The sequence below is a fragment of the Nonomuraea sp. NPDC005501 genome, assembly GCF_040605905.1.
GTDB lineage: Bacteria > Actinomycetota > Actinomycetes > Streptosporangiales > Streptosporangiaceae > Nonomuraea.
The window spans coordinates 1-56,521 of sequence record NZ_JBEXDT010000031.1 but is presented as its reverse complement, the minus strand read 5'-3'; the positions used below and the strand labels follow the sequence as shown (position 1 = coordinate 56,521).

General features: G+C 72.0%; 50 protein-coding genes (1 of these 50 cut by a window edge). 20 read left to right on the top strand and 30 right to left on the bottom strand.

Going from position 1 to position 56,521, the window contains the following annotated elements:
- Positions 1-3,634: the 5' portion of a carboxyl transferase domain-containing protein gene (locus ABZS51_RS17530; RefSeq protein ID WP_355441660.1), read on the bottom strand. It extends 1,835 nt beyond the left edge of the window; only the first 3,634 of its 5,469 coding nucleotides appear in the window; the start codon lies at positions 3,632-3,634; its stop codon lies off the left edge, out of view.
- 288 nt (positions 3,635-3,922) lie between these two features.
- Here ABZS51_RS17530 and ABZS51_RS17525 point away from each other — a divergent pair, with 288 nt between their 5' ends.
- Positions 3,923-4,183 carry a hypothetical protein gene (locus ABZS51_RS17525; RefSeq protein ID WP_355441728.1) on the top strand — a complete coding sequence of 87 codons (261 nt, stop codon included), beginning with the start codon at positions 3,923-3,925 and terminating at the stop codon, positions 4,181-4,183.
- Positions 4,184-4,379: 196 nt separating this feature from the next.
- Positions 4,380-5,204 (top strand): ammonia-dependent NAD(+) synthetase, encoded by an 825-nt coding sequence (gene nadE, locus ABZS51_RS17520; protein ID WP_355441725.1) that lies wholly within the window; start codon positions 4,380-4,382, stop codon positions 5,202-5,204.
- 82 nt (positions 5,205-5,286) lie between these two features.
- On the opposite strand, the gene ABZS51_RS17515 is transcribed toward nadE, so the two are convergent.
- From ABZS51_RS17515 to ABZS51_RS17475, 9 genes are all read right to left on the bottom strand, one after another.
- Positions 5,287-6,480 (bottom strand): phosphatidylserine/phosphatidylglycerophosphate/cardiolipin synthase family protein, encoded by a 1,194-nt coding sequence (locus ABZS51_RS17515; RefSeq protein WP_355441657.1) that lies wholly within the window; start codon positions 6,478-6,480, stop codon positions 5,287-5,289.
- A gap of 11 nt (positions 6,481-6,491) precedes the next feature.
- Positions 6,492-7,517, bottom strand: coding sequence for a dipeptide ABC transporter ATP-binding protein (locus tag ABZS51_RS17510; RefSeq protein WP_355441654.1), 1,026 nt, complete (start codon positions 7,515-7,517; stop codon positions 6,492-6,494).
- Positions 7,501-8,502: an ABC transporter ATP-binding protein gene (locus tag ABZS51_RS17505; protein WP_355441650.1), complete on the bottom strand. Its 1,002-nt coding sequence runs from the start codon at positions 8,500-8,502 to the stop codon at positions 7,501-7,503. The genes ABZS51_RS17510 and ABZS51_RS17505 overlap by 17 nt, the downstream gene beginning before the upstream one ends.
- A 5-nt stretch (positions 8,503-8,507) precedes the next feature.
- Positions 8,508-9,416, bottom strand: coding sequence for an ABC transporter permease (locus ABZS51_RS17500; RefSeq protein WP_355441647.1), 909 nt, complete (start codon positions 9,414-9,416; stop codon positions 8,508-8,510).
- On the bottom strand, positions 9,416-10,342 hold the full coding sequence (locus ABZS51_RS17495; protein ID WP_355441644.1) for an ABC transporter permease: 927 nt from the start codon (positions 10,340-10,342) through the stop codon (positions 9,416-9,418). Before ABZS51_RS17495 ends, ABZS51_RS17500 begins: the two co-directional genes overlap by 1 nt.
- Positions 10,339-11,361, bottom strand: coding sequence for a LacI family DNA-binding transcriptional regulator (locus tag ABZS51_RS17490; protein ID WP_310712517.1), 1,023 nt, complete (start codon positions 11,359-11,361; stop codon positions 10,339-10,341). The genes ABZS51_RS17495 and ABZS51_RS17490 overlap by 4 nt, the downstream gene beginning before the upstream one ends.
- A gap of 66 nt (positions 11,362-11,427) precedes the next feature.
- On the bottom strand, positions 11,428-12,975 hold the full coding sequence (locus ABZS51_RS17485; protein ID WP_355441641.1) for an ABC transporter substrate-binding protein: 1,548 nt from the start codon (positions 12,973-12,975) through the stop codon (positions 11,428-11,430).
- A 13-nt stretch (positions 12,976-12,988) separates the two neighbouring features.
- A complete protein-coding gene (locus ABZS51_RS17480; RefSeq protein WP_355441638.1) occupies positions 12,989-13,321 on the bottom strand; it encodes a hypothetical protein in 333 nt (110 codons plus the stop codon).
- Between the two features lie 8 nt (positions 13,322-13,329).
- Positions 13,330-14,292 carry a DUF6772 family protein gene (locus tag ABZS51_RS17475; protein ID WP_355441635.1) on the bottom strand — a complete coding sequence of 321 codons (963 nt, stop codon included), beginning with the start codon at positions 14,290-14,292 and terminating at the stop codon, positions 13,330-13,332.
- Between the two features lie 324 nt (positions 14,293-14,616).
- Between ABZS51_RS17475 and ABZS51_RS17470 the strand changes: the two genes are divergently transcribed.
- Complete coding sequence (locus ABZS51_RS17470; RefSeq protein ID WP_355441632.1) at positions 14,617-15,162, top strand: hypothetical protein; 546 nt, start codon at positions 14,617-14,619, stop codon at positions 15,160-15,162.
- 93 nt (positions 15,163-15,255) lie between these two features.
- Here ABZS51_RS17470 and ABZS51_RS17465 read toward each other — a convergent pair whose 3' ends face one another.
- Both ABZS51_RS17465 and ABZS51_RS17460 read right to left on the bottom strand, forming a co-directional pair.
- Positions 15,256-15,945 carry an LLM class flavin-dependent oxidoreductase gene (locus tag ABZS51_RS17465; protein ID WP_355441629.1) on the bottom strand — a complete coding sequence of 230 codons (690 nt, stop codon included), beginning with the start codon at positions 15,943-15,945 and terminating at the stop codon, positions 15,256-15,258.
- A gap of 36 nt (positions 15,946-15,981) precedes the next feature.
- Positions 15,982-16,956: an NmrA/HSCARG family protein gene (locus tag ABZS51_RS17460; RefSeq protein WP_355441627.1), complete on the bottom strand. Its 975-nt coding sequence runs from the start codon at positions 16,954-16,956 to the stop codon at positions 15,982-15,984.
- A 226-nt stretch (positions 16,957-17,182) separates the two neighbouring features.
- Here ABZS51_RS17460 and ABZS51_RS17455 point away from each other — a divergent pair, with 226 nt between their 5' ends.
- On the top strand, positions 17,183-18,199 hold the full coding sequence (locus ABZS51_RS17455) for a hypothetical protein (RefSeq protein ID WP_355441624.1): 1,017 nt from the start codon (positions 17,183-17,185) through the stop codon (positions 18,197-18,199).
- A complete protein-coding gene (locus ABZS51_RS17450) occupies positions 18,200-20,155 on the top strand; it encodes a hypothetical protein (RefSeq protein WP_355441621.1) in 1,956 nt (651 codons plus the stop codon). It abuts the gene before it with no gap.
- Here the strand turns inward: ABZS51_RS17450 and ABZS51_RS17445 are convergent.
- Positions 20,067-20,747 carry a hypothetical protein gene (locus ABZS51_RS17445; RefSeq protein WP_355441617.1) on the bottom strand — a complete coding sequence of 227 codons (681 nt, stop codon included), beginning with the start codon at positions 20,745-20,747 and terminating at the stop codon, positions 20,067-20,069. The two genes, ABZS51_RS17450 and ABZS51_RS17445, sit on opposite strands and share 89 nt — an antisense overlap.
- Before the next feature lie 140 nt (positions 20,748-20,887).
- Here ABZS51_RS17445 and ABZS51_RS17440 point away from each other — a divergent pair, with 140 nt between their 5' ends.
- The 3 genes from ABZS51_RS17440 (at position 20,888) to ABZS51_RS17430 (ending at position 22,473) form a co-directional block, all read left to right on the top strand.
- Positions 20,888-21,628, top strand: a complete 741-nt coding sequence (locus ABZS51_RS17440) for a hypothetical protein (protein ID WP_355441614.1) — start codon at positions 20,888-20,890, stop codon at positions 21,626-21,628.
- Positions 21,629-21,812: 184 nt separating this feature from the next.
- Positions 21,813-22,286 carry a hypothetical protein gene (locus ABZS51_RS17435; RefSeq protein WP_355441610.1) on the top strand — a complete coding sequence of 158 codons (474 nt, stop codon included), beginning with the start codon at positions 21,813-21,815 and terminating at the stop codon, positions 22,284-22,286.
- A 43-nt stretch (positions 22,287-22,329) separates the two neighbouring features.
- Positions 22,330-22,473, top strand: coding sequence for a hypothetical protein (locus ABZS51_RS17430; RefSeq protein ID WP_355441607.1), 144 nt, complete (start codon positions 22,330-22,332; stop codon positions 22,471-22,473).
- A gap of 18 nt (positions 22,474-22,491) precedes the next feature.
- Here the strand turns inward: ABZS51_RS17430 and ABZS51_RS17425 are convergent, their stop codons facing one another.
- Positions 22,492-23,028 carry a YceI family protein gene (locus ABZS51_RS17425; protein WP_355441604.1) on the bottom strand — a complete coding sequence of 179 codons (537 nt, stop codon included), beginning with the start codon at positions 23,026-23,028 and terminating at the stop codon, positions 22,492-22,494.
- A gap of 175 nt (positions 23,029-23,203) precedes the next feature.
- Here ABZS51_RS17425 and sigJ (ABZS51_RS17420) point away from each other — a divergent pair, with 175 nt between their 5' ends.
- Entirely contained in the window at positions 23,204-24,142 is a 939-nt protein-coding gene (sigJ, locus tag ABZS51_RS17420) for an RNA polymerase sigma factor SigJ (RefSeq protein ID WP_355441600.1), read from the top strand.
- Positions 24,143-24,159: 17 nt separating this feature from the next.
- Here the strand turns inward: sigJ (ABZS51_RS17420) and ABZS51_RS17415 are convergent, their stop codons facing one another.
- Together ABZS51_RS17415 and ABZS51_RS17410 are read right to left on the bottom strand one after the other, a co-directional pair.
- Positions 24,160-25,317, bottom strand: coding sequence for a hypothetical protein (locus ABZS51_RS17415; RefSeq protein ID WP_355441596.1), 1,158 nt, complete (start codon positions 25,315-25,317; stop codon positions 24,160-24,162).
- Positions 25,318-25,426: 109 nt separating this feature from the next.
- Entirely contained in the window at positions 25,427-26,299 is an 873-nt protein-coding gene (locus tag ABZS51_RS17410) for a helix-turn-helix transcriptional regulator (protein ID WP_355441593.1), read from the bottom strand.
- A gap of 144 nt (positions 26,300-26,443) precedes the next feature.
- On the opposite strand from ABZS51_RS17410, the gene ABZS51_RS17405 reads away from it, so the two are divergent.
- Positions 26,444-27,208, top strand: a complete 765-nt coding sequence (locus ABZS51_RS17405) for an SDR family oxidoreductase (RefSeq protein WP_355441590.1) — start codon at positions 26,444-26,446, stop codon at positions 27,206-27,208.
- A gap of 19 nt (positions 27,209-27,227) precedes the next feature.
- On the opposite strand, the gene ABZS51_RS17400 is transcribed toward ABZS51_RS17405, so the two are convergent.
- From ABZS51_RS17400 to ABZS51_RS17390, 3 genes are all read right to left on the bottom strand, one after another.
- Positions 27,228-29,078 (bottom strand): serine hydrolase domain-containing protein, encoded by a 1,851-nt coding sequence (locus ABZS51_RS17400; protein WP_355441587.1) that lies wholly within the window; start codon positions 29,076-29,078, stop codon positions 27,228-27,230.
- An 89-nt stretch (positions 29,079-29,167) separates the two neighbouring features.
- Positions 29,168-29,659 (bottom strand): HupE/UreJ family protein, encoded by a 492-nt coding sequence (locus tag ABZS51_RS17395; RefSeq protein WP_355441722.1) that lies wholly within the window; start codon positions 29,657-29,659, stop codon positions 29,168-29,170.
- A 219-nt stretch (positions 29,660-29,878) separates the two neighbouring features.
- Positions 29,879-30,121 carry a hypothetical protein gene (locus ABZS51_RS17390; protein ID WP_355441584.1) on the bottom strand — a complete coding sequence of 81 codons (243 nt, stop codon included), beginning with the start codon at positions 30,119-30,121 and terminating at the stop codon, positions 29,879-29,881.
- Positions 30,122-30,438: 317 nt separating this feature from the next.
- Between ABZS51_RS17390 and ABZS51_RS17385 the strand changes: the two genes are divergently transcribed.
- Positions 30,439-31,509: a WYL domain-containing protein gene (locus ABZS51_RS17385; RefSeq protein WP_355441580.1), complete on the top strand. Its 1,071-nt coding sequence runs from the start codon at positions 30,439-30,441 to the stop codon at positions 31,507-31,509.
- A gap of 29 nt (positions 31,510-31,538) precedes the next feature.
- On the opposite strand, the gene ABZS51_RS17380 is transcribed toward ABZS51_RS17385, so the two are convergent.
- Positions 31,539-32,819 carry an MFS transporter gene (locus ABZS51_RS17380; protein WP_355441577.1) on the bottom strand — a complete coding sequence of 427 codons (1,281 nt, stop codon included), beginning with the start codon at positions 32,817-32,819 and terminating at the stop codon, positions 31,539-31,541.
- Positions 32,816-33,388, bottom strand: coding sequence for a helix-turn-helix domain-containing protein (locus ABZS51_RS17375; RefSeq protein WP_355441574.1), 573 nt, complete (start codon positions 33,386-33,388; stop codon positions 32,816-32,818). Before ABZS51_RS17375 ends, ABZS51_RS17380 begins: the two co-directional genes overlap by 4 nt.
- A gap of 180 nt (positions 33,389-33,568) precedes the next feature.
- On the opposite strand from ABZS51_RS17375, the gene sigJ (ABZS51_RS17370) reads away from it, so the two are divergent.
- The 3 genes from sigJ (ABZS51_RS17370) to ABZS51_RS17360 all read left to right on the top strand — a co-directional run bounded on the left by sigJ (ABZS51_RS17370) (position 33,569) and on the right by ABZS51_RS17360 (position 36,236).
- Positions 33,569-34,441, top strand: a complete 873-nt coding sequence (sigJ, locus tag ABZS51_RS17370) for an RNA polymerase sigma factor SigJ (RefSeq protein ID WP_355441571.1) — start codon at positions 33,569-33,571, stop codon at positions 34,439-34,441.
- A gap of 56 nt (positions 34,442-34,497) precedes the next feature.
- The gene (locus ABZS51_RS17365) at positions 34,498-35,679 is read left to right on the top strand and encodes an FAD-dependent oxidoreductase (RefSeq protein WP_355441569.1); all 1,182 of its coding nucleotides are present in this window, start codon (positions 34,498-34,500) and stop codon (positions 35,677-35,679) included.
- 116 nt (positions 35,680-35,795) lie between these two features.
- Entirely contained in the window at positions 35,796-36,236 is a 441-nt protein-coding gene (locus ABZS51_RS17360; protein WP_355441566.1) for a hypothetical protein, read from the top strand.
- 123 nt (positions 36,237-36,359) lie between these two features.
- On the opposite strand, the gene ABZS51_RS17355 is transcribed toward ABZS51_RS17360, so the two are convergent.
- Both ABZS51_RS17355 and ABZS51_RS17350 read right to left on the bottom strand, forming a co-directional pair.
- On the bottom strand, positions 36,360-37,955 hold the full coding sequence (locus ABZS51_RS17355) for a multicopper oxidase domain-containing protein (RefSeq protein ID WP_355441563.1): 1,596 nt from the start codon (positions 37,953-37,955) through the stop codon (positions 36,360-36,362).
- Positions 37,948-38,391, bottom strand: a complete 444-nt coding sequence (locus ABZS51_RS17350) for a hypothetical protein (RefSeq protein ID WP_355441560.1) — start codon at positions 38,389-38,391, stop codon at positions 37,948-37,950. Before ABZS51_RS17350 ends, ABZS51_RS17355 begins: the two co-directional genes overlap by 8 nt.
- Before the next feature lie 223 nt (positions 38,392-38,614).
- Between ABZS51_RS17350 and ABZS51_RS17345 the strand changes: the two genes are divergently transcribed.
- Entirely contained in the window at positions 38,615-39,049 is a 435-nt protein-coding gene (locus ABZS51_RS17345; protein WP_355441558.1) for an ester cyclase, read from the top strand.
- 48 nt (positions 39,050-39,097) lie between these two features.
- Here the strand turns inward: ABZS51_RS17345 and ABZS51_RS17340 are convergent, their stop codons facing one another.
- A complete protein-coding gene (locus ABZS51_RS17340; RefSeq protein ID WP_355441718.1) occupies positions 39,098-39,982 on the bottom strand; it encodes an RNA polymerase sigma-70 factor in 885 nt (294 codons plus the stop codon).
- A 254-nt stretch (positions 39,983-40,236) separates the two neighbouring features.
- On the opposite strand from ABZS51_RS17340, the gene ABZS51_RS17335 reads away from it, so the two are divergent.
- Positions 40,237-41,574 (top strand): FAD-binding oxidoreductase, encoded by a 1,338-nt coding sequence (locus ABZS51_RS17335; RefSeq protein ID WP_355441555.1) that lies wholly within the window; start codon positions 40,237-40,239, stop codon positions 41,572-41,574.
- Between the two features lie 66 nt (positions 41,575-41,640).
- On the opposite strand, the gene larC is transcribed toward ABZS51_RS17335, so the two are convergent.
- From larC to ABZS51_RS17315, 4 genes are all read right to left on the bottom strand, one after another.
- On the bottom strand, positions 41,641-42,870 hold the full coding sequence (larC, locus tag ABZS51_RS17330; RefSeq protein WP_355441552.1) for a nickel pincer cofactor biosynthesis protein LarC: 1,230 nt from the start codon (positions 42,868-42,870) through the stop codon (positions 41,641-41,643).
- On the bottom strand, positions 42,867-44,096 hold the full coding sequence (locus ABZS51_RS17325) for a lactate racemase domain-containing protein (RefSeq protein WP_355441549.1): 1,230 nt from the start codon (positions 44,094-44,096) through the stop codon (positions 42,867-42,869). Before ABZS51_RS17325 ends, larC begins: the two co-directional genes overlap by 4 nt.
- 101 nt (positions 44,097-44,197) lie before the next feature.
- Positions 44,198-47,866, bottom strand: a complete 3,669-nt coding sequence (locus ABZS51_RS17320; protein WP_355441546.1) for a LamG-like jellyroll fold domain-containing protein — start codon at positions 47,864-47,866, stop codon at positions 44,198-44,200.
- A 185-nt stretch (positions 47,867-48,051) separates the two neighbouring features.
- Positions 48,052-49,068, bottom strand: coding sequence for a LacI family DNA-binding transcriptional regulator (locus tag ABZS51_RS17315; RefSeq protein WP_355441543.1), 1,017 nt, complete (start codon positions 49,066-49,068; stop codon positions 48,052-48,054).
- A gap of 268 nt (positions 49,069-49,336) precedes the next feature.
- Between ABZS51_RS17315 and ABZS51_RS17310 the strand changes: the two genes are divergently transcribed.
- From ABZS51_RS17310 to ABZS51_RS17295, 4 genes are read left to right on the top strand one after another with little or no spacing between them, the layout of a single operon-like run.
- Entirely contained in the window at positions 49,337-50,584 is a 1,248-nt protein-coding gene (locus ABZS51_RS17310; protein ID WP_355441540.1) for an extracellular solute-binding protein, read from the top strand.
- 6 nt (positions 50,585-50,590) lie between these two features.
- Positions 50,591-51,535 (top strand): sugar ABC transporter permease, encoded by a 945-nt coding sequence (locus ABZS51_RS17305; RefSeq protein WP_355441537.1) that lies wholly within the window; start codon positions 50,591-50,593, stop codon positions 51,533-51,535.
- On the top strand, positions 51,532-52,338 hold the full coding sequence (locus ABZS51_RS17300; RefSeq protein ID WP_355441534.1) for a carbohydrate ABC transporter permease: 807 nt from the start codon (positions 51,532-51,534) through the stop codon (positions 52,336-52,338). Before ABZS51_RS17305 ends, ABZS51_RS17300 begins: the two co-directional genes overlap by 4 nt.
- 3 nt (positions 52,339-52,341) lie before the next feature.
- On the top strand, positions 52,342-54,042 hold the full coding sequence (locus tag ABZS51_RS17295) for a hypothetical protein (RefSeq protein ID WP_355441532.1): 1,701 nt from the start codon (positions 52,342-52,344) through the stop codon (positions 54,040-54,042).
- 28 nt (positions 54,043-54,070) lie between these two features.
- Here ABZS51_RS17295 and ABZS51_RS17290 read toward each other — a convergent pair whose 3' ends face one another.
- Together ABZS51_RS17290 and ABZS51_RS17285 are read right to left on the bottom strand one after the other, a co-directional pair.
- Positions 54,071-55,300, bottom strand: coding sequence for an MFS transporter (locus ABZS51_RS17290; protein ID WP_355441529.1), 1,230 nt, complete (start codon positions 55,298-55,300; stop codon positions 54,071-54,073).
- Between the two features lie 55 nt (positions 55,301-55,355).
- Complete coding sequence (locus tag ABZS51_RS17285; protein ID WP_355441527.1) at positions 55,356-56,273, bottom strand: aldo/keto reductase; 918 nt, start codon at positions 56,271-56,273, stop codon at positions 55,356-55,358.
- Positions 56,274-56,521 lie beyond the last annotated feature (248 nt).

The window sequence follows — 56,521 nt, the reverse complement described above, 5'->3', positions numbered from 1 at the left end:
CGCCCGCGGTGGTGGGGCGCACGCGTCCGGCGATCATTTCCACTTCGGCGCGGGTGATGTCGATCGGCGGCCAGACGTAGACGACGATGCGGTTGGTGTTGAAGCGTCTGGCGGACGGTCGCAGTGCCTGGGCGCGGCGGATGGAGTCGAGGCAGGAGGCGATGGTGTCCTCGGCGGTCGGCAGCGCCACCAGCCGGCCGTCGTGCTCGCGCAGCTCGGTCAGGTCGCGTACCTGGGCGAAGGCGACGAGACGGTCGTCGGAGGGGTTGTCCCGGGCCACGCACTGGAAGAGGTAGACCTCCTCGTCCGAGGACGGCAGGCGGGTGAGGTCGAACTTGCTCAGCCGCTCCAGTTGCATGCGCTGGGCGATGAACGGGTGCAGGCCGCGGATGAGCCGCTCCTCGGTCATCCCGGTGGGCGAGGGGCGGAAGGTGAAGTGGTGGTGCATCACCGCGCCACGGCTGCCCGCGACCGTGGTCGTGAGCCTGCGGACCTGGCTGGGCAGCGGGTGGGCGCTGACGACCTCGTGCAGGGCGGCCGCCATCGCGTCGGAGTCCTGCGGCTGGTTCTCCCAGGCGAGGTAGATGTCGGCGTCGATGGCGTCCTCGCCGTCGGCGAGCTCGGCCAGGCCGCGCAGGGCGTCGCCCAGCGCTTCGAAGCCGACCGCGGAGGAGACGACGCACGAGCCGGCGCGCTCGGCGACCACGAACGTGCAGCCGGCGACCTGGCTGGTGCGGACGCCGGTGAGGCCCTTGTTGCCGTAGTAGCGCCGGGTCAGCACCTCCAGCATGGTGGCGTTGTCGAGGTCGTCGCGGATGAGCCGCTGGCCGAGCAGCCGTACCAGCGGTTCGGTGCTGCGGACCATCTCGGCGACGCGCTCGGCGCGGTCGGGCGCGTCGGGGTGGGCGTCCAGGTGGCGCAGGTGCTTGCGGACCTGGGCGTAGACGCTGGCGCGGTTGCGGCGCAGCAGCGGCTGGGCGAACCAGGCGAACACCACGCCGCGGGCGAGGTCGGCGACCACGGGGAAGCGGACCTGTGTCGCGGCCACGAGCCGCTCCAGGGCGAGGCCGGCGGGCTCGCGCAGCGCCTCGTCCGGCGGCGCCTCCCGCAGCCAGGCGCGCAGCAGCGTCGCGATGACGGTGGCGTCGGCGGAGGCGCGCTGCTGGGCGAGGAAGATGCGGAACACCGCGGCTTCGAGCTCGGGGGAGGGCTCCAGGGTGGTGACGCCGTAGTGGCTGAGTGCCTTGGCGAGCTTGGCCTGGAAGGACTGCGGCAGGCCGGCCCGTTCGACGTCGAGGCTCTGGAGGTAGGTGTGGAAGTACTCGCGGGGGCTGTGCACGTGGCTGTCGCCGCCGTCGCCGCCGATGTCCTCGCCTGCCGGGCGGTTGCGGCTCAGCTCGGCGAGGTCGGCGAACACGTCGATGAGTTCGAGCTCTTCGGCGAGCGGCCGGTGGCCGTCGTCGGTGGCCGCCTTGCGGGCGGTGAGGTAGTCGTCGAGGAGCCGGCGTTCGTCGTGCGGGTCGACGTCGAAGCCGAGCAGCAGGCTGCGCAGGTCCTCCTGGCCGCGGGTGGCGCGCCGGCGCGCCGGGATCTCGCCGGGCGCGGCCGGCAGGTCGAGCTCGACGGAGTGGGTGGAGCCGGCGGCGGCCTCGGTGTCGTCGCCGAGCGGCTCAAGGCGCAGCAGCGGCGCGCCGGTCTCCACCTGGCTGCCGACGGACACGACGCATTCGGTCAGCCGCGCCTTGAACGGAGCCCGCAGCACGGTCTCCATCTTCATGCTCTCCAGCACCAGCACCGCCGCGCCGGCCTCGACCTCGGCGCCGACCTGCAGCGGGGTGGCGACGACGAGCGCGGGTGCGGGTGAGCGGACGACGCCGCCCTCGTCGCGGCTGATCCGGTGGGTCACGCCGTCCACCTCGACCAGGTGGGTGGGGCCGTGCGTGCCGGTGAGCAGGCGGTAGCGGGTGCCGTTGACGATGATCTGGCCGGTGTGCCGGTCGAAGCGGTCGAGCTCGACGTCGGCGATGCGGACGTCGTCGCCGGCTTCGACGCCGACGCGGAAGCGGTGCGCGCCGACCCGGGCGACGCGGACGCGGTAGGCGGCGCCGCGCAGCTTGAGGCCGAGCGGCCGGCCGCTCTGGTGCTGCACCTGGGGGCGTCCGCCGAACGCGGTCGACAGCAGCCGCTGCCGTTCGACGCGCTCCTCCTCCTCGTACGCCTCGATGGCGGCGGCGGCCAGCGCGACGGCGGAGTGGCGGTGGGAGACGAGCCGGCCTTCGCCGCGGACGCGGTCGATCCAGCCGGTGTCGGCGCTGGCGTCGATGACCTCGGGCTGGTCGAGCAGGTCGAGCACGAAGCTCTTGTTCGTCGCGCCGCCCTCGATGATGACCGTGGTCTGCGCCATGGCGCGGCGCAGCCTGCCGAGGGCTTCGTCGCGGTCGCGGCCGTAGGCGATGATCTTGGCGATCATGGAGTCGAAGTCGGCGGGGATGGTGTCGCCCTCGCTGACCCCGGTGTCGACGCGGATGCCGGGCCCGGCGGGCAGGTCGAGGCGGGCGATGCGGCCGGGCGAGGGCGCGAAGTCGCGGTCGGGGTCTTCGGCGTTCAGGCGGGCCTCGATGGCGTGTCCGCGCTCCAGCGGCGGCGCGCCCTGGAGCCTGCCGCCGGAGGCCACCTGCAGCTGTGCCTTGACCAGGTCGAAGCCGGTGGTGACCTCGGTGATGGGGTGCTCGACCTGCAGGCGGGTGTTGACCTCGAGGAAGGCGAACTGCTTGTCGCCGGGGTGGTAGAGGAACTCGACCGTGGCCGCGCCGCGGTAGCCGACGGCGATGGCCAGGCGTTCGGCCGCCGCCTTGAGCTCGGCCGTCTGCACGGGGCTGAGCACCGGGGACGACGACTCCTCGATGACCTTCTGGTTGCGCCGCTGGATCGAGCAGTCGCGGACGCCGAGCGCCCACGCGGTGCCCTCGCCGTCGGCGATCACCTGGACCTCGACGTGCCGGGCGCCGGTGACGAGGCGCTCCAGGAACACGACGCCGCTGCCGAACGCCCGCGCGGCCTCCTGGCTGGTGCGCTCGTAGGCGTCGGCGAGCTCGGCCTCGTCGGTGATCACGCGGATGCCGCGCCCGCCGCCGCCGGCGGTGGCCTTCAGCATCAGCGGGTAGCCGATCCCGGCCGCCGCGGCCAGGGCGGCGTCCAGGGTCTCGACCGGGCCGCGGCTCCACGGCGCGACCGGCACGCCGACCTCCTCGGCGATCAGCTTCGCGCCGATCTTGTCGCCGAGCTTGCGCATGGCCTCCGCGCTGGGCCCGACGAAGGTGACGCCGATCTTGTCGCACAGCTCGGCGAACGCCGGGTCCTCAGCGACGAAGCCCCAGCCGACCCAGGCGGCGTCGGCGCCGGTCTCCACCAGGGCGCGCTCGAGCACCTTCAGGTCGAGGTACGGCCGGGCGGAGGCGGGGCCGAGGTCGTAGGCGATGTCGGCCTCGCGCACGAACGTGGCGGTGCGGTCCACGTCGGTATGCAGGGCGACGGTCTCCATCCGTGTCCCGGTCTCCGCGGCGACGTCCCGGACGGCGTGGATGAGCCGCATGGCGGCCTCACCACGGTTGACGATGGCGACACGACTGAACACCCGACCGAGCCCTCCTGTAGACCAATGATGTGCGCGCCGCGACGCGGCGGCCCCCCCGGTAGTCTCCACCCTTCCCTCTACCGGGTGGGCACCGCCATGTCGCAGACAGCGCACGTTACGCGCCCCGAGTTGTGGGAAAACCACCAAAATCGCGCCGGCTCGCCCCCGTGATCCTGGTCAGAACGTCCTGCCGAAGGTCTGACTCGCCATCCGGAGGGAGTGGTCGACGGCGTCGAGGCCGCGCGGGAGCATGACGCGCTCGTAGGCGGCGACCGCGTCGATGAGTGACTGCTCGCCGCGGGCGGCGCGCAGCAGCTCGCCGGCAGCGTGGCCGAGCTGCGCGCGCTGCAGGAGTCGGGCCGGCTTCCGGCCGAGGTGGACCCGGCGTGCCTGCTGGTGATGCTGATGGCCGCGGCCATGGCGACCACCACGCTGCCGCAGGTCATCGAGAGCGTCTGCGACGCCGATCCCGGATCGCCCGAGTTCATCGAGCACTTCGCCGATCAGGTGGCCGCCGTCGCCCGGCACCTCGGGCTCGACACCGCCTGACGCCTCCGGCGATCCCGCACGGGCGTGGCGCGGCCCTCAGGTGCGGGGGCGCCCCGAGCACGGCCGCACGGCCGTCCTCTAGAGTGCTTTGCGTCCCACACGCGTCCGTGGCCCCCGCCACGAGCACGAGCACGAGCACGAGCACGAGCACGAGCACGAGCACGACCGAGGAGCGACCGTGACCGACCTGGCGTCCATGTCCCTGCAGCAGGGGATCGCCCGGGATCTCCAGGTGAGCGCGACCTTCGACGCAGGGCAGGAGATCGAGCGCCGGGTGGCCTTCCTCGCCGATCAGCTGACCTCCACGGGCCTGCGCTCGCTGGTGCTGGGCATCAGCGGCGGGGTGGACTCCATGACCGCGGGCCGGCTGTGCCAGCTCGCGGCCGAGCGGGTCCGTGCCGCCGGAGGTGAGGCGACGTTCTTCGCGATGCGGCTGCCGTACGGCGCCCAGGCCGACGAGAAGGACGCGCAGCTGGCGCTGGAGTTCATCCGGCCCGACCAGGTCCTGACCGTCGATGTGAAGTCCGCGGCCGACGCCGCGCTGGAGGCGCTGCTGGCCGGCGGCATGGTCTTCCGCGACGAGCACCAGCAGGACTTCGTGCACGGCAACATCAAGGCCCGGCAGCGCATGATCGCCCAGTACGCGGTGGCGGGCGCGCACGCCGGCCTGGTGGTGGGCACCGACCACGCCGCCGAGGCGGTCTCCGGCTTCTTCACCAAGTTCGGCGACGGCGCGGCCGACGTGGTCCCGCTCACCGGCCTGACCAAGCGGCGCGTACGGGCCATGTCGGAGGCCCTGGGCGCGCCGTCCGCGCTGGTCTGGAAGACCCCGACGGCGGACCTGGAGACCCTGAACCCGGGCAAGCCGGACGAGGAGACGCTCGGCGTCACCTACGACGACATCGACGACTTCCTGGAAGGCAAGCCGGTCGGCGAGGCCGCCTTCGCGGCCATCGCCGCCCGCTACCGGCTCACCGAGCACAAGCGGCAGCCGCCGATCGCCCCCGGAACGGCCCGCTGATCCGCGGGGCCGCGATCAGGGGGCGATCGGGCCGGGACACGTCCCGCCCGGGACGCCGGTGGCCGGTGACCGGTGGCAGGGGTCAGGAGGCGGTGGCGAGGGGGGCCACCGCGCGCATCCGCTCGAAGTTGTCCACGTACTGCCGGTAGACGCGCCTGTCGTTGAGCCGCAGCAGCGTCTCGTCGTTGCGGCGCAGCGACGTCTCGTTGTAGTTGTGGCTGCCCGTGAACACCCAGCGGGCGTCGCGGTCGCCGTCGAAGGAGCCCTCGACGAGGAGGTACTTGGAGTGGACGCGGCCGGGCAGCGCGCCGCCGTCGCCCAGCGTGCGCAGCTCGATCCTCGGCTCGGCCAGCAGCAGGCTCTTGACCTCCTCGTCCATGATGCCGTAGACGATCCGGACCGTGCAGCCCTGGGCGGCCAGGCTCCGGAGCTTCTCGGGGATCGCGATGCGGTAGGTGTCCCACTCCGACATGCCGACGCGGATGGTCGTGCCGCCGCGGCAGGACACCTTGCCGAGGTAGTCCACGATGGGGTCGGTGCCGGCGTCCGTGCCCGCCCGGGGGAAGAAGTGGGCCCGTACCGAACCGCCCGGCCCGCCGGTGGTGGTGACACGGTAGTAGTCGAGGTTCTTGCGCTCGGCCGCCAGGTCGGCGAAGTAGCCGCTGTAGGCCGCGAACAGCCGCTTGTTGCCGGGCAGGACGACCAGGTTGTTCCAGTACGTGGAGGAGTTGAGGTCGGTCAGGTTGGCCGAGGACTGCACCACCACGTCGGAGACGTCGCCGGTCCGCGAGAACAGGTAGAACTTGTTGTGCTGGCCCTTGTCGCCGATGCACGCGGCGGTGCCGCCGGACGGGGGGCCCGTGCACACGTGCACCCAGGAGCCGGCGGAGGTGTCGGTGCCCAGCTCGGCCGACAGCCGCCCCGCCACGCCCGCCCCGCGCGTGTCGCCGTCCAGGATCACCTGGACGTCCACGCCGCGCCGGTGGGCGCTGATCAGCTCGTCGGCGAAGCCGGTGCCGGCCGCGCCGGACATGACGAAGTGGGCGAGCTGGATGCGGGAGGCGGCGGGCGCCCGGCGGACCAGGCCGCACAGCTCGCGCACGAGGGCGGCCGGGTCCCCGCCCACCGGCTGGTTGAAGACCGCGCCGCTGGTCACCGGCGTGTCGGTGCAGGCCGAGGCGATCGCGCTCTCGGCGCTGGCCACGGGGGCGCCCGCTAACGCGGCCGTGGCCGTGACTGCTCCGGCCGCCAGCATGGACAGGACCTTGCCTGACATCGGTCGCTCCTTCATGAGGCGGTCTCGGCCGCCGTCGTGCTCGGGGTGGGGACGGCTTCGGGGAAGTGGCAGGCGACCGGATGACCCGTGTCCCGGTCGACGAGCGCCGGCTCCTCGTCCCGGCATCGATCCTGGGCACGCCAGCAGCGCGTACGGAAACGGCAGCCTGACGGGGGGTTCAACGGTGAGGGAACATCTCCGCTCAGGACGATCTCGCCGCGCTCGTCGCCCCGCCAGTCGTCCAGGCTCGGCGCCGCCGACAGCAGCGCCTGCGTGTACGGGTGCGACGGCCGTTGGTAGACGCCCTCCTTGGAGCCGGTTTCCACGATCTTGCCCAGGTACATCACCGCGACCTGGTCGCAGAGGTGGCGGACGACGCCCAGGTCGTGGGAGATGAACAGGTACGCCACGCCCAGGTCGCGTTGCAGCTCGCGCAGCAGGTTGAGGATCTGCGCCCGCACCGAGACGTCCAGGGCGGACACCGCCTCGTCGCAGACGATCAGCCGGGGCCGCACGGCCAGCGCGCGGGCGATGCTGATGCGCTGCCGCTGGCCGCCGGAGAACTGGTGGGGGTACCTGTCGGCGTGCTCGGGGCGCAGTCCGACGCGGCTCAGCAGGCCGCGCACCTCCTCGTCCCACCGCTCGCGCGGCACCAGCCCGGGGTGGATCCGCCACGCCTCCTTGATCAGCGCGGCGACGGTCATGCGGGGGTTCAGCGCGGCGTACGGGTCCTGGAAGATGAGCTGGATCTCCTGGCGGAGCCTGCGCATCTCCTTGGCGGGCAGCGCCGTCAGGTCGCGGCCCTCGAACAGCACCTTGCCGCTGGAGGGCCGTACCAGGCCGACGATGGTGCGGGCGATCGTGGACTTGCCGCAGCCGGACTCGCCGACCAGCCCGACGGTCTCGCCGGGGCGCACGGTCAGGCTCACCCCGTCCACGGCCCGCACCTGCCCGCCGGGGCGGCCGATGCCGCTGCGCACGCGGTAGCCGGTGACGAGGTCCGTCAGCTCCAGCAGGGGCTCAGCGGGTGCGGGCATGCGCGATCATCTCCTCGGCGAAGTGGCAGGCGCTGGCCCGGCGCGGGCCGAGGTCACGCGGCTGCGGGTCTTCTTCGCGGCAGACGTCCCGGGCGAACGGGCAGCGCGGGTGGAAGGCGCAGCCCGTGGGCGGCGCGGCGAGGTCGGGCGGATGGCCCTCGATCGCCTCCAGCGGGGCGTCGCCGTCCCGCACGGTGGGCACCGCCCGCATCAGCCCGATCGTGTACGGGTGCGCGGGCCGCTGGTAGACCTCGGCGACGGTGCCGGTCTCGACGATGCGGCCCGCGTACATCACCGCGACCCGGTCGGCGGCGCGGGCGACCACCCCGAGGTCGTGGCTGATGAGGATCATGCCGAGCCGGTCGGCCTGCTGGCGCCGGCGCAGCAGCCGCAGGATCTGCGCCTGCACGGTGACGTCCAGCGCGGTGGTCGGCTCGTCGGCGATGAGCAGTATCGGGTCGAGCGCCAGCGCCATCGCGATCATGACGCGCTGGCGCATGCCGCCGGAGAAGCGGTGCGGGTGGTCGTTCAGCCGCCGTTCGGCGTCCGGGATGCCGACCTGGGCCATGAGCTCGGCGGCGCGGCGGCGGGCCTCGGCCCGGCCGGTGCCCCGGTGCCTGCGGAACATCTCCGCGATCTGGTAGCCCACGGTCAGCGAGGGGTTGAGCGCGCTCAGCGGGTCCTGGAAGATCATCGCGATCCGTTCGCCGCGCAGCTTCTGCCATGCGCGGTCGGGCAGGCCGACGACGTCGCGGCCCTCGATCGCGACGCGTCCACCGGCGACCCTGGCCAGCAGGGGCGTCAGCCCCATCAGCGTGTGCGCCGTGACGCTCTTGCCGCTGCCGGACTCGCCGACGATCGCCAGCGTCTCGCACTCGCCGACCTGGAACGACACCCCGCGCACGGCCCGCAGCGGGCCTCTCGGCGTGTCGAACTCCACGGCCAGGTCCTCGACCTCCAGCAGGGGTGTCCTGGTTTCGTGCACCGTCGTCAGAGCTCCGTCATCGGGTCGGAGGCGTCGCGCAGCAGGTCACCGAGGATCCCGATGCTCACCACCACCAGCGCCAGGGCGGAGCCGGGCGCGGCGGCGATCCACCAGGCCGACGCCAGGTAGTCGCGGCCCTCGGCGATCGTCGAGCCCCACGACGCCTGGGAGGAGGGCACGCCGAGGCCGAGGAAGCTCAGTGACGCCTCGGCGACCATGGTCAGCCCGACCTGTACGGTCGCCGCCACGAGCAGGGGCGGCAGGCACGACGGCAGGATGTAGTGGAGCAGCATGCGGCCGTGGGAGGCGCCCATCACCCGGGCCGAGTCCACGAACTCCCGGTCGCGGACCGCGATCGCCGAGCCGCGCACCACCCGGGCGAAGATCACCCAGCGGGTCACCGCCAGCGCGATGATGACGTTCACCATGCTCGGGCCGAGAACGCCCGCCAGCAGGATCGCGAGCAGCAGGCTGGGGAAGGCGAGCTGGATGTCGCCGATCCGGGAGATCACCCCGTCGGCCCAGCCGCCGAAGTAGCCCGACAGCAGGCCGAGCAGCAGCCCGACCGATCCGCCGACGGCCACGGTCACCAGCGCCACGGTCAGCGACGTGCGCATCCCGGCGAGGACCTCGGCCAGAACGTCCTGGCCGACCTGGTCGGTGCCCAGCCACGCGACGGCGCCGTCGGACAGCCGGCTGCCGGGCGGCAGCAGCCGGTCGACCGGGCTGGTCAGGGCGGCGTCGTAGGGCACCAGCAGCGGCCCGAGCAGGCCGGCCACCACGAACAGCGCGACGATCCCGAGGGCCAGGTGGGCACGCGCCGGCAGCCCGGCCAGCCGCTGGGTCACGGTGAGCCGCTTGGGCATGTTCGGTGACGCCGTCGCGTCGCTCCGGTCAGGGGCTTTCACTGGCATCAGGCGTTCTCCAACTGGACCCTGGGGTCGAGGTACACGTACAGCACGTCGACCAGCAGGTTGAGCATGATGTAGCAGACCGTGATGACGGTGAGGACGGCCTGGACCACCGAGTAGTCGCGGAAGGTGATCGAGTCGACCAGCAGCGACCCGATCCCGGGCCAGGCGAAGATCACCTCGACGATGACGCCGTTGGCGATGAAGTAGCCCATGAGCAGGCCCAGCATGGTCACCACCGGCACCAGGGTGTTGCGCAGCACGTGGATGTAGAAGACCACCCGGTGGCTCAGCCCCTTGGCGTACGCCGTGCGGACGTAGTCCTGGTTGGTCTCCTCCAGGACGCCCGTGCGCACGAGCCGGCCCAGCCAGCCCACGAACGGCAGCGCCAGCGTGAGAGCGGGCAGCAGCAGAGCGGCCATCGTCCCGTCGGCCGTGCTGGGCAGGATCTGCATCCACCGCGCGAAGATCAGCGACAGCATGATGCCGATCCAGAACGGCGGCAGCGCCTGACCGACCAGCGAGGACACCGAGACCAGGTGGTCGGCCCAGGTGTTGGCGCGCCGGGCGGCGAAGGTGCCGGCGAGGAATCCCAGCACCACGGTGATCACCATCGCCCACGCCGACAGGGACAGGGTCGGGCCCAGCCGTTCCAGGCAGGCGTCGAGGGCGCTGACGCCCTGCCGCCAGGACTGGCCGAAGTCGAGCCGGACGACGTCCTGCAGGTGGTGCAGGTACTGCACGAGCAGCGGGTCGCGCAGGCCGAGCTGCGTGCGCAGCGATTCCAGCGCCTCGGGGGTGGCCTGGCTGCCGAGGATGAGCTCGGCCGGGTCGCCCGGCAGCACGCGCAGCGCGATGAACACGATCGTGATGGCGCCCCAGATCTGCAGCAGCGCCTGGGCGAGGCGGCGTGCGACGAAGGCGGTCATGTGCCGCTCCCGCCGCTCGACGCCCGCACGACCAGCCGCGGCGGGAACAGGATCTGGTCGGGCCGGCCGTCGGCGTCCGGCCGCTTGAGCCGCCGCAGCATGTGGTCCACGGCCGACACGGCGATGTCGGCCGCGGGCAGCTCCACGGTGGTGAGCGAGGGGATGACGAACGGGGCGAAGGGGTGGCCGCCGTAGCCGACGACCAGTATGTCGTCGGGGATCCTCAGCCCCGCCTCGTCCGCCACCCGGTAGACGCCGAGCGCGAAGTAGTCGTTGCCGACCACGAAGGCCATGGGCCGCTGGGCGGTCCGCACGACCTCCCTGGCCAGCCGGTACGCCTCGCTCGGGTCCCATGGCATGGCGCTCTGCTCCAGCCGCCGGGTCGGCACCTTGATCATGGTGTCCGGCTCCACGGGCAGCCCGCTGTCGGCCATGGCCCGGCGGTAGCCCTCGACGCGGTCGGCGACCGAGGACACCCCCAGGTCCTCCTCCAGGAAGTAGATCTGCCTGGCGCCCATGGCGATGGCGTGCCGGGCCGCCTCGTAGCCGCCCCGGACATGGTCGACGCCCACCAGGTCGGTGTTCAGCTCGGGCACGTCACGGTTGATCAGCACGAGCGGGACGCCGGCCGAGCGGAAGCGCCGCCAGTGGTCGGCCCCTTCCTGCACCGCCACCACCAGGACGCCGTCGACGCCGCGGCGCAGCAGCTCGTCGGCCGCGCGCCGCTCGTTGGCCACGCTCTCCTCCGTCGCCATCAGCAGCAGGGAGTAGCCGTGCCTGCGGCAGTGCTGCTCCATCCCGCTGATGAGCTGGGCGTAGAACGGGTTGGACGGGTTGGTGATCACCATGCCGAGCGTGCTCGCGGAGCCCAGGACCAGCGACCGCGCCGTCACGTTCGGCACGTAGCCGAGCCGCTCGGCCTCGGCCTTGACGCGGTTCCTGGTCTCCACTCCGACGCTGTCCTTGTCGGCCAGCGCCCGCGACACGGTGTTCACCGAGACGCCGAGGCTTTCGGCCACATCTTTCAGGGTGGTACGGCGTGCGTTACGCATGCTGCCCCCAGACTCGATCGAGTTCCGCATGGATCACCCGGCGGTCGACACCGTGCGGAACTCGGGCTGGCTGTTGGCCGCGGGGACGAATCCCGTCACGGTGGAGCGCAACCCGTACGTGCTCGACAGCGCCGCGGGGAAGACGCCGACCGCGTCACGCCAGATGATCTCGCACGCCTGGCCGTACAGCGACTTGCGCTCGTCCTGGTCGGAGGTCGAGCGGGCCTTGGCGAGGATGCCGTCGAGCTCCTTGTTCCGGTAGCCCATCCGGTTGGCCGTGCTGGTGTAGAGCCTGCCGAGGGTGTAGTCGGCGTCGCCGGTGGTCACGGTGTTGACCTGGAGCTCGATGTCCCAGTCGAGGGCCGTCAGCCGCTTGATCCAGGCGGCCTTCTCGATCTGCTGCGGCTCCACGACGACGCCGACCTTGGCCCAGGCCGAGATGATCGACTGCGCCAGCTCGGTCGCCAGCGGGCCGGTGTCCTTGAACCACATCATCGAGGTGCGGATGCCGGAGCCGTGGCCGGCCTCGGCCAGCTCGCGCTTGGCCAGGTCCGGGTCGTACGGGTACGGCTGCTGCGGCGCGTGGCCGAAGACCGCGGGCGGGATCGGGGCGTCCATGACCGTGGCGGCGTCGCCGTACAGGCTGGAGACGATGCCCTTGATGTCCAGCGCGTGGTGGAGCGCGCGGCGCACGCGCGGGTCGGAGAAGGGTTTGCGTCCGCAGTTGAACCAGGCGAGGAAGTAGTTCAGGCCCGGCTTGCTCTCGATCCGCACGCCCTTGACGCCGCCCAGCCGCTTGAGCTCGTCGGGCGGGATGATCCAGGTGACGTCCACCTCGCCGTTCTGCAGCGAGGTCATGCGCGTGGAGGCCTCCGGAATGTACGGCAGGCGCAGGCCGGACAGCTTGGCGGCGCCGCCCCAGTGCTTCGCGGCGGGCTTGAGCAGGAGCTGCGAGGACGGGGTGAACGACTCGACGGCGAACGGCCCGCTGCCGATGGGCTTGCGGGACAGGTCGGCCTTGCCGATCTGCGTGGCGGGGATGACGAAGGCGAGCGTCAGGTTCACCAGCAGGGTGCCGAGGGGCTCCTTGGTGGTGATCCTGATGGTGCGCGGGTCGGGGGCCTCGACGCTGTCGACGGCGCTCCACAGGGGCTTCTGCGGGCCGTCGGAGGCGGCCAGCCGCTCCAGCGACGCCTTGACGTCGGCCGAGGTCAGCTTGGCGCCGTCGTGGAAGACGACGTCCTCGCGCAGGGTGAACTCCCACGAGGTGTCGTCGGGCTGCCGCCAGGACGTGGCCAGGCTCGGCGCGAGCTCCTCGCCCCTCCGCGTGACGAGGGTGTCGTAGATCTGCCGGTTGGCCAGCAGCGACGCCTCGTCGACCGCGCTCGCCCCGTGCGGGTCCAGGTCGTTGATGGCCTGGTAGAACGCGGCGCTGAGCGGCCGGTTCCGTCCCGGTGCCGCCGCCGTCCCCGGGGCGCCGGGGGCGCACCCGGAGACCAGGGCGGGGAGGGAGGCGCCGGCGACCCCAGCTCCCAGGAGGGTCAGGAACCGCCGCCTGCCCACTCCCTCCGTTGCTGTCATGTCCGTTCCTCTCTCAGCTCTTGAGCGCCAGGTAGATCAGGACCTTGGCCTTGGCGCCGGACCCGGTCAGGGTGCCGCGCACGCGCAGCCAGTGGCCGAACTCCCGCACCCGCCAGGACACCAGCCCCGGCTCGGTGGTGACCTGTCCGGCGTCGTCGTCGCACCAGTGCAGGCCGTCGGGAGAGATCTGGGTGGTCAGCTCCAGAGCGGGCGCCTCGCCCTCCAGAGCCAGGGTCCGCACGAACCAGCGCGCCTCCGCCGCCCACCCGGCCTCGTACGGCTCGGTCGTGAAGTCGGCGGTGAAAGTGGTGTTGCGCTCCAGAACCGCGGTAAGAGCATGCCTCATGCCGATGTTCACCAATCCACGGAAATAAGTGCGGAATCAAGGAAGAGGAAGTTGCGTACCGGGGAATGGGTGCGCACGCTCACGTAGAAATTGAGCAGGTTCTCCAGGCCGTCGTACTTGTCGGGATACTGGGGGACCGGCACCTGGCGCATGTCCATGATCCGGTCGTTGACCTGAAGCTCGATATTCGTCCGGGTCCTGGTGTCGAACTGCCAGCGCAGGTAATGCCAATTGACCTTGGTCGGGACCTCGTTGTAGCAGAGGAACTGCGGCTCCTCCTCCAGCGCGTGCCAGTCCTCCGGGCGGGGCGCGGTGAAGTCCTCGGTGGGCGACAGGTTCTCCTGGTTGTGCAGGTTCTCCCTGGGGGTGGGCTCGGGCACCACCGGGTAGACCCAGCGCCGAGTCAGCCGGTTGTCCAGGTCGGTGTTCTGGTAGCGGGCGACGCAGTGGTAGCGGATGCCCTCGCCGTCGCACAGGTCCGTGGCCACGGTGAACGCGCCGAACTGGGCCTCCGACGGGTGCAGGTTGCCGTCCCACTCGATGTCGCCGAAGCTGTTGCCGAGCGAGGAGTCGGCGGTGGCCGCCTCGCTCTTGTAGGTGAAGTACGTCTCGAACTGCACCACCCCTCGCTGCGCCATGGTCAGGCGGCGGATGGCGACGGCGGTGTGGCCCGTCACCGGCCGGGTGGCGACCTTGAGCGCGTAGTTGCCGCTCATCGCGGCGTGGGTGCCGATGTCGAAGAAATCGCACGAGCTGAGCTGCGGCGGCCGGAAGTCGCGCATGTGGACGTCGACGGTGTCGAGATCGCCGTATCCGTCGTGATTGCCGATGAGTTCGCACCAGCCGTGTGTCCCGGTGTTGAACTCGTCGAAAGCGAGGATGCGCGGCAGGGGATTGAACTTGGACAGCTTCGGATCCGCCGCGATCAGTGCGCGCCGTAGATCATCAGCCGGAACATGGGTGGTCTCCACGCTGGAGGCGTCCTTCCCATCGATGAATTCCCTGGGTGGATTAACGTTCACGTGAACGTTAATTCCAGGTTTCGAGGACGCTAACTTGTCGCGTCCGCGCATGTCAAGGGATGTCCATGAACAGGTCACGGCCCGGATGTGCCGCACGAGCCGGTCCGGCGCGGAGCCGGCCGGCTCCCGCGTGCCTCCCCGGGCAGCCGCGCGCGGACCGCAAGGTCGTCCGCGCGCGTCGAAAAGTTCGCGCCGGACGCCCGTTTCACTGGTCCTTTTTTGTGGGCCGCTTGCGGCCCTGATAGCCGTCGGAGGTCACCTAGGATCGCCGACATGATCACGAGCTTGGCGCTGAGCGCCGCCGTTCTGCTTGCCGGATCGCCGGCTCAGGCCCCGATTCAGACGTCCGCGAAGACCGTGTCGTACCGCGGGATGACCCTCCAGGTGCCCGCCATCTGGAAGGTCAAGAAGGAGGGAACCGCGTTGCACGTCCTCACCGGCACCTGCTCCAAGGCCGCCGTCGAATGCGAGGGCTTCAGGATCGGCGGACCCAACGCGATCAAGTACGGCGACGAAGGCGGCAAGTACAGCGTGAAGCGGCCCTACCAGGTCAGCAGTGGGGTCACCGAGTGCGTGACGGACAAGAAGTACGACACGGGCACCGCGAAGAACCTGTACTCCGGGTATCGCAAGATCGGGACCAAGAAGGCCCACTACACCACCTGGGAGATCTCCTGCAACGCGAAGTCCGGCAAGCCGGCGCCGGGTCACTCCTACGACCAGGCCGTCTGGTATGTGCCCGCCTCGAAGGTGATCGTGGTGGACGAGTTCGGCACCGAAGGGCTGGAGGACATCCTCGCCAAGGCTCGCTGGAGCTAGTCTCCGGCCCCGCAGTCGGCCGGCCCCGGATGGCCGGCCACGGTAGGAGAGCCGCCCGCTCACAGCAGCCGCCCGCTCACAGCAGCCGTCCGCTCACAGCAGCCGGGCGGCGAGTTCCTCCCATTGACGCGACGGCGGCTCGTCGGGTGTGGCGGTGATCACGTGCAGGCTGACGTGATCCGCGCCGGCGTCGAGATGCTCCCCGACGCGACGGGCGACGTCGTCGGGGTCACCGGTGGCCACCAGTGCCTCGACCAGCTGGTCGTCGAGCGACTCGGCGTCGTCGAATCCCAGGTCGCGCAGCAGCGTGAGCCGGTTGGGCAGGGCGGCGGCCGCGTGGGCGCGGGCCAGCTCGGCCGCCCCCGAGCGGGACGGCTCCAGGACGACGAGCTGGGTGACGGCCGGCAGCGCCTGTGGCCCGAGCAGCTTCCGGGCCGGTCGGGTGTGCTCGACCGGCATGCCCAGCGGGTGGGCGCCCCACGAGCGTTCGCCGGCGAGCTGGATCATCTTCGGGCCCAGCGCGGCCACGACCCGCGGCGGGGCGGTGGCCGGCGGGCCGAACGGGGCGGCGTCGATCGCGTCCAGGTAGGCGCGCATGGTCGCCACCGGTGGGCCGAACCGGTGCCCGCGCACGTCGGCGACCAGAACCGGATGGCTGACACCCGGACCCAGCAGGAACCGCCCGGGGAACGCCTCCGCCAGGGTGCGCTGCGCGGCCGCGGCGCTGACCGCGTCACGCGCGTAGATGCCGGCGGTGCCGGTGGTGACGACGGTCCGCCTCACCCGCCCAGATGCCGACCCGTCCGAGGTCGAGCCTGCTCATCGGTCCTGCCGTGAGGCGTCCTGCCGCGCGATGTCCTGTCGCGCGTTGTCCTGCTGCGCGCTGTCCTGCTTCGTGGCGCCCTGCTCGGCCAGGAAGCTCTTGATCTGGGCCGCTCCGCCGCGGGCCAGCCAGGTGGGCAGGTCCATCAGGCCGGGGTGCAGGGCGCGGGTGAAGGCGACGTCGGCGCGGTAGCCGCGCTCGTTGAGCCAGATGTAGGAGTAGGCGAAGTCCTCGCCGAACTCGGCGATCGCCTCGACGGGGATCTGGACGTAGGGCAGTGACAGCCCGACGGCCTTGGAGATGGCGGCGGCGATCTGTACGGGGGTCAGTTCGTCTCCGGCCAGGTCGACGGCGCGGCCGATCCACTCCTGCGGCCGGGCGAACGCCAGCGCGGTGAACACCCCGACGTCGTCCACGGCCATGATCTGCTGGGGCACGTCCGCCGCGAAGGCGGTGGTCACGGTGCCGCCGTGCAGGTGGTAGGGGCCGGTGTAGTTCTCCATGAAGGAGACCGGGCGCAGGAAGGTCGCCGGCAGGCCCAGCCGGGTGATGTGCTGTTCGATGCGCCATTTGCTCACCACGTTCTGCGGCAGCTTCTCGGTGTCGTGACGGCCGGCGCCGGCGAGCGACGCGTAGACCAGGTGCCGCACACCGGCGGCGTGGGCCGCGTCGGCGACTTTGCGGCCCCAGCGCACCTCGTCGTCGGCGCCGAAGCCCGGCGCGGTGCCGGGGGAGCCGACGGTGGGCTGGACGCTGAAGACGCCGTGGGCGCCTTCCGCTGCGGCGACGAGCGAGGCGAGGTCGTCCATCTCGGCGCTGACGAGCTCCGCGCCCGCCTGCGCCAGCGTCCGGGCCGCGGGGGAGTTCGCGTCGCGCGTCACCGCTCGTACCCGCCGGCCCTCGGCCAGCAGCCGCGCCGTCACGGCGCGGCCCTGCAGGCCGGTCGCCCCCACCACCACGATGGTCTTCACGATGTGTCCCCACTCGGTAGGCATGCGGAGGCCACCCGTCTAAGTGGGGTGCCCCTCCGGTTCTGATCGAGTACGATATGGAGGGCCACCCCGTTTTGCAAGTTCGCCGCCTGATCAGCTCGGTGACCAGGCGCGTCGTACCGTCATCGCACGGGGCGGAAAGCCTGTGTTTACCGCTGGTCGACGTCGTGTCATCATGCGCTCACCGTCTGCCGATGGGAGCGCAGTGATTCGCGACTTACTGACCGTTCTGCGGTGCGCCCGGCCGGCGATCGCCCTTCCCATCGCGCTCAAGGACGCCGTCGCCTGCGCCCCCGCCGCCGTGCGCGACTTCGAGCGGGCCGTGGAGCCGATCGTCCGCGGTGTGCTGTGCGAGCCCGAGAGGGCGGCGATGATCGCCTCCCTGCGCGGCACCGCGCTGACCTTCAACGTCGGCATCCACGCCTACGCCAGGATGGCGGGCCGGCCCTGCGACGGGGAGCTGGTCATGCTCGCCGGATCGGTCGCGCGGCTCTACGACGACATGATCGACAACGGCGGCGACGCGGAGATCGACGCGTGGGTGGCGTCCCTGTTCAAGGGCGACGGGTCCAAGGCCGACGGGTCCGTAGCCGATGGGTTCAGAGCCGATGGGTTAGGAGCCGATGGGTTAGGAGCCGGCGGGCATCCCGTGGCCCGCTATCAGCACCGGCGCCTGCTGGCCGCGCTCTACGAGGAGATCCGCCGCCGTGCTCCCGGCGAGCTCTGGCACACCGCGCTGCTCGAACTGCACGACTACCAGGTGCTCTCCCGCCGGCAGCGTGATCCCGCCACCCCGGCGGCACAGCTCGGCAAGATCACTCGCGGGAAGGGCGGGCTGGCGTGCGTCGTGCTGTTCGGGATGGTGCACCCGGACATGAGCGTGGTGCAGCGCGACGCGGTCATGGAGGCGGGCGAGGCGCTGCAGCTCCTGGACGACTACCTCGACCAGGACGCCGACCTCCGCGACGGCATCGGCACCCCGCTCAATCGGGGCGAGGTGAGCCTGGCCGAGGTGGGCGCGCGGCTGCGGGCCCTGCGGCCCCGGCTGGCGGCCTGCTACGGGCGAGCCGCCGCCCGGCCCTTCGCCGCGACGCTCCTCCTCGTCCTGGTGGCTGACGTGCTCAAACGCCACAGGCACGGACGCGGCGGGACGACAGACACCCCGCTGGGCCTGCTGCTGGCCGGCGGCACCCACGCCATCCCCCCGAAGAGGGCCTCATAGATGCGCAAGCTGCAGACGGCGGTTCTCGTCATCCTCCCGCTGGCGTTCGTCCTCCTGGCCGTCGTACGGCTGGCGGTGGGCGGGTGGTCCAACGTGGAGGCGGTCATCGCCGCCGCCGCCCTCGTCGTGGCCTACATCGGCACGCTGCGGGGTGCCCGGCTCCCGAACGACGCCTCCGACCTGGCCGACAGGCTGGCCGACGAGGTCATGAAGGCGGCCAGGCGGGAGGCGGGCAACCGCGACGTCCCCGACAGCCGTGGCATCCCGATCCGGTGCGAGTCGGGCGGCGAGCTGCCCGGGACGATCGAGGAGCTGGCCGACCACCTCCTCACCATGAAAGGGCGCGTGGTGGTGACAGGGGGGCGAGGCTCGGGCAAGACCACGCTCGGCCTGCTCCTGGCGCTGCGCATGTCCTCGGTGCGGCACCGGCCGATCCCGGTCACGCTGCCGCTGTCGTCGTGGGAGCCACGGCTGGCCCTGCGCGAGTGGGTGGCGCTGCGGCTGGTCACCGAGTTCCCGTTCCTGCGGGCGGCTCCCCTCGCGTTGGAACGACTGATCAGGAGCGGCAGCCTGCTGGCCGTGTTCGACGGCTTCGACGAGGTGCCGCCCGCGCGGCGTGCCGACGTGGTCAGGGCCATCGACGAGGACTGGTCCGGCTCGCCGTACGTGCTGACCAGCCGCGTCGAGGCGTACGCCGGCCCCGTCACTCGCAGGCTCGCCGGGACGCCGGTGGCGCGGCTGCTGCCGGTGGACGGCGCGGGGGCCGCCGGATACCTCGAGTCGCGCTGGGGCGACGTGCCGGCGGCCGCCGCGCTGGTCGCCCGGCTGCGCGCGGAGCCGCGAGGTCCGCTGGCCGAGGCCCTCGACACCCCGTTGATGATCTTCCTGGCGGCCCGCACCTGCGAGAGCGGCCACACCCCGAGCGTCGACGGCACCGCCGTACGGATCAGGCAGGGTCTGGTCGCGGGGTTCGTGCCGGCCGTCTACCGGCCGGAACCGGAGGCCGATCAGCGGTGGGACCCCGAACAGGCGGCCCGCCACCTCCGGTTCCTGGCCGAGTTCCTGCGCCGCCGGGGGACCGGCGACCTGGCCTGGTGGGAGCTGCACCAGGCGCTGCCCCGCGCGGTGGTCCCCAGCGTCCAGACCGTGCTCGGGATGGCCATCTTCGTGCCGCTCTGCACCGCCGTGACCGTGCTGTTCGGGCTGGGAGCGGTCGGCTGGTGGTTCGGCCTGGCGATCGGGCTGACCGGTGGCCTCACGGTGTCGCTGGCCAGGCAGCACTACCCGCGTGAGGCGGGGCCGAAGCTCCGCAAGACACTGACCCGGCGCTACCTGCTCCGCCGCCTCGGCCAGGGCCTGGTGTGCGTGACGCCCGGCATGGTGATCGTCCTGGTGCTGTACGACGGGGTGACGTACGCGTTCACCGAGGGAGCGGTGTTCCTGGTCGGCTTCCTGGCCGCCTCCCTCGCCCTTGCCCCGGCCAACGCCGACAAGGCCGGCACGCCCGACGGCTTCCTGCGCAACGACCGGGCGGCCGTGCTGCTGGCCTTCGCCGCGGGCGGCCTGGTCGGGCTCGCCGTGGGCGCCTACCTCGGCTGGTGGATGGAGACCGGGCTACGGGTCAGGGACCATGTGTGGCTGCTCACACTGGGCCGGTGGCAGCAGACGCTCATCGGCGCCGCCTGCGGCGCGGTGCTCGGCACGGTCGGGTTCGGCGTCACGATGATGGCGCCGAGCGCCTGGGGGCGGTTCATCGACGTCCGGCTGTGGTTCGCGTGGCGGCGGGCGCTGCCCCTGCGGCTGATGACGTTCCTGCACGACGCCTACGAGCGCGGAGTGCTCCGCCGTACCGGGCCCTACTACCAGTTCAGGCACGAGCTGCTGCAGGATCAGGCCGCAGCGGGGCTGCGACCGCCGGCGTCAGGAGCACCCGCCCCGCCAGCGCCCAGACCGTGACCCGGCCGCTCGCGCCGATGACGTAGCTCGCCTCGGGGAAGCGCACGCGGCCGCTGTCCGGCGGAAAGGCCGCGTGCCGTATCTCCAGCTCCGCGCGCGTGCGGCGGACCCGCTCGACCGTGACCCGGTCTCCCGCCGCGGGCCGGTAACCGAACTCCAGGACCACCTCCGCGCCGGGCGCGGCCCGCGTCAGCGCCGCCACGTCGCCGGCCCTGGTCAGGTCGCAGACCCGGCCGCCGACCGTGCAGCGCAGGATGTCGAAGCCGTGCCCGCGCAGGACCCGTGTCTGCGCGGCCAGCCAGGCGGGCTCGAACCGGCACTGGGCCCGCGACAGCTGCCGCAGCGCCACGACCCGCGCCACCACGAATCCCGCCGTCAGCCAGGTGGCGGCTGAGAAGGCGGGATGCGGGGTGAAGGTCGCCGCCAGCGCCAGCCCGGCGGTGAGCACCGCCCAGCCGACCGTCGCCGCGGGGGCCCGCTCAGGCGCCGGCCAGGCCAGCGCTCGCCGGACCACCACCGGCACCCCCGACAACGGCACCAGCGGGACCGGCAGGTCAGGGCGGGAGTACTCGGGCCCGTAGGTAACCGGCATCTTGCCAGTATCACCCGAGACGCCTCCCGGCGTTACTCACCGGCCCGTCCCGCCCGCGTCCCCCGGCGAACTGGCGCTTACGTCGGTCTTAGGTAGTTCGCTGCACTGTTGGCCCATTGCATACCTGTCGGGAGGACGAGATGACCCCTGGGCCGGACGGATTCGGCACCGCGGAGACCCTGGCGAACGAGCCACCGCCCGGACGCCGCTTCCCCCGCTCCCTGCTGCTCGTCGCCGCCACCTCGCTCGCCCTGGTCACGGGTGCCGGCGTGGCCGCCGCGGCGGTGCTGTCACCCGCGCCGTCACCGTCGCCGTCGGCGAGCCCGTCCGGTACGCCGTCCGCCACTCCTTCCGGAGCCCCTTCCGACAGGGCGCCGGGCTGGAGACACAGGACGGGCATCGGCGGTCCGCCCATCCACGGCGAGTACGTCGTCCCCGACGGTGGGGGCGCGTACGTGACCGTCGCCACCCAGTACGGCGACGTCACGGCCGTCGACCAGGACTCGGTCACCGTCAAGAGCGAGGACGGCTACACCAAGGAGTACGCGGTCAACGCCGACACCCGGATCAACCGCGGCAGCGGCGGCATCGACACGGTCAAGACCGGGCAGAAGGTCATGGTCATGGCCAAGGTGGACGGCGGCACGGCCACTGCCGTCGCGATCCGCGACCGGACCCTGCGCGACTGGACCCTGCGCGACCGGAGCCCGCGCGACCGGAGCCCGCGCGACCGGACCCTGCGCGACGGGACCCCGCCCGACGGGACGCTGCGGGACGGGCAGGGCCGGTTCGGCTGGGGAGACCGCCGGCACCGGGGCGACCAGCCCGGACAGCCCACCTCCTCGCCCTCACCGACCGCCGCCCCCACGACGACCTCCTGACACCGACCCGAACCGAACCGACCCGAACCGACACCGGCCCGAACCGACACCGGCCCGAACCGACACCGGCCCGAACCGACACCGCCTCCGGCGGCCAGGCCGGTCGTCCCCGGGCCTGGCGGGCGAGCGGGCGGCTGCCCTAGGGTGGGCTCCTCAACAGCTGATCATGAAGAGGAGTTTGCCGATGCATGCCTTGCGGAAAGCGCTGCGGAAGGTCGCCGCGGTCGCCCTGGGCGCCGGTGTGCTGGCCGGATCGCTCGTGGCGTGGAGCGCCCCGGCGTCGGCGGGCGTGGCCTGCGGCGGGACGCGCATCGAGTCGCAACCCCTGAAGAACGTCTCCGGAACGACGATCGGCTGGCTCAACGTCTACTGGGACGGCACCAACAACTGCGCCGAGATGCAGTCGTCCGGAGCCACCTGGGGCAAGCGCAAGTGGATGGTCGCCGCGATCTCCTCGTGCCGCCTGTCCGACAAGGGCTCGACCTACTGCCACACCATCGACGACGACTCCAACTCCGGCAACTTCGAGTACTACGCCGGCCCCGCCCGCGTCAACGGCGTCGGCCGGTGCATCGCGGCCTGGGGCGAGATCAGCGACCTGCCCGGCGACAACCACGTCTACCAGGTGTTCACCAAGCCGTACGTCGGCCACTGCTGACCTGCCGCCCCCGGCCGGCCCGCGCGGCGTGCACGGCCGGGGCATGGTCGCGGAGCCGGCCCACCCCCGCGAGGCCCTCCACCGCAACCGAGCATCGGACCGGCTCGTCAGCGGCGCCACGTACCGGTTCCGGCACCGCGAACACCAGGACTTCCTGACCCCGCCCGGGAACGCCGGCGACACATGAGCCGTCGCGATGACCCTGTCAGGACCGGCGGACCGCGGAGACGTCGAACTCCAGCGTCACCTTCGGGCTGACCATGATCCTTGTCGCGGCGTTCCCGTTCACGCCCCAGTCGTTGCGGTCGATCGTGACACTGCCCTTGAAGCAGACGCGGATGCCGCTACGCGGGTCCTTCCCCGCGCCGGTCAGCTCGAGGTCCACGGTGACCGCCCTGGTCACGCCGCGAACGGCCAGGTCGCCGGTGACCTCGAAGCGGGTCTCGTCGACCTGCTCCACCTGGGACGAGGTGAAGGTGATGGCCGGATGGTGGTCGATGTCCAGGAATGTGCCGCGCAGCTGGTCGTCGCGCTGCCGGTTGCGGGTCTGGATGCTTTTCGCCTCGATGGTGAGGCGTGCGCTGGACTTCGCCGGGTCGTCGCCGTCCAGGTACGCGCTGCCCTCGAACGCGTCGAACCGCCCGCGCACCCTGGTCGCCATCGCGTGCCGGGCGACGAACCCGATCCGCGTGCGGGCGGTGTCGAACACGTAGTCGCCGGTCAGCTCGCTGAGCTCGGTCATGGTTGACATTGCTCGGTCACTCCTGCTGGGAAGGGGTCCTTGTCGTCTGTGCTCCACCGGCAGTACGACGAGGCAGCCCCTCGGAATGTCAGGCGAGCCGCCGGCCTCACATTCCGGGGGGCTGTTCCGTCGATCTGGTGAGAGCAGCCGCGACAAAGGGAAAGTCGGCGACACCATGAGCACCACCGCATCCGGGCCAGGAGATGACCGGTTCGACCCGAGCCTGAGCGCGATCATGAGCGAGCGGCGTCAGCTGATCAATGTCGCCTACCGGCTCCTGGGCTCGCTGGCCGACGCCGAGGACGTCGTGCAGGAGACCTACGCGCGCTGGTACGCCATGTCCCGGCAGCAGCAGGAGGCCATCGAGTCACCCGGCGCCTGGCTGACGACGGTCGCCGGCCGCATCTGCCTCGACCTGCTCGGCTCGGCACGGGCCCGGCGGGAGAAATACGTGGGTGAATGGATTCCCGAGCCGCTGCCCGACCGTACGGAGTGGATCAGCGGCCGGCCGGGCGGCACCATGGCCGACCCGGCCGACCGGGTCACCCTGGACGAGACGGTCAGCATGGCCTTCCTCGTGGTGCTCGAAGCGATGACCCCGGCCGAGCGCGTCGCGTTCGTCCTGCACGACGTCTTCCGCTACTCCTTCGCCGAGGTGGCCGAGATCGTCGGCCGTAGCCCGGCGGCCTGCCGTCAGCTGGCCTTCTCGGCCCGGCGTCGCCTCCGCGCGTCGCAGACTCCCGCGATCCCGCCCGCGCGTCAGGCCGGCCTCGTCCGGGACTTCAAGCTGGCGTGGGAGGCCAAGGACATCGACGCCCTCATCGGCCTGCTGGCCCCGGACGCCACCGCGATCGCCGACGGCGGCGGCCTGGTCGACGCCATGCTGCTCCCTGTCGAGGGCGGCGAGCAGATCGCGCGCTACCTGGTCGACATCGCCGCCAGGGCGCCCGATCTGACGATCCTGGAGCGCACCGTCAACGGCCGGCCCGGCCTGGTGGCCCAGCAGGACGGCGTCACCGTGCTGGTGATGGCGTTCGACGTCGCGGCGGACCGGATCACGAACCTCTGGGCGGTACGCAACCCCGACAAGCTCCGGCCCTGGACGACCGGCTGACGCGCGCCGGCGGGTGGTCACCACGCTGCGCGCGGTGAGTTGCCCTCACCCGGACGCTCGCCGACGGTGATCGGCACCGAGCCGGCCGCGCCGTCGGCGAGGCCGACCCGGTGGGCGCGCCACCCGTGCACGTACAGGAGGTGCTCGCCGGTCCCGTCGACGCTGAAGCGCAGGCTCAGCGAGGCGTCGCGTGGCAGCTCCGGCCGGGCCAGGACCTGCGCCGGCCCGCCGGTCACGGGGACGCGTTCGACGGTGTGCCCCGAGGCGTAGATCAGCGCGCCGCCGTCGGGGGTGTGGGCCACCGACTCGATCGGCCTGGCGTCCATGGAGCTCTTGACGATCCGGGACGCGGCGCTGTCCGGGCCGGTGCCCAGGCGGGCGAGGTCGAGCAAGGCGAGGGCCCGGCCACCCAGCACGTAGGCGAGCGAGCGGCCGTCCGGGGCCCAGGACAGGCCCGTCACCATGGAGTGCGTCAACGTCTTCCAGTCTCGGCGCCGGCCGGTGGCGACGTCGAGCACGGAGATCTTGGCGCCACCTCCGATGAGCGCCGTGGCGTAGGCCAGCCGGGTGCCGTCGGCGCTGAGGGCGAGGTCGTAGATCGCACTGAGGTCGTCGGGGTCGGTCTGCGTGACAGCCACCGGCTTCTCGGGGCGGCCGTCGTCGCCGAGCCGCACCAGGAAGAAACGGATTTCCGTCTTCGGTCCTGTCCAGCCGGCGATGGCGAACGTGCGGTTGTCCCGGGCGGCGGCCACGAGGTGCCAGGAGCCGGCGATTCCGGGCGGTAGCGAGATGTTCGCGACGAACGCCCCGGTCTCGGCGTTGTGCACGGCGGGCGGCACCGGCGTGAAGACGCCGCTCTTGGAGCCCTCGGGAAAGTGGACGAGCGGAGTTCGCGCGGAGACGAAGAAGCGCGGCCGGCCCGTCGTCGGCAGGGGTGTTCCGGTCGCCATGGGGTCGGCCAGGGAGGTCGCCATCGGGAACGGGTGCTCTACGGGGCCCGAGGACATCATGGGCGAGGGCCGCGGCAGGAGCACCGTGGACGACGGCTGTGGCGAAGAAGCGGGCGGCTGGGGCGCGTTGACGAGCGACACCCGGTCGGCGGCCGGATCGGCGCACCCGGCGACCAGGACGGCCAGGGCCAAGCCCGCCAGCGTGGCGGACGCACGGGAGGACATGCAGCGATCATGTAGGAGAGCGGCCTTCTTGACCAGGGCGAGGCCGTCGGCCGTCAACCGGATCGACGAGCTGGTTCGACGGCCGTCGCACGCCGGAGGCCGCCGCCCCTCAGGTCCCGGTCGATCTCGTCACCGGGCTCTGCGGTGGTGTCGGCTGCTCGCCGTGCCAGCTGGCCAGGAAACGGAGCGCTGCGTCGCTGGGCGAACCCGGCTCGGCCAGGTAGGTCACCAGCACCTGGTCGGGATCGTCGCCGACCCGCAGGCTCTCGTAATCGAGGAGCAGCTCGCCGACGAGCGGGTGATCGAGGTGGACCCTGCCGTTCGAGCGTTCCTTGACGTCGTGCTCGGCCCACAGGCGGCGGAAGTCGGGGCTCCGCATCGACAGCTCCCCGATCAGCGTGGCGAGCTCCTGGTCGTCGGGATGGCGGCCGGCGTCGAGCCGCAGGAAGGCCACGGTCTCGCGGGCCTTGTCCTCCCAGCTGAGGTAGAGGGCCCGCACGGCGTCGTCGAGGAACACCAGGCGCGCGCAGTTGATATCCTCTTGCGCCGTATCGGAGCCGCCGAACAGCACAAGGGCGGCCAGCCGGTTGCAGGCGAGCAGCTCGCTGCGGCGGCCGATGAGGAACGCGGGACACCCGTGCGCGTCGAGCAGCCGCTGGATCGTGGGCCGCACACGCTGCGACGGCCTTCGCACCGTACGGGACCGGCGCACAGGGCGGCCCACGTTGCGCAGGTGGGCCTGCTCGGCCTCGTCCAGCCGCAACGCGCGGGCGATCGCGCCGAGGATCTCGTCGGAGACGTTGGTGGCACGCCCCTGCTCCAGGCGCACGTAGTACGGCACGCTCACCCCGGCGAGCAGGGCAACCTCCTCGCGGCGGAGGCCCGCGACCCTCCGGCGCTCCCCGTAGGTGGGGAGTCCGGCGTCCTCGGGCCGCACGCGTGCCCGGCGCGAGCGGAGGAACGCGCCCAATTCTCGGTCCATGTCCACGCCCCCCAGTATCGGACATTTCGCCTGCGTTCCCCTGACCCTGCCAGTACCACCCTCACCAAGGTCCTGGCTGTCCCCGTACGGCAGGCCGGAGCATCGTGCCGAACACAGGAGATGTCGAGCACTTTGGAGCAAGCGATGACTGTTCTGTCCCCCCTCGCCGGTCGGCGCGCGGTCGTGACCGGGGCCTCGTCCGGCATCGGAGCCGCCACCGCCACGCTGCTGGCGGCGCAGGGCGCGCGGGTCGCCCTGGTCGCCCGCCGCCGGGACCGGCTCGACGCCCTGCGCAAGGAGATCGAGGACGCGGGCGGCCGGGCCGTGCCGATCGCCCTGGACCTGGCCGGGGCCGAGCCGGGCGCGATCGAGTCCGGCGCCCGGCTGGCGGCCCGGGAGCTGGGCGGCGTGGACCTGGTGGTGAACGCGGCGGGAATCCTGTCGCCCGGCACGCTGGCGGACGGTCCGGTGGACGAGGGGGAGCGCCAGATCGAGCTGAACCTCACCGGACTGCTCCGCCTCTCCCGGGCCCTGCTGCCGGACCTGCTCGAAGCCGCAGCCGCCGGAGGCGCCGCCGACCTCGTCAACGTCTCGTCCATCGCGGCGAGCCGGGTGGAGTTCGGCGCCGCCGTGTACGGGGCCACGAAGGCGGCCGTCACGCATCTGTCCAGGCACCTCAGGCTGGAGCTCGCCCCGCGGAACGTGCGGGTCACCGACGTCCAGCCGGGGATGGTCGTCACCGAGCTGCTGTCCGGCTCCGAGCTGGGGACCGCCTGGGCCGAGGACATGAAGACGCGGATCGACCCGCTCACCCCCGAGGACGTGGCGCAGGTCATCGCCTTCACCGTCGGCCGGCCACGCCACGTCAACCTGCCCGAGATCATCGTGATGCCGGCCAAGCAGCCGTGAAGCAAGAACGCGCCGCCGGTCAGGCCCAGCCGTAGACCGATCTGATGGCCGAGGCGATCTCGTTGACCAGGGCCATGTTGTTGCCGTTGGCCAGGACGGCGTAGCCGGCGCCGAGCTCCGGATAGCCCTTCACCACGGACTTGAAGCCGTAGTTGGAGCCGTCATGGGTGTAGGAGAAGCTCTTCGTGCCGGCGCCGGCGATGAAGAACCCCCTGCCCATGGTGGGCTCGGGGCCCGCGCTGAGCAGCGTGCGCACGGAGGCCCTGCTGAGCGGGCCCGCGATGTCGCCGGAGGCGGTCCACGCCCGGTTGAGGTAGGACACGAGACGGCACAGGTCGAGCACGTTCGTGTAGAGGCCGGCGGCGGCCGACTCCGGGTAGCGGTTGCGCCTGCCGGGGATCACCGCGCCGGCGGCGGTGTGCCCGGCGGCCAGCTCGAACCCGGGCGACAGCGCGTACGAGCTGGTCTTCATGCCGAGCGGCGCGAACACCTCCTTGTCCATGTACTGCGCCAGCGGCAGGCCGCTCTGCTGCTCCACCATCCGCTGGAGCAGCACGAATCCCGCGCCGGAGTAGTGGAACCCGGCCCCGGGGGCGGTGGTGAGCTCGATCCCCGGCGAGTTGCCCTCGCCGTTCATGACCTGGAGCAGTGACGGGACCGTCGCGCCGGGGCCGTACCCGGCGAACCCGCCACCGCCGGCGTCGAAGCCGGAGCACGCCCCCGCCGGGGAGGTGGAGCCGCGCCCGATGACACCGGCCCGATGCGTCAGTACGCGGTCGATCGTCGGCACCCCGGTCGCCGGGACGCACGAGCGGCGCGGCAGGGTCCACCCCAGGTAGGGGCGGATGTCGTTGGTCAGGGGCTGCTTGCGCGTCTGCATGAGCCGCAGGACGCCGACGGAGGCCACGGCCTTGCTGATCGAGGCGGCCTGGAAGGCGGTCTCGGGATGGGCGGCGGCGCCGCTGCCCGCCTCCAGCCAGCCGTACCCGGTGGACCAGGCGATCTTGTTGCCGACCACCACCGCGACCGCCACTCCGGGCGTCTTCCACGCGCTCATCCGCTGCCAGATAGTCGCGCCGCCCACCGTGTTCTCGATTTGGCGGACCCGGTCCGCGGGCAGCGCCGGCACCTTGCCGCGCGAGCTCACCGACCAGCCGCCGGTGGGGGAGAAGGCCAGGTTGTGCAGCTGCCAGCCGGTCCCGGCGAGGTCGTTCAGCTCCTGGAAGCAGGCGTCGTCGATGCCGCGCGCGTGGAACTCGTCCTGCGCGACGACCACCCACCCGCCTGCCTTGGGAAAGGCGACGCGGGTCACACGGCGGCCGCCCTGCGTCAGGTTGCGCATCATCTGGTAGCACTCGTCGTCGATGCCCCGGGCGTAGTGGCCCTTGGTGTCGGCCACCACCCAGCGGTTGCCGCCCGCGGCAGGGAAGGCGACGTCGACGACCTGGAGCCCGGCGTCGTAGCAGGCGGTGAGGCGCTGGTGGCACTCGTCGGGGAGCCCTCGGGCGGACATCCCCTTGTCGCCGGTGATCACCCACCTGTCGCCGCCCTCGGGCGGGAACGCCACGCAGTGGATCTTCGTGCCGTTGCCGATCATCCGGCCGAGCTCGGCGAAGCAGGCGTCCGGGATGCCGCGGGCGAAGTAGCGGCCGTCCTGGGTGACGACGACCCAGCCGTTGGACGGCGTGAACGCGAGCGCCGTGATGCCGTACGGCGCCAGCTCGCCCGTCTTCGTGTGCGCCTCGGCGGGGACGCCGCTGTCGGCGTACGGGTAGCCGGCGGCCTGCGCCGCCGAGCCGGGGTCCACGGCGGCCAGCCCGGCGCCTACCGCGGCGGTGCCGGTCAGGGTGAGAAAACGTCTCCGGTCCATGGGCGAAACTCCTCGATGATCACCAGGTGCGGATGCATCATGGCAGATCGCCGAGGGGTTCGCGGCGGCGCGTCAGAGCGGCAGCGGGATCAGAGCGGCAGCGGGATGCGGTCGAAGAACCAGTACAGGCTGACCGCCACGATCGGGACCGACAGCGCGGCCACCGCCCAGCGGGCGGCGGACGTCCGGCGCAGCAGCACCAGCAGCGGGAACAGCGCGGCGATGATCGCGAGCTGCGTCACCTCGATGCCGAGGTTGAAGCTCAGGAGCGACAGGAGCAGCTCCCAGGACCCGCTCCGGTCGATGTCCAGCGCGCCCGCGAAGCCCAGCCCGTGGACCAGGCCGAAGGCGAAGACGATCGGCAGCCGCCAGCGGCCCAGCCGATCCTCCTGGCGGCCCAGGAGGTTGGCGAGCGCCACGACGGTGATCGACACCGCGATGACCGGCTCGACGATCGCCGCCGGGACGTCCACGATGCCCATCGCCGCCAGCAGGAACGTGATGCTGTGGGCGGCCGTGAAGGCCGAGGCCGTGAGGACGATGTCGCGCAGGCGGCGCGCGCCGATGAGCAGGGACAGCAGGAAGAGGATGTGGTGAGGCCGAACAGCAGATGCTCGGCGCCGAGCAGGGCGAACTCCCCGACCTGGGTCGATGCCCGGCGCTCGCCGATCCGCAGCGTCGGGCTCCCGGCGGCCAGGACCGCGGAGCCCTTCGAGCCGACGTCGAAGCGGAGCTTGGAGACGCCCACCGTCCGGGTCGCGTCGAGCGCGGTGCCGTCCACGGCGAGTTTCGTGACGCTGTCACCGGCCGTGGCCGGGACCGCCGCGACCGGCCGTGCCCTCCAGGTACGAACCGTCGGCGGGGGTGAGCGTCGGCGGGGTTCTGGTACTGGTCGGCGTCGGGGTGGGCCGTCCCCGTTCCTGTTCCGCCGGGCCCGGGTCGGCGTACGCCGCGGTCACGAAGCTGCTCACGAGGAGCGTCGCGACCGCGGCGGCCGTGACCAGACGAGCTCGTAAGCCACCCGACGCCATTCGTGCTGCCATTGGCTGCATCAGGTGCAGTCCCTTCCATCGTTCATGAGCAGCCGACAAGGCGGCATGCTCTCGGGCGGACACACTGGAGCGCACGAGTGAACGGTGTGCGTGGAGAGGCTGAAGGGAACGGAGACTATCCGCTCATTCTGGTCATCCGTCACGAGACAGGCACAACAAGGTCACACGCCGAACATCAGGCACGTACCGGAACCCCGGCCCGTCAGGGTCGCGGCATCGGGTACGTCGCCCGAGGATCCCGGCCGGCGTCTCGCCGGGCAGGGTGAAGAGGTCAGGATGTGGCCGCTTCTCAGGGCAACATGGGCGTCATGCCGAAGACTTCAGCGCGCCTCCTGGCGTTGCTCTCGCTGCTCCAGGCGCGCCGCGACTGGCCGGGGGCGCTGCTGGCCGAGCGGCTGGACATCAGCCCGCGCACCGTACGCCGTGACGTCGACCGCCTGCGCGAGCTCGGCTATCCCATCGTGGCCTTCAAGGGGCCGGACGGCGGCTACCGGCTCGACGCCGGAACGGAGTTGCCCCCGTTGCTGTTCGACGACGAGCAGGCCGTAGCCCTGGCCATCGCGCTCCAGATCGCCACCACCGCCGGCGCCGGCATCGAGGAAGCCGCAGCGCGGGCGCTGAACACCGTCCGGCAGGTCATGCCCGCACGGCTGCGCCGCCGGATCGACACCCTCCAGGTCACCGCTGTCGAGCGGCCCGCGACCCGGCCGGACGCGCAGGCCGACAGCGGCGTGCTCACGGCACTCAGCGCCGCCGTCCACGCCCGCGAGGTGCTGCGCTTCGACTACGCCCCCGCGTACCCGCCCGGGGCGGACGACACGGGCGCGCCCGCCCCGCCGCGCCGGGTGCAGCCTCATCATCTCGTCACCTGGGGCGGGCGCTGGTACCTCGTCGCCTGGGACCTCGACCGCGAGGACTGGCGCACCTTCCGCGCCGATCGGATCAGCCCGCGCACCCCCACCGGGCCCCGCTTCACCCCGCGCGAGCTGCCCGGGGGCGAGGTGGCCGCCTTCGTGGCCGGCCGGTTCCGGGGCTCCGACGGCTCCGGCCACTGGCCCTGCCGCGGCGAGGTGATCCTCCACCTGCCCGCCGCCGAAGTGTCCCGCCACACCCGCGACGGCGTCGTCGAGGAGCTCGGCCCGAACCGCTGCCGGCTCGTCCTCGGCTCGTGGTCGTGGCCCGGCCTGGCCGCCGCCATCGGCAGGTACGACGCCGACATCGAGGTCGTCGGCCCGCCCGAGCTCAAGGACGCCTTCGCCCACCTGGCCCGCCGCTACGCCGACGCGGCGACCGCCACCCCTGCCACGCCGCCCGCGCCGGGTTGCGCCCCCACCTCCGCCGGGCACGCCTACCTCGACCTCGTGGCGGAAACCCTCTGACTGGATGGCGCGGCTGACTGGGGCCGGTCTCACACGCCCAGGAGGTCCTCGCGGCCCGCGGTGTCCAGCCGGCCGGAGGGCAGGTCGCGCAGGCGGCGCAGAGGGCCGGCGAGCAGGATCAGGCCGCTCAGCGCGAACCCGATCAGCATCACCCACAGCGCTGCGCGCACGCCGAGCGCACCGGCCAGTGCCCCGGCCAGGACGCCGCCCAGCGGCATCGCGCCGAAGTTGACCATCTGCACGCTGGACGTCACCCGCCCCATCAGCTCGCCCGGCACGTACGTCTGGATGAAACCGGAGAAGACCACGTTGCCCGCCACGACCCCCGCGACGATCATCACGCCGCCCAGGACGAACAGCGCCAGCCCGGCGCCGCGCTCCGCCAGCGGGATCAGCAGCCCGGTGGGGGCCAGGCCGGCTTTGCCGAGCAGGACGGCCCGCGCGCTGCCGAACCGCGCCGCCATCGGGCGCGCGACCATGGCGCCGACGATGCCGCCCAGGCTGGTGGCCGCGATCAGCAGACCGGTCTGGCCCGCGCCCATCCCGACGTCGTCGACCAGGAAGAGCACGGTCAACGACGTGTAACCGGTCAGGGCCAGGTTGGCCGCGCAGCCGTACAACGTGTTGGCGCGGAGCAACGGATCGCGGGCGACCAGGAGCAAGCCGTCGCGGATCTCGGCGCGCAGGCGCCGGCGGGGCCTGCGGACGGGGGTTTCGCGGCGTTCGATGCGGATGAGGCAGACGGCCGAGACGGCGAAGGTGGCGGCGTCGGCGATCAGGCCGCCCACGGCCGAGAAGAGCTGCGCGAGCAGCCCGGCGAGGCCGGGGCCGGCCAGGTTCGCCACCTGCTCGCTGCCCTGGAGCTTGGCGTTGGCCTCCAGCAAATCAGGCCCGTCCACCAGGAACGGCAGGTACGCGCGGTAGGCGGTCGCGAAGAACACCTTGGCGGTCCCCGCGGCCAGCGCGACCGCGATCAGCTGGCCGATCGTCAGCCGGCCGAGGGCGGCTGCGATCGGAACGCTGAGGAAGGCCGCCATCGACGCCCAGTCGGCGGCCAGCATCACGCGGCGGCGGGGGAGGCGGTCCACCCAGACACCCGCCGGCAGGCCGATGAGCAGCCAGGGCAGCCAGGTGGCCGCCGCCAGCACGCCCACCGCCAACGGCGGCGCGTCCAGCACGGTCACCGCGACCAGGGGCAGCGCGACGCCGGTGACGGAGCTGCCCAGGCTGCTGACGCTCTCCCCGACCCACAGCAGCCGGAAGTCGCGCCGGCGCAGCAGCCCGAAGCGGGTCTTCGCGGTGCTCGTCACGGCCGGCCCGGAACCGCGCGGGCGAAGGTGAAGACGGTGCCGCGGTCCCGGCCGTCGTCCGGCAGCTCGCGCTCTGCCCACTTGGTCATCACGGCCTTGAGCTCGGCGGCGTACTCGGCCAGCTCTTCGTCGGTGACGCGGATCCAGGCCTCGGCCGAGAACGGGCCGAGCGGCCAGCGTTCCTGCTCGGACTGGGGCTGGTCAGCCCAGCGGCGCACGTGGCCGGTCTGCCGCTCCAGGTTGAGCGATTCGACGGCCCGCGCCACCGCCTCACCCGCGGCGTCGTCGGCGAAGTCGGTGGAGGACCAGCAGAGCGTGGGAGTGGTCCGGCGCCACCAGCGTTCGCGCCGGTCGCGGGCCAGCTCGGGCGCCTCCTCGATCAGTTCGGCGGCCGCCAGGGCGCGCAGGTGGTGGCTGACGTTGCCGACCGCTTCCCCGGTGTGTTCGGACAGGGTGCTGGCGGTGCACGGGCCGTTGAGTTTCAGCAGGTCGAGGAGGCGACGGCGCACGGGGTGCGCCATGGCGGCCAGGACCCGGGAGTCGGTGATCGCATGATCGTCGTCGGGCACAACGAGGAGCGTATACGTACAAGAGGCATTGCACAACAGCTCTTGTACGTATACGTCCAGGTGGCCCGCGTCGCCGGAGCCGGTGATCACCCCGTTCGCCTCGGTGTCGGTGCCGGCGCCGATGGTGACCTGCCTAGGATCGGAGGTCGACCACTGATCCGAGGGGGCGGGAGGCCCGGGGTGGAGTTGACCGGCACGTTGGCGGAGGCCGACTGGGAATCGCATCGCGCCGCGGTCTTCGGGGCGGCCTACCGGATCCTCGGCACCGTGACCGAGGCCGAGGACGTGACGCAGGACGTCTGGTTGCGCGCCGCCGCCGCCGACCTGTCCGAGGTGCGGGATCTGCGGGCCTGGCTGGTGACCCTGGCCGCCCGGACGTCGTACAACGTGCTCAGGTCGGCGCGGGTCCGGCGCGAGTCCTACGTCGGCCCCTGGCTGCCCGAGCCGCTGCTGACCGGGCCCGACGCCGCCGCCCAGGTGCTCCTGGACGAGTCGGTGAGCACCGCGATGCTGGTGGTCATGGAGCGGCTCACCCCCGCCGAACGCGTGGCGCTGGTGCTGCACGACGTCTTCGACCTCCCGTTCGGCCGGATCGCCGAGGTGCTCGGCGGCACGCCCGCCGCGAGCCGCAAGCTGGCCTCCCGCGCGCGGGCGCGGGTCGCCGCGGCCGAGGAGCCGCCCCGGGCGTCCAGGGCCGAGACCGAACGCGTGCTCAAGGCCTTCAAGGCGGCCGCCGACGCGGGGGACCTGGCCGGGCTCGTCGAGCTGCTGCACCCCGAGGCCGTCTACGTCGCCGACGGCGGCGGCAAGGTGACCGCCGCGCGCAGGCCGGTCCGGGGCGCGGAGCGCATCGCCCTGCTGACGGTCAGGCAGATCGAGCTCAGACGCCCCGACGCGTTCCAGATCATCGAGGTCAACGGGCACCCGGCCCTGGCGACCTACCACGGCGGCGAGCTGGTCTGGCTCGACACCGTGGAGATCGCCGACGGGCGGATCACGGCGTTCAGGAGACTGGTCAATCCCGAAAAACTCGCCCACCTCGGTCACATCTGAACCCGCCGTCTTGTCTCCCTGCCGAACCATCCCCTGGGTGAGAGAAGGACGAGACAGTGGCACACGTTGTGATCATCGGAGGCGGTTTCGCGGGCGTGTGGAGCGCGGCGGGAGCGGCGCTGGCCCGCGGAGAGGCGGACCTGCGCATCACGCTCATCGCGCCGGACGAGCACATGGTGCTGCGGCCCCGCCTGTACGAGCCGGAGCCGGACCTGGCCAAGGTGGAGCTCGGCAGGGTCCTCGGACCGATCGGCGTCGAGCACCTGCGGGCCCGGGTGAGCACGATCGACACCGGCCGCCGCGTGGTGGTGGCCGACGGCGAGGAGATCGGCTATGACCGCCTCGTGCTCGCGGCGGGCAGCGAACTCGTCCGTCCCGAGGGCCTGCCCGGCGCCGAACGGCTCTTCGACATCGACACCCTGGAAGGGGCCCGGCGGCTGACCGGCCATCTGCGCGAGCGGGAGGACTACTCCGCCGTGGTCGTCGGCGCCGGGTTCGTCGGCCTGGAGGCCGCCACCGCGCTGGCCGCCAGGGGTCGGGTGCTGCTGGTGGACCGGTCGGAGGTGGTCGGGGACCAGCTCGGCCCGGCCCCGCGCGAGGCGATCGAGGCGGCGCTGGACGAGCTGGGCGTCGAACGCCGTCTCGGCACGACGGTGACGGAGGTCGGCGAGGGATACGCCGTCCTGTCCGACGGCACCAGGGTCGAGGCGGACGCGGTGGTCTGGTGCGCGGGGATCAGGGCCAGCGAGCTCACCCGGCAGATCTCCGACGAGCTCGACCACCTCGGCCGGGTGCCGGCGGACCGGCGGCTGCGCGCCCTGCCCGAGGTGTTCGTCGCCGGGGACACGGCCGCGGCGGCGTTCGACGCCGAGCACACGGTCATGCAGGCCTGCCAGCACGCCACCCCGCTCGGCAAGGTCGCCGGGTACAACGCGGCGGCCGACCTGCTCGGCATGCCGCTGCGCGACTTCACCCCCGGGCCGTACGTCACCTGCCTGGACCTGGGCGGCGCCGGTGCGATCTTCACCCGGGGCTGGGACCGCAGGGTGATGGCCTCGGGCGCCGACGGCGCGGACGTCAAGAAGCGGATCAATCAGCACATCCACCCACCGGTCGACGACGCCTCGAAGATCCTCGCCGCCGCCGGCAGCGTCTACCTCGAGCTGCCCTTCTTCCCTCGCGACGAGCTCGACGAGCTCGACGAGCTCGACGAGCAGAAGGCCGCCCCCGCCGCATGACCCCCCGTACCTCCGGCACGGCTCGTCGGTTTCGGGTCTGATGAGCCTTCCCTGCCGTTGGTGTGAGCCATTCGCCGCCCCGGTACGTCAGAGTAGGCATGAAGATGTGGCGGATCATGCTTCCACCGGTGCTCGTCCTGGCCCTGGGCGCCTCGGGGGTCTCGGTGGCGCACGCGGACGGACGACAGGCGCGAGCGGACGTGCGAGAGGGGGTGGAGGCGCAGCGAAAGACGCTCGTCGACTTCCGGGAGCAGGGCGGTTTCGCGGGACTCGACAACCGGGTGCGGGTGTTCACCAATGGCTGCGGTCAGTTCAGCCGCCGCACCGGTCCGATCGTGAGCTCGTGCCTGACGGGCAAGGAGCTGCGCCTGCTCCGGGCCCATCTGCAGAAACTGAAGGTCGGCACGTCGGAGCCGCGGCCGCAGGGGGCCGACTTCCTCAAGTACACGCTCACCTACAAGGGCCACCGGGCCAGCCGTTACACGCCGCCCGCCACCTGGCAGCCGGTGGTGCGGCACCTGGAGAAGCTGCTCACCAAGTACGGGTCGCACGGCTGAGCGTCCCCCTCACCTGACGACCGGTCCGGCCGGGCACCGCTAATCCACACGTACGGCGGGCCCGGCCGCGGGAGCGCCAGGAGCGGCCGGGCCCGCGGGGCGTCCTGCGCCTTCACCGCCCGCCTAGACGATCTCGAGGTTGGCCATCATGCCCATGTCCTCGTGTTCGGCGTTGTGGCAGTGGAAGAGGTAGCGGCCGCGGTAGCCGTCGAAGCGGGTGATGATCTCCACGGCTTCGCCGGGCCGTAGCGAGACGGTGTCCTTGAGCCCCGCGTCGTGGGCCAGCGGGGGCCGGCCGCTGCGTGAGAGCACCCGGAAGCCGACCAGGTGCAGGTGGACAGGGTGATGGACGTCGGCCACGAGCCGCCAGACCTCGACGTCGCCGAGCCGGGTGGTGACGTCGGTGCGGGCGGGGTCGAACGGCAGGCCGCCGATCAGCCAGCCGTGGCCCGCGTTCATCCGCCCGGCGCGGAAGGAGAACTCGCGCACCCTGACGGCGTCCGAGCGCCGCCAGGCCGGCAGGTCGGTGGACAGGGTGCGGGGGATACGGCTGTCGTCGGCGGCCTCGCGCGCGACCCGGAAGGCCATCACGTCGCGGGTACGGCCGGAGCCGAGCCGGTTGACCACCCTGACGAGGCCGCCGATCGGGACGCCGGAGAAGTCGACGACCACGTCGTAGCGTTCCGCGGGTGCGATCGGCAGCAGCCGGTGGGTGACCGGGGCGGCGAGGAGTCCCTGGTCGGCGCCGATCTGCACGAGGTCGAGCCGGCGCCCGTCGTCGGTAATGGCTTCGAGCTCGTAGTGACGGGCGTTGGAGGCGTTCAGGATGCGCAGCCGGTGGCGGGCCGCGTCGACCTCGTGCACGGGCCACGGCGCGCCGTTGACCAGGATGACGTCGCCGAGGACCCCGGCGAGGTACGGCTCGCGGACGCCGGGCCGTCCGCGCAGCGTGGGGTCGAGGGCGGGGTAGGCGAGGCTGCCGTCGGCGGCGAACGCGCGGTCGGCGATCATGAGGGGCAGCTCGCGCGGCCCGGCGGGCAGGCCGAGCGCCTCCTCGGCGTCGTCGCGTACGAGATGCAGGCCGGCCAGGCCGCGCCAGATCGCGGGGGCGGTGAAGTCCATCCGGTGGTCGTGGTACCACAGCAGCGTCGGCCGCTGGTCCAGCGGGAAGGTGTAGTCCCGCGTCAGCCTGGTCACCACGGCTCTCGGGTCCCGCATGCCGTGCTCGGAGCCGTGCTCCATGTGCGTGGCGGCGTCGTGCCCGCCTTCGGGCAGGACCAGGTCCGTCGGGTAGCCGTCGGAGGCCGCCGGGGTCCGTCCGCCGTGCAGGTGCACGACGGTCGGTACGGGCAGCTCGTTGCGGTGCGTCACGGTGATCGGCCGCCCGCGGCGCGACTCGATCGTCGGCCCGGGGAAGGTGCCCTCATACGTCCACAGCGGCGTCTTCACGCCGGGCAGGATCTCCGCGCTCGCCTCCCGCTGGGTGATCTCGTAACGGTCGGCGCCGCCCGCGGTGCCGACCGGCTTCAGCACGGCGGGAATCGGCAGCGGCACCTGGAAGGGCGGCGGCAGCGGCACGGCGCTGCGCAGCTCGGCACCGGTGATCGGCGGCCGCCGGGCCAGCGCGGCCGAGGCCGACAGGCCGGTGGCAGCCGTCAACCCGAGCGCCCCGCCGATGCCCAGCGCCCGCCGCCTGGTCATGCCGCGGCTGTCACGCACTCCGGGCCCCCTCGCGAAGGAGAGGCCGGCGCCACACGTCGATGAACTGCACCACGACCGCGACGACGGTCATCACCCCCAGCGGGAGGTGCAACCACAGCGCGCCGTTCAGCCCGGCGAAGTACTGCACCGTCTCCGCCGCCACCACCGCCGTCGTGGTGAGGAACGGCCAGACCTGGCGCAGCCGGACCCAGACCGCGATCGCGACGATCGCCTGCAGGTACCCGATGGAGGTGACGACGTCGGCGCCGGCCGCATGCAGGCGCAAACCGTCGTAGTCACCGGTCAGATACACCCCGGCGAACACCGGCTGGCCGGCGATCGCCAGCACGTGCGCGCTGACGACGGCCCGCAGCGTCCATCCCGTGGGTGTGGTCCGGGGCGCGGCCACGGTGAGCATGGGGACTTCTCCCGGCTCCGTTCTCGATTTGTGCACGACTCCGACGTTATGACTTCAACGTTATTTTCTCCAAGATCAATATTGTTATGTCGTTATGCGTCGGGAGTTATGGTGTCGTCGGCTCCCTGGTCGATCCGCGCTCATCAGTACGACTGTGAGGTGGGCGCGTCACCTCACATTTCGCGGTGCTGTCCAGTCGTACTGCTCGGGGGAGCGCATCACCACAGGGACCCCATCATCTCGATCAAGGAGAGACGACATGTCGACAGCTCAGGAAGCACGCAACAAGGAGACGTACCACCGCTTCCACGAGGCCATCAACAGCGGCGATCTGGAGATCATCTCGAAGGCGATCGACGAGGTCATCCACCCGGACGCGCGGTTTCACACGACGGAGCTGACGGACATGACGGCGGTGCAGGCGCAGAAGCGCATATGGGAGGTCCTCCTGCGCGCGTTCCCTGACATTCACGTAGCGGTCGAGGACCTGCTCGCCGACGGAGACAAGATCGTCGCGCGGCAGACGGTCACCGGCACCAACTCCGGCGCCTACCGCGGCATGCCCCCGACCGGCAGATCCGTCACCTACAACGAGATCTTCATCGCCCGCTTCGCCGACGGCCGGATCACCGACCTCTGGGGAGTCGTCGACGTCTACTCACAACTGCGGCAACTCGGCCTCGTCCAGGCGTAGTACCTCGCCGGCTCACGGCAGTTGTCTCGTCGGCCGTCAGTGACGGGCTCAGCGGCTCACCGAGGTCTCCCGTTCCATGTGCGACAGCTTCTCGGGGTTGCGCACGGCGTAGAGCCCGGTGATGAGCCCGTCGTCGATCCGCACCGCCACGACGGTGTCGAGCTCGCCGTCGAGGTGGACGGTCAGCGCCGGGTAGCCGTTGACCTGTGCCGGCCGTAGCGACGCCGTGCCGGTGATCCTGCTCAGCACCTGGGCCACCATGCCGGCCCCGATGACGGGAGCCAGCGCGGCCTGCTTGATTCCGCCGCCGTCCGTCAGCAGGACGACCTCGGGCGCGAGGATGTCGAGCAGGCTCTGCAACTCGCCGGTCTGGACCGCTCGCTGGAAGGCCTGGAGCGCGGCTCGGTGCTCGGCCGGGGAGCCGGTGCCGCGCGGGCGGCGGGCGGCGACGTGGGAGCGTGCCCGGTGGGCGATCTGGCGAACCGCGGCCGGGTTCTTGTCGACGGCCTCGGCGATCTCGTCGTAGTCGAGATCGAACACCTCGCGCAGCACGAACACCGCCCGCTCGGTCGGCTGAAGCGTCTCCAGCACCAGCAGCATCGCCATCGAGACGCTGTCGGCCAACTCGACGTCCTCCGCCACGTCGGGCGCGGTCAGCAGCGGCTCCGGCAGCCACGGGCCCACGTAGGACTCCTTGCGGCGGCCGAGCGCACGCAGCCGGCCGAGCGCCTGCCGGGTGGCGATCCGGACCAGGTAGGCGCGCTGATCCCGCACGGTGGCCAGGTCGACGCCCGCCCACCGCAGCCAGGTCTCCTGCAGCACGTCCTCGGCGTCGGCCGCCGAGCCGAGCATCTCGTAGGCGACGGTGAACAGCAGGTTGCGGTGGGCGACGAACGCCTCGGTGGCGGGGTCCGGGAGGTCGTGCCCGCTCATGGCGTCGCCGCGGTCCGCGGGCGTGCTCTCCGGTGTGCTCTCCGGCGTGCCGGACATGGGCGGCTCCTGTTCGTTCTTCGTCACACCCATCAGACGCCGGCCCCGGCCGTTCTGTGACACCGGGACGGTGGCCCGTCCCTGTGGCGTACATCACTATGCCGCGCCGTCACAAGGACCGGGCCGTCGGCATCTTGTGTTCGTTCAGCCCGGCCGGGCCAGTTCGCACGAACGATTCGCATCACGAGAGGAACGTCATGACTGCAGCGCTCGAAACCCTTCGCCGTGACTTCGGCGGCGACATCATCGAACCGGGCGGAGCGGAGTACGAGTCGGCCCGTCGCTCGGTACTGGCCTCGGGCAGCCCGGCCTACGTTCTGCGGCCCAAGAGCGTGGGGGACGTGCGGGCGGGTGTCAGGTTCGCCGCCGCCGCGGGACTCGTGCTGTCCGTGCGAGGCGGCGGCCATGCCTTCGCGGGCTTCGGCACCAACGACGACGGCGTCGTGATCGACCTCGGCGGCCTCGCGGACGTGGAGGTCGTCGACAAGGAACGTCACCTCGTGCGGATCGGCGGCGGCGCCACCTGGGGTCAGGTCGCGGCCGCCCTCGCCCCGCACGGCCTGGCGATCTCCTCGGGCGACACCAGGAGCGTCGGCGTCGGTGGGCTGACGTTGACCGGCGGCATGGGCTGGAAGGTCAGGAAGTACGGTCTGGCCCTGGACAACGTGGTCGCCGCGGAGGTGGTCACCGCCGGCGGAGAGGTCGTGCGGGCGAGCGCGCAGGAGAACCCGGAGCTGTTCTGGGCGATTCGCGGCGGCGGCGGCAATTTCGGGATCGTGACCGTCTTCGAGTTCGCGGCACACCCGACGACGGACGTCTTCTACGGCAGGATCGCCTTCCCGGCGGCGGAGGCGGCCGGCGTGCTCCAGGGGTGGGCGGACCACCTCCGCGCCGCCCCCGAGGAGCTCACCTCCATCGCGAGCTTCGCCAACCCCTTCGCCGGCGGCCCCGAAGCGCCGGTCGAGATCCAGGTCGCCTTCGACGGCGACGACCCGGAGCTCGCGGCCCGGGCCATCGACCCGATCCGCCGGCTCGGCACGGTGATCGACGACGATGTCGCGCTGAAGCCCTATGGGGACACGCTCGTGGACGGCGCGACCCCGCCGCCCGGCATCCGGCTCGTCACCCGGAGCGCGTTCGTCGGCAAGGAGTCGGTGCCCGAGGTCCTGCGGATCCTCGCCGAGACCGGGGCATCGCAGGGATCGCCGTTCATCGCCGTTCGCAGCGTCGGCGGCGCGGTGTCGCGAGTCCCCGACGACGCCACCGCCTACGCGCATCGCCGGGCGGAGCTGATGGTCGTGACCACCAGCGCGGGTCCGGAGCCGGTCCTCGAGGCCGCGCGTCCCGCTCTGGACGCGATCTGGGGGAGACTCGCGCCTCACGTCGACGGCGCCTACGCGAACTTCCTGGCCTCCGCCACCGAGGAGGATGTCGCCGCGGTCTATCCGACCCGGACCTACCAGCGGCTCGCGGCGGTCAAGCGTCGGTACGACCCCGCCAACCTGTTCGCCGGCAACCACAACGTCCGGCCCTGACGGGGGTGCTGTGGCCGACCGTCGCCGAAGGCACCGCCACATGCCGCCTCCGCCGGCGTCGGCGGGTCACAGGGACGGATGCGGGCGCAGATCGCGGGGAACGGACCGGCCGGGGGCGAGTCCCGCCGTCCATGCCGCGGCCACGGCCGCGTCGAGCACCGTCCGCACCGGCAGGCCCCGTTCGGCCGCCAGCCGGGCGGCGGGCTCGTACTCCGGCGTGGCCTGCACCACGACGCCGTCCCGGTGGCCCACCTTGACCGGCAGCCGGGCGCCGAGCGCGTCCACGTGCACCCACCCGCGTTCGAGCGCGGTCTTGCGGACCGTCCGCTCCCGGACGCCCAGGGTCGTGGTCAGGCGGAACATGGCCGCGCGGAGCTCGTCCGCGTGCCCGGGAGGGGACAGCACGCTCAGCGTGTGGGCGGGGCGGCCCTTCTTCATGAGGATGGGCACCAGCCAGGCGTCCGACGCGCCCGCCTCCATGAGGGCGGACAGGACGCCCGGCCACACGCGCGGGTCCAGGTCGTCCACGTTGGCCTCCAGGACCACGGCCTCTGCCGGGACCACGGCCTCGGCGGGATCGGCCCCGGGGGCTCCGACGAGCACCCGTACGACGTTGGCCCGGCCGGGCGTGTCACGGGCGCCCGCGCCGACGCCCGTGGCCTCCAGCCGCAGGGGCGGCAGCTCCGTGCACTCCCGGGCCAGCGTGGTGACCAGCGCCATGCCGGTGGGCGTGGCCAGCTCGCCCTGGCCACCGGCGTGGATCCGCCAGCCGGCGGCGAGCTCGGCGACCGCCGGGACGGGCACGGGCAGCTCCCCGTGCGCCGTGACCACCCGCCCGGAGCCCACCGCCACCGGCCCGGCGCTCACCTCGCTCACGTCCAGGTCGTGGAGGGCCGCGCAGACGCCGACCACGTCGGCGATGGAGTCCCAGGCGCCCGCCTCGTGGAAGTGCACCTCGTCGGCCTCGATGCCGTGGACGCGCGCCTCGGCCCGGGCGAGCCGGGCGAAGACCGCCAGCGCGTTCTCCCGCACCGGCTCCGCCGGCTCGGCCCGGCTGAGAAGCAGGCGGATGTCCCGCCAGGTGCGGTGATGCCCGTGGCCGGCCGGCGTGACCTGCGCCCGCGTCGCGCGCAGCCCCGCACGGGTGACCTGTTCCCGGCCGAGACGCACCTGCCCCGGCACGACGGCCTCGACGGCGGCCCGTACCGTCTCCAGCCGGGCGCCGGCGTCGAGCAGCGCGCCCAGCAGCATGTCCCCGGCGACGCCCGCCGAGGCGTCGATCCACGCGTGCCTCATCGGCGCAGCCGGTAGAGGACCTCGCCCGCCTGGGGCACGACCAGGGTCTGCGGGTCGGCGGCGAACGCCTCGACGTCGACCTCTGCCGGGTCGAGATAGCCGAGGTTCGCCCGTCGCACGACGTCCTCGGGGATGCCGGTGGCCAGGGTGACGGTCACCCGGCAGCGCTCGCCGTGCTCCTCGTCGTAGGTGCCCGCGCCGCGCAGGTGCGTGGAGTGGGCCAGCACGCCCCAGTGCAGGTGCTTGAAGCGGTCCCACTGCCGGGTGAAGTAGTCGCGGCAGTGGTAGCCGATCTGCTCGATCTCGGGGTGCATCGCGGAGATCGTCGTGACGTGGGGCGCGTACAGGACGACCTCGCCGCCGTCGGCGACGACCGGCTCCAGCTTGTAGAAGCCCTTGGCGGCGGTCCACATGTCGTCGTACTTGGCCGGGATCAGCGACAGGACCCTGCGCACGGGCGCGTCCAGGTAGCGCACGTGGACCTCGGAGGACACCTCGGCCGCCGCCGCCCACGCCCGCTGCGGCGGCCCGTACGCCATGGCGTGCAGCACCTCGGAGCCGGACCGCACGACGACGCACAGCGCCAGCCGGCGGGCGGGGATGAGCGAGGCCGCCTCGTGGATGAGCGCGCGCACCGGGGTGACGCCGCGCGTGCCGATGATGTCGGCGCTGGTGATGAGGGCGCCCAGCCAGTGCGACAGGTCGATGATGTCGGCCCCCGCCACGCCGGGGAAGAAGTACTTGTCGCCGCCGGAGAACCCCACCACCTCGTGCGGGAAGACCGGCCCGATCACCAGCGCCACGTCGTGCTCCACGACCGCCCGGTTCAGTCGTACGTCCACCTCGTGACGCAGCAGCCCGCCGGACAGCTCGCCGACCCGGTCGGCGCCGATCGTGCCGAGCGAGACGAACGTGGACGGCTCCCACCACGCGTGGTTGAGCACCGTCATCCCCGGCAACGGCGGAACGTGCGCGGCCAGCTCGGCCTCGCCCATCGGCGCGTGCGTGCCGAGCGCGACCAGCACGGTCAGCCGGGAGACCCGGCCGTGCAGCGCCTCGTGCACCGCCGACAGCAGCGACGGCAGCGGGCAGCTCCGGGTGCCGTCGGGCACCACCAGGCACACGCTGCGGCCGTCCAGATCCTCCTCCGCCAGCCGCTCGGCGACGAAGCTCCTGATCCGCTCCTCGGTGAGGACGGCGTCAGGCCCTCCGATCCGGTACGTCATGGAGGCCAGACGACCACGGCCGCCCCCGCGGGCGCAAGCCGGCGGGGGCGACCAGGGCGAGACGGATGGCGACGAGGGCCGGTTCCGAGTGCCTGCCGAAGCTACCTGGCGATCGGCGTCACCGCGATCCTGTCGACGATCGGGGCGTACTTCGAGCGGAGCAGGATGTCGGGGAAGGTGTCGGAGATGTAGGTGCCGCCGTCGAAGCTCGGCAGCTCCTGGGAGGCGAAGGTGACGGTGTTGGCTCCCTTCCTGAGCTGAACCGGGACGCTCAGCTCCCAGAAGTTGCCCGCGTGGAAGGAATGGGGGAACCAGGTCCGCCGGGGCTGGGCGCCGTTGACGGAGATCTCGGCGTGGCGGGCCAGCGGGTCGGGATTGTAGTGGGAGGCGGGGGACTGCTCGGGGTTGGCGTAGCGGACGGTCAGCGCGTACGTGCCGTCGGCCGGGGTGGTGACGTCGAAGGTGAGGGTGTTGGCGTTGCCGGGAGCGCCGCCGATGTCGGTGACGGCCTTGCCGCCTCCGGCCAGCGGGTGGGCGGTGACCCTGGCGGTGCCGGCGAGGCGGGCGGCCTCGGCCTCGTACCGGACGGGCTTGAGCGTCCCGTCGGTGTCGGTGACGCGCAGGCGGTCCAGCGCCAGCTTGCCGGCCTGGCCCGTGACAGTGATCTTGTTGACGCCTCCGGACAGGAACGCCTTCACCGTGGTGTCGGCGCTGACGCCGGTGAGGCGCCGGCCGTTGACGTCCAGCAGGCCTCGGCCGCCGCCCTGGGTGTCGACGTTCAGGGTGGATTCGCCGTCATCGGGGGAGTAGACCCAGAAGGTGGCCGTCTGGTCCTTGGAGACCGTCGCCACGCCGGACCCGGAGACCTTCTTGCGGGTGTAGTCGGTGCCGGCGCCCTTGAGGGTGGCGTACTCGGCCTCGTAGATCGTCTCGTCCGCCGCCGGATCGGCGAGCGACAGGTCGATCTTGTCGACGAGTGCGTCGCCCTTCGTGGAACGGGTGCCGTCGAGGCTCCTGGTGGCCAGGGTGACGACGTGCTCGCCCTTGGTCAGCTCGACCTTCGTGTCGGCGTGGTCCCAGACCAGCCAGCGGTAGCCCAGGGGCAGGTGGAGCTCCTGCTCGGCCTTGCCGTCCACGCGGAGGAAGACGTTGGTGGGCCCCTGTTCCTTGACGGCGTCGGCGGTGTTCTGGGAGTTGGCGAAGACCGACAGGTCGTAGGTGCCGTCCCGCGGCACCGAGACCTTGACGTCGAGCGTCAGGTCGGAGCCGGTGCGCAGGCCGCCGACGTCGTGACGGCCGGAGGTGTAGTACCGGCCGACGTCGTCGGGCGAGCCCTGGGGCCCTTCGCGCCGGTAGGCGCTTCCGGTGTGCGCCGCGTCCTCGGCCTCGTAGGTGCTCTGCCACAGCTTGGTCGCCTTGGCGGGGGAGGTGGCGTTGCGGCCGGGGCTGAGGATGATCTGGTAGGCCGAGGACTCCTTCAGCTGCGGCAGCACGTCGCCGAAGGCGAAGGCCACCGAGCCGTCGCTCACCTGCTGGTCGAGCTCGGCGACGACGTCCGGCTGGGCCGAGTCGCCCACCTGGCCGGTCCACGGGATCTCCTGGACCAGAGCGTGCACGGTGCCGCCGAACAGCTTCGTGTCAACGTGGTCGAAGCGGATGCCGGCGTTGCCCGAGGTGCCGCCGAACAGGGCACGGGCCTGCGCCTTGGCCCTGTCCAGGGTGGCGACGCCCTGCAGGGTGTAGCTGACGTCCGGGCGCGGCAGCGTGACCTTGACGGTGTCGCCGGACAACCGGCTGTAGGCGTTCAGCAGCCACCACTGGCCGTTGCCGCGGTTGGCCTGGACGGCGGAGTCGGACAGGTTGCCGTCGATGTTCCAGTACGCGATGTCGGCGTCGACCTTCGACTCCTCGATGGCCGAGGCCCACTGGATCATCTGGCCGGGCACCGAGGTGTGGTAGTTGTGCGCGTACTCGTTGAGGTTGATCGGCAACCGCTTGCCCGCGTAGGCGGTGCCGTCGAAAGCGGCCTGCTCCCACTGCCGGTACGTGGCGACGGCGCTGCGGATGTGGGCCGGTTCGGACAGCTCGTGCCAGGTGACGACCTCGGGAGCGGTGCCGGCCTGCGCCGTGTGCCGCAGGAAGCCCTTGACGCCGTCGTAGAGCCAGCTGGTGTTGGGGCCGGCGATCCTGGCCTTCGGCATCCTGCCCTTGATCAGCGCGTTGACCTCGTCCCAGGCCTTGAAGAAGTACTGGGGATCGGCGAGCCAGCTGACGTTGTTGTAGCTCCACGAGCCGCTGCCGAACATGTTGCCCTCGGGCTCGTTGAACGGGACGAAGACGACGTTGTCTTGATATTTCGGGTCGAGCTTGCGGACCTGGTCGACCTGCTTGGCGATCTTGGCCTTGTAGTCGTTCAGCCGCTCCTCGGGGGTGTCGCCGGGCCACTGGTAGGGGAAGCCGCGGTAGATGTCGGTCATGTAGATGTACACGTCGCCGTCGGTGGCGTCGGCCAGCGGCTTGACCACCTCCAGCGCGTCGGCGCCGGGGTGCTGCGGGCCGTCCTGGGCCTTGGTCGACACGGTGCGCAGCCCCATGCCCTCCAGCAGGTTGCCCGTGGGGACGCCTTCGCCGTAGACGCCGTACAGCGTGCCGGACGCGCCGCCGTGGAAGGGCCCGGTCGGGGCGCCCAGATCGACGGTGAGGTTGTTGGCGATCACCTTGACGGTGGCCTCGACCGGGGTGCCGTACGCGCTGCCCTTGACGGTGAACTGGCCGGGCTCGGCGTACCGTGCCGCGTCGATCGGGTCCCAGGTGACCGCCACGCCGCGGCGGATGCCGTCGGAGAACTCGGCGGTGGCGGTCTTGGGCAGGTCGGGCGCGATGCCGGTGTAGGTGGTGACGCCGAAGGAGGTCTGCTCCATCTTCTTCAGCGTGGCCAGGTGGTCACCGGCCAGCTCGGCGACCTGCTCGGGGCTCATGGCGGCGTCGTAGACGCGGAAGTCGTCCAGGTCGCCGGCCAGGAACGGGTGGCCGCCCCAGAACGCCTTGCCGAGGAAGCCGGAGGTGGTGTTGCCGTCGGCGTGCAGCACCGCCGCCAGGTCGATCTGGGCGGCGGTGCTGCCGATGGCCGCGCCGTTGACGTAGTAGGTGAGGGTCCTGCCGTCGATGGTGGTGACGAGGTTGACCCATCGGCCGGTGGGCAGCTTCTGCGTGCCGGGCACGCCGACTTCGACGTTGCCGTTGACCGGCTTGATGGAGGAGCGGGTGGTGGCGTCGCCGGCGAAGGACGGGGTCACGAAGGTGGCGGTCCCGGCGTCCTTGCCGAGGTTGTAGACCCACTGGAAGTCGGGCCCGCCGTCCCAGCTGAGCCAGGTGGAGATCGTCATGGCGTGGCGGTCGCGGAACAGGCCGCCCGGAATCGTCACGTAGGGGGCGGTGGCCGAGCCGTTCGCGCCGCCGGGCAGGGACAGCGCCTGCGTGCCGTCGGCGCCGGTGGCGGTGGTGGCCGAGCCGGGGTTGGCCAGCGTCCCGTCCAGCCCTGAGGGGGATCGGTCCTCGACGGTGCCGCTCGACAGGTCGCCTTCGAAGTCGTAGTGCAGGACGAGTGCCGGGCCGGCGTCGGCGGCCGGTAAGGCGGCCGCCGGGATCGCGGTCATCGTGAGGACGGTCAGCGTGAGGGCGGAGGCGAGGGCGGAGGCAGAGGCGAGGGCGGTGGCGAGGGCGGTGTGCGGCTTGCGGCCGAGAATCCGCCGGGACGAGGGAGGTGCCATGCGCTTTCCCCTTCGGGGGGTGCGGGGGAGGAGTCGAATCGATTCGGCGAATCGATTCGACTGGACGATAGGCGTCATGCCGCGGAGCGGTCAAGAGCCGGAAACGCCGCCGACATGCCGGGGCCATGCCGCCGTCACGCACGGCCGTGCGTCCGGCCTGGAGTCGAGTCCGCCGTGTCCCCGGGTCAGGGGCGGTGCCGGGCGGGTCCGGTCGTGCCGCGCAGCGAGATCGGCGGGGTCAGCAGAAGACGGCGATGCGGGGCGAGCGGGTCGGCGATGCGCTGGAGGAGCAGCTCGACCGCGTGCGCGCCCATGTCGTCGGCGGGCACGTCGGCGGCGGTCAGCGGCGGGTGCAGGTTCTCGGCCCAGTGCCGGGCGGCGACGCCGGCGACGGAGAAGTGCGCGGGCACGGCCAGGCCCGCTCCGGCCAGCGCTCGGTACATGCCGGCGACGGCGGCCTCGTTGATGGTGGCGATGGCGGTCAACTCCGGGTGCTCGGCCAGCAGCCGCTCGACACACGCCTGCCCGGCCTGGGCGTCGTCCCCGGAGCAGACCCGCACGCCGCGCAGCCCGCGCTCGGTGAGCGCGCGGTCGAAACCGGCCTGGGCGCGGTGGCCGGGCCCGTAACCGGCGGCGACCAGCTCGGCGTTGCGGTTGACCAGGGCGATGTGCCGGTGGCCGAGGTCGGCCAGGTGGTGCACGCAGGAGGCGATGAGCGTCTCGTAGTCGAGGTCCACCCAGGACATCTCCTCCGGGTGGCTGGTGTGGCCGATGCCGACGAACGGCATGCCGGCGCCGTTCAGGCGGGCGACGCGGTCGTCCTCGAGCCGGATCTCCATGAGGATGACGCCGTCCACGCGCCGGCCGGTGACGACGCGTTCGAAGGAGCGGTCGTGCTCGCCGCCCGAGGGCGACAGCAGGACGTCGAGGTCGGCGCGGGCGGCGGCGTCGACCACGCTGGCCACGAAGCCCAGCTGCATGTCGGTCAGGCGCCGGCCGGCGGGCGGGATGACCAGGCCGATCGTGCGGGTGCGGCCTTCCTTCAGCGCCCTGGCGGTGGCGTTGGGCCGGTAGCCCAGCTCGTCGATCACCGCCTGGATGCGCCGCTTGGTCCCCTCGGACACGGGGCGCTTGCCGGTGAGCGCGTACGACACGGTGCTGCGTGACACACCTGCCCGCTTGGCGATCTCCCCGATGTTCACCCACGCGCTCCTCAGTCTTGCAGTCGGCAGGAGACCATCGTAGGTCGAATCGTTTCACGCCGCGGCGCTTCCTCCCGGGTCCGTGACGGGGATGTGTCACGGACCGCACATCGTGTCTCCCAGCCCATTGACGCACACGACAGGCCGGGCCTATGTTCGGTCGAACCGATTCGCCGAATCGGTTCGACCGCGGCCCGAGAACAGCCGCGTAACGCTGCGGAGGTCACGCCAAATGAGTTCAGCGTCAAGGGGCCGGCGCGCGGCCGGCATGAGTCTGGCGGTCCTGGCCGCCGCCGGTGGACTGGCAGCCTGCTCGTCGTCATCGTCATCGTCTGACGGCGGCGGCTCGGCGAGCGCCGGCCGGACCCCCGCGGGCGCCGGCGCCTACACGATCTGGGACCCCTATCCGCAGTACGACAAGAGCTCGGAGTGGGTGAAGCTGCTCCAGGCGTGCGGCACCCAGGCCGGGGTGACGGTCGAACGGACCGGCTACGACACCAGCGACCTGACCAACAAGGCCCTGCTGGCGGCCCAGCAGGGCAACTCGCCGGACGTGCTGATCGTGGACAACCCGGTCGTCTCCACGCTGGCCGAGGCCGGGGTGCTGACGACGACCGAGGAGAACAAGCTGGACGTCTCCGCACTGGCGCTCAACCTGCTGGCGGCCGGGCAGAGCGGCGGCAAGACCTACGGCGTGCCGATCGGCGCCAACACCCTGGCGCTGTACTACAACAAGGACGTCCTGACGAAGGCCGGGGTGGACCCCGCCGGCGTCAAGGACTGGGCGTCGCTGACCGCCGCGCTGGAGAAGGTGAAGGCGGCCGGGAAGAAGGGCATCACGTTCTCGGCGATCGGCACCGAGGAGGGCAGCTTCCAGTTCCTGCCCTGGTTCTGGGGCTCCGGGGCGACCCTCACCAAGCTCGACTCGCCCGAGGGCGTCGCGGCGGTGACCCTGTGGCGCGACTGGCTGAAGAAGGGCTACGCCCCCAACTCCGTCATCAACAACACGCAGACCACCAGCTGGCAGGAGTTCGCCGGCGGTGATTTCGCCTTCGCCGAGAACGGCACCTGGCAACTGGCCAACGCCAGGAAGACCGGCTTCGCGTACGGCATCATCGCGATCCCGGGCAAGGACGGCGGCACCGCGCCGGCGCCGACCGGCGGGGAGTTCGTGAGCATCCCGGTGCAGTCCGACACCGCCCGCTACGTCGCCTCGCAGAAGCTGGTGGCCTGCCTGACCAGCACCGACAACTCGCTGAGCACCACGACCACCCTGTCCTACATCGCGCCCACCGAGGCGGGGCAGGCCAAGCAGGTCTCCGCCACCCCGGAGCTGCGGGTGTGGGTGGACGCGGTCAAGGCGGCCAAGGGTCGCACCAGTGACGATCTCGGCACCAAGTACCCGAAGATCTCCGAGCCGATGTGGGGCGCGGTGCAGGCCGCGCTGAGCGGGTCGAAGCCTCCGCAGGAGGCGATGGCCTCGGCACAGACGGCCGCGGCGAGCGCGACCCAGTAACCCGCAATGAACCGAGTCACACAGACGCAGGTCCGCCCCGCCCGCGCCGCCGTCCCGGCGACGGGGCGGGGCCGGTCGGGTCAGTGGGCGGCGTGGGCGTTCCTGGCCCCGGTCGTCGTCTACCTGCTGGTCTTCTACGCCTACCCGCTCTACCGCAACGTCGAGCTGAGCCTGCGCAACTACACCGTGCGCTCCTTCGTGCAGGGGGACGCGCCGTTCGCCGGGTTCGCCAACTACGCCAAGGTCTTCGCCGACGCCACTTTCGGCCCGGCACTGTGGCACACCGTGCTCTTCACCGTGGTGTCGCTCGCCTTCCAGTTCACCATCGGGCTGGCCCTGGCGCTGTTCTTCGTCAGGAACTTCCGGCTGTCGGCCACGCTGCGGGCGCTGTTCCTGGTGCCGTGGCTGCTGCCGCTCATCGTGTCGGCCTCGACCTGGTCATGGATGCTCAACAGCGACTCCGGCGTGGTCAACGCCATGCTGAGCCTGCTCGGGGCAGGGCCGGTGAACTGGCTGACCTCGCCCGACTGGTCGCTGTGGTCGGTCATCATCGCCAACGTCTGGATCGGCATCCCGTTCAACCTCGTGGTGCTGTACTCCGGGCTGCAGGGCATCTCGCCGGCCATCTACGAGGCCGCCGCGCTGGACGGCGCGAACGGATGGCAGCGCTTCTGGCGGGTGACCTTCCCGCTGCTGCGGCCCGTCTCCGCGATCACGTTGCTGCTCGGGCTGGTCTACACGCTGAAGGTGTTCGACATCATCTGGATCATGACGAAGGGCGGCCCGAGCGGGTCCTCCACCACGTTCGCCACCTGGTCCTACCGGCTCGGGTTCGGCAACCTGGTGCCCGCCTTCGGCCCCGGCGCGGCGGTGGGCAACCTGCTGATCGTGATGGCTCTGGTGTTCGGGCTGGTCTACATCCGCGCGCAGCGAAGGCAGTCCCCGGCATGAGACACCTCAGAACGTGCATCGGTCTGGTGCTGACGGGCGTCATGCTGTTCCCGGTCTACTGGATGATCAACGTGTCGTTCACCCGCGACACCGACATGCGCAAGAGCCCGCCGAACCTCTTCCCCGTCAACGGCACCCTGGACGGCTACCGCGCGGTCCTCGGCCAGCAGCTCCCGTACCTGGGCGTGAGCCTGGTCGTCGGGCTCGGCACGGTGGCGCTGACCCTGCTGCTCGCGGCGCCCGCCGCGTACTCCTTGGCCAAGCTGCGACCGCGTGGCGGGGGAGCGCTGAGCTTCGTGCTGCTCATCGCGCAGATGATCCCCGGCATCATCATGGCGATGGGCTTCTACGCCATCTTCCTCACCACCGGCGTGCTCAACACCGTCCCCGGGCTGATCGTGGCCGACTCCACCCTCGCGGTGCCGTTCGCGGTGCTGATCCTGACCACGTTCATGTCCGGCATCCCCGAGGAGCTGCTGCAGGCCGCCCGCACCGACGGCGCCGGGGTGGTGCGCACGTTCGTCTCGATCGTGCTGCCCGTCTCCCGCAACTCGCTCATCACCGTGTCGCTGTTCGCGTTCCTGTGGGCGTGGTCGGACTTCGTCTTCGCCTCCACCCTGGACCAGGGCGGCGACCACCAGCCGATCACGCTCGGCATCTACCACTACATCGGCAACAACAACCAGGAGTGGAACGCCATCATGGCCGCCGCCGTCGTGGCCTCCGTCCCGGCCACCCTGCTGCTCATCGTCGCCCAGCGCTACGTCGCCGCCGGCGTCACCGCGGGCGCCGTCAAGGACTGACCTGTGAAAAGAAGGGACCCCCTCTTCATGACCGTCGCCGCCTCAGGCCCGGTGTTCTCCCTGCGGGACATCCCGTTCAGTCATCGGGGCTCCTGGTTCGGCTTCTCGCCCGTGATCGCCGAACACACCTATGCCCAGGACGTGCATCTGGTCTCCCACCAGACCGGCATGCACCCGATCCTGCGCCTGGCCCCCACCGCCGAGAGCGACGTCACCGCCACCCCGCACCAGCTCACCTGGAGCCGCGACGACGGCCGGATCGACCTCGCCTACGACGGCGCCGACACGGTGCGGCTGCGCGGACGGGGGCTCGGACTGCGGCTGCTGGCCGCCGACCCCGTGCTGACGCCCTTCAGCGGCCCGTACTTCTACATCGATCCCGTCGACGGATCGTTCGTCTTCACCGTCTACCAGACCGGACGCCGCTACCGGATCACCGTGCTCGGCGGACAGGCCGAGGCGCTCGGCGCGCAGGCGCTCGGCACCGCCGAACGCGGCGTCACGCTGCTGGGCGACTGGGAGATCGCCATCGAGGAGTACGAGACCGCCCGCGCTCCCTACGCCGGCACCGACACCTTCGAGCAGGTGGTCAAGGCGGCGCGCGCCGAGTTCGACGTCTTCGCCGAGGCGGTCGCCCCCTGGCGCAGCGACGCCACGCCCGCCGCCGAGCTGGCCGCCTACGTCCTGTGGTCGGCCACCGTACGGCCGGCCGGATTCGTCACCCGACCGGCCGTGCTGATGTCCAAGCACTGGATGGACAAGGTGTGGAGCTGGGACCACTGCTTCAACGCCATCGCCCTGGGCGGCGGGCTGCCCGAGATGGCATGGGACCAGTTCCGGCTGCCCTTCGACCACCAGGACGCCGCCGGTGCGCTGCCCGACTCCGTCACCCACTCCGAGATCCTCTACAACTTCGTCAAACCCCCCATTCACGGCTGGACCCTGCGCCACCTCCCGCCGGCGGACGAGCCGGAGGAGACCTACCGGCTCCTGGAACGCTGGACCGCCTTCTGGCTGGAGGCCCGCCGCGTCCCCGGCCACGAGCTGCCGCACTACCAGCACGGCAACGACAGCGGCTGGGACAACGCCACCACCTTCGACCCCGAGCGCGTCGTCGAGACCGCCGACCTGGCCGCCTTCCTCGTCCTGCAACTGCGCGAGCTGGCCCGGCGCGCGCCGGATCGGGCCGCGGCGGCCCACTGGTCCGGCGCCGCCGACCGGATGCGCGACGCGCTGCTCGCCGAGCTGTGGACGGGGGAGCGGTTCGTCGCCCGCGGCGCGCACTCCGGCAAGACCTGGACCAGCTCCAGCCTGCTCGACCTCATGCCGATCGTGCTCGGCGACGAACTCCCGGAGGCCGTGCACACGGCGCTCGCCGCACGGGTCCAGGAGCACCTGACCACGTTCGGGCCCGCCACCGAGCACCCCTCGTCGGAGCACTACCAGGACGACGGCTACTGGCGCGGCCCGATCTGGGCGCCCTCGACTGTCCTCATCGAGGACGGGCTGCGCCGTGCCGGCCACACCGCGCTGGCCGACGAGATCAGCGCCCGCTTCCGCAGGCTGTGCGAGCAATCCGGGTTCGCCGAGAACTTCGACGCCCGCACCGGCGAAGGGCTCCGCGACCGTGCCTACACGTGGACGGCCAGCGCCTACCTGATCCTCGCCGCCGCCCACGAGCGGCGCCGCCGTCGCCTGGCCTGACCGGCAGGTCGGGGTCCGGGTGTCGCCGTCAGCGGAGTCGCAGCTCATCCGCCGGAGCCTGGGCCGCTGCTCGTCGCGCGCTGATCGTCATCACGACGAGTCCGGCCAGGACGACGGCGGCGCCGACGTACAGCGGAGCGGTGTAGCCGAGGCCGGCGCTGATGGCCAGACCGCCGAGCCAGGCCCCCAGCGCGTTCCCGACGTTGGAGGCCGACACGTTGGCGCTGGCGGCCAGCGGGGCCCCGTTCGCGTAGTCGGTGACGCGGGTGATCATGCCGGGAACGCCGGCGAACCCGAACAGGCCCAGCAGGAAGACCAGGACCACCGCGGCGACGGGACTGCCGGCCAGCAGCCCGAACGCGGTGAGCGTGACGGCGAGGCCGGCCAGGGAGACGATCAGTGTGCGGTCCCGGTTGCCGTCCGCGGCCCGCCCGCCGGCCATGTTCCCGATCACCAGCCCGCTCCCGTACACGACGAGCAGCCAGGCGACGTCGGCGCTGGAGAAGCCGGTGATCCGGGTGAAGGTGTACGCGATGTAGCTGAACGCGCCGAACATCCCTCCGTAACCGAGCGCGGTGGCCGCCAGCGTCAGCCAGACCTGCGCGGAGCGGAACGCGCGTAGCTGGACACGCAGGTCGCTCAGGCCGGAAGCCGTCGAGGGATGCCCGCGGTCCACCGCGCCCGCCCAGTGCGGCACCAGCGCCGCGATGGCGATCAGCGCGATCACGCCGATCGCGGTGATCGCCCAGAACGTGGCCCGCCAGCCCCAGCGTTCGCCGACCAGGGCGCCGAACGGCACGCCCAGGACGTTCGCGAGTGTCAACCCGGCGAACATCACCGCCACCGCCCTCGACGCCCGCTCCGCCGGAACCATCCGCCGCGCGACGAGCGAGCCGAGGCCGAAGAACGAGCCGTGACACAGGGCGGCGACGACGCGTCCGAGCAGCATCATCGAGTAGCCCGATGCGACGGCGGAGAGAAGGTTGCCGACGACGAACAGCGCCACCAGTCCGACGAGGACCGCCTTGCGGGACAGTCCGCTGGTGGCGGCGGTCACCACGATCGCGCCGACCGCGACGCTCAGCGCGTATCCGGAGATCAGCCACCCCGCCGCGGCTTCGGACACGGCCAGGCTCCGGCTCACCTGCGGAAGCAGGCCCGCGATCACGAACTCGGTCAGGCCGATCCCGAAACTGCCGAGGGTGAGCGCGATGAGCCCGACGGGCATGCGTCTGCTGCCGTTCGCCTGAAGAGTCATCCGGACATCATCCACCGGGGCCTTGAGCCGGCCCGACGGGGGACCGCCCGCACTCTCACCCCGGGCCGAGGCGGTCCCGCAGCGCGTCGTACACGTCCGCCGGTAGCGGGCCCTTCCGGGCGGCTGCGACGTTGGCCCGCACGTGCGCGACCTGGGCCGAGCCGACGATCACCGAGTCCAGATCCCGGTGACTGAGGATGAAGCGGAGCAGGAGCTCCATCGTCGAGGCGCCGTCGGCCAGATCGTCCAGGCCGGCGGCGGCCAGTCGTGCGTGGCGGTCGGCGAGCGGCCGGCGCATCGGCTCCGGCATGGCCTCGGGCGGGGCCGTGAGCGGGCGGGCGACCGAGCCGCGGGCGATCGTTCCGGCGCCGGCGGCCGCGGCGGCGCCGACGAGCTCCTCGTGGGAGCGGTCGAGCGCCGAGTAGGGGAGGAGGAAGACGTCGAACGCCCCGGTCCCGATGTGCTCCGGAAGGTTGGGCAGCTCGCCTGACATGCCGGTGAAGCGGATCGCGCCCTCGTCCTGAAGGGCCCGCATCTTGGCGATCGTCTCCTCGGCCCGCATCACCGCGACGCTCGGGCTCATGTGCACCATCAGGATGTCGAGATGGTCGGTGCGCATCCGGCGCAGGCTCTGCTCGACGCACGCCCGGACGTTCGCCCTCGTGTAGACGTGCGGCGGGAACGTCCGCGGGTCTCCGGCCGCCGCGAGGGGGCAGCCGCACTTGCTGGAGAGGATGAACTCGTCGCGCCGGTGGGAGATCCAGCGGCCGATGTGCTCCTCGGCGTCGCCGTAGTCCGGCGAGGTGTCGATGAGGTTCACCCCCGAATCGAGGACCGTGTTCAGCACCGTGCGGGCCTCGTCGTCGCTCACCGGCCTGCCCCACGCCTGTGGCCCGCGCAGTTCCATCGCTCCGTATCCGAGGCGGCTCGCCCGCAGTCCGGTCCTGCCGAGCTTCGCGGTTGGCAGCGTCACGTCATCGTCCTCTTTCGGTCTCGGCGTCCTGGCAGTTTCGTCCGGGCTCGGCGTACGCCGGCAGGCCGCGGCGGGCGCGCCCCCGGGAACGGGACGTCCGCCCGCCCGCGTCCGCGACGCACGTGAGGATGAGCTAGAAGTCCATGTCGGCGTCGCCGGGCATACCGGCGGGAGCGGCGGGGTTCTTCTCCGGCTTCTCGGCGATGACGGCCTCGGTGGTGAGGAAGAGCGCCGCGATGGAGGCGGCG

Bases quoted from the DNA above. Each gene is read 5' to 3' on its own strand.
- nadE (WP_355441725.1), top strand. From the start codon at position 4,380: ATGTCCCTGCAGCAGGGGATCGCCCGGGATCTCCAGGTGAGCGCGACC.
- ABZS51_RS17515 (WP_355441657.1), bottom strand. From the start codon at position 6,480: ATGTCAGGCAAGGTCCTGTCCATGCTGGCGGCCGGAGCAGTCACGGCC.
- ABZS51_RS17510 (WP_355441654.1), bottom strand. From the start codon at position 7,517: ATGCCCGCACCCGCTGAGCCCCTGCTGGAGCTGACGGACCTCGTCACC.
- ABZS51_RS17500 (WP_355441647.1), bottom strand. From the start codon at position 9,416: ATGCCAGTGAAAGCCCCTGACCGGAGCGACGCGACGGCGTCACCGAAC.
- ABZS51_RS17495 (WP_355441644.1), bottom strand. From the start codon at position 10,342: ATGACCGCCTTCGTCGCACGCCGCCTCGCCCAGGCGCTGCTGCAGATC.
- ABZS51_RS17485 (WP_355441641.1), bottom strand. From the start codon at position 12,975: ATGACAGCAACGGAGGGAGTGGGCAGGCGGCGGTTCCTGACCCTCCTG.
- ABZS51_RS17480 (WP_355441638.1), bottom strand. From the start codon at position 13,321: ATGAGGCATGCTCTTACCGCGGTTCTGGAGCGCAACACCACTTTCACC.
- ABZS51_RS17470 (WP_355441632.1), top strand. From the start codon at position 14,617: ATGATCACGAGCTTGGCGCTGAGCGCCGCCGTTCTGCTTGCCGGATCG.
- ABZS51_RS17450 (WP_355441621.1), top strand. From the start codon at position 18,200: ATGCGCAAGCTGCAGACGGCGGTTCTCGTCATCCTCCCGCTGGCGTTC.
- ABZS51_RS17445 (WP_355441617.1), bottom strand. From the start codon at position 20,747: ATGCCGGTTACCTACGGGCCCGAGTACTCCCGCCCTGACCTGCCGGTC.
- ABZS51_RS17440 (WP_355441614.1), top strand. From the start codon at position 20,888: ATGACCCCTGGGCCGGACGGATTCGGCACCGCGGAGACCCTGGCGAAC.
- ABZS51_RS17435 (WP_355441610.1), top strand. From the start codon at position 21,813: ATGCATGCCTTGCGGAAAGCGCTGCGGAAGGTCGCCGCGGTCGCCCTG.
- ABZS51_RS17430 (WP_355441607.1), top strand. From the start codon at position 22,330: ATGGTCGCGGAGCCGGCCCACCCCCGCGAGGCCCTCCACCGCAACCGA.
- ABZS51_RS17425 (WP_355441604.1), bottom strand. From the start codon at position 23,028: ATGACCGAGCTCAGCGAGCTGACCGGCGACTACGTGTTCGACACCGCC.
- sigJ (WP_355441600.1), top strand. From the start codon at position 23,204: ATGAGCACCACCGCATCCGGGCCAGGAGATGACCGGTTCGACCCGAGC.
- ABZS51_RS17415 (WP_355441596.1), bottom strand. From the start codon at position 25,317: ATGTCCTCCCGTGCGTCCGCCACGCTGGCGGGCTTGGCCCTGGCCGTC.
- ABZS51_RS17410 (WP_355441593.1), bottom strand. From the start codon at position 26,299: ATGGACCGAGAATTGGGCGCGTTCCTCCGCTCGCGCCGGGCACGCGTG.
- ABZS51_RS17405 (WP_355441590.1), top strand. From the start codon at position 26,444: ATGACTGTTCTGTCCCCCCTCGCCGGTCGGCGCGCGGTCGTGACCGGG.
- ABZS51_RS17400 (WP_355441587.1), bottom strand. From the start codon at position 29,078: ATGGACCGGAGACGTTTTCTCACCCTGACCGGCACCGCCGCGGTAGGC.
- ABZS51_RS17390 (WP_355441584.1), bottom strand. From the start codon at position 30,121: ATGGCAGCACGAATGGCGTCGGGTGGCTTACGAGCTCGTCTGGTCACG.
- ABZS51_RS17385 (WP_355441580.1), top strand. From the start codon at position 30,439: ATGCCGAAGACTTCAGCGCGCCTCCTGGCGTTGCTCTCGCTGCTCCAG.
- ABZS51_RS17360 (WP_355441566.1), top strand. From the start codon at position 35,796: ATGCTTCCACCGGTGCTCGTCCTGGCCCTGGGCGCCTCGGGGGTCTCG.
- ABZS51_RS17345 (WP_355441558.1), top strand. From the start codon at position 38,615: ATGTCGACAGCTCAGGAAGCACGCAACAAGGAGACGTACCACCGCTTC.
- ABZS51_RS17340 (WP_355441718.1), bottom strand. From the start codon at position 39,982: ATGAGCGGGCACGACCTCCCGGACCCCGCCACCGAGGCGTTCGTCGCC.
- ABZS51_RS17335 (WP_355441555.1), top strand. From the start codon at position 40,237: ATGACTGCAGCGCTCGAAACCCTTCGCCGTGACTTCGGCGGCGACATC.
- larC (WP_355441552.1), bottom strand. From the start codon at position 42,870: ATGAGGCACGCGTGGATCGACGCCTCGGCGGGCGTCGCCGGGGACATG.
- ABZS51_RS17325 (WP_355441549.1), bottom strand. From the start codon at position 44,096: ATGACGTACCGGATCGGAGGGCCTGACGCCGTCCTCACCGAGGAGCGG.
- ABZS51_RS17320 (WP_355441546.1), bottom strand. From the start codon at position 47,866: ATGGCACCTCCCTCGTCCCGGCGGATTCTCGGCCGCAAGCCGCACACC.
- ABZS51_RS17310 (WP_355441540.1), top strand. From the start codon at position 49,337: ATGAGTCTGGCGGTCCTGGCCGCCGCCGGTGGACTGGCAGCCTGCTCG.
- ABZS51_RS17305 (WP_355441537.1), top strand. From the start codon at position 50,591: ATGAACCGAGTCACACAGACGCAGGTCCGCCCCGCCCGCGCCGCCGTC.
- ABZS51_RS17300 (WP_355441534.1), top strand. From the start codon at position 51,532: ATGAGACACCTCAGAACGTGCATCGGTCTGGTGCTGACGGGCGTCATG.
- ABZS51_RS17290 (WP_355441529.1), bottom strand. From the start codon at position 55,300: ATGACTCTTCAGGCGAACGGCAGCAGACGCATGCCCGTCGGGCTCATC.